Raw genomic sequence first — 57,671 nt, forward strand, 5'->3', positions numbered from 1 at the left:
GAGCTAGATTACATATAAAGCGGAAGCGGCTCGTTTAGAATGTGAGGGGGATGGAGCTCCTGACGTAGAGGCGCTTTTTGCCTCGCAGGAAGGCGCGAAGCCACCGAACATTCTTGCCGCTGGAGCTAGATTACATATAAAGCGGAAGCGGCTCGTTTAGAATGTGAGGGGGATGGAGCTCCTGACGTAGAGGCGCTTTTTGCCTCGCAGGAAGGCGCGAAGCCACCGAACATTCTTGCCGCTGGAGCTAGATTACTACAAAATTAAAAAACCGCCAATTGGCGGTTTTTTAATTTACCTTTTGCTCATTTTCCATTTCCCATAACTTTTCAAAAAATGGCTGTCCTTTTACGAGACGCTCGCATAATTGTTCGTGCTTATCAGACCAGCCAGCTTTCGCTTCATCATACAGCTTAGCCCAAATATCTTCAAATTCCATATGTTGAACCATTCCATATGCTGATGGATCCCACTCTGTGAACCAATAGCGAATTTCTGCTGTGTTTTTCGTTGTATGTAATTGATCTAACGCCATAAATAATAATTGTTTTAGCTGTCTTTCTTTACGAGTCAAGCCATTCATAATGAAAGGCGATGGTGATAAAATATGATGTTCTTTTTCTGTTTCTTCTACTTGGAACTCATACTTTTCTGCTTGTACGTTTTCTACCATCTCATATACCATCTGCTCTTGACGTGGTATAAGTCTACTTTTGCGAATTGGTACATTGTAACCAATTGTGTCAATGGCAATAATGCCTTTCCCATCTGTAACAACAAAGCAATACTCTTGCTGCAAACGTTCATGATTTTTACGAATATAAGCCTTATGATGTACGTCTTCCAGCATTTTTTGCGGAAGCTCTAACAATTCGTTCTCGATGTAATGATATAATGTGGCATCTACTTTTAATAATGGCACTTGATCTAATAGCTCAATCGTATCATCTTTCCGCCATTCGTAAAAATGACAAACGTTATACCCATTCTCTTCACCTTCAAACCAATTTACCCATACATCATGTAGATATAACATTCACTACCCCTCACTTCACTACTGTTTGTACCAATCATTATGTTCATTTTTGCTTAACTTTATTCCACTTTAGGAAATATATTCTAATTATTATTTTTTCTTCTATTAATACTAAAAAAACAGGAAATAGAACTCCTGTTTTTTTATATATGAAATGTACTTGCTTTATTCAATATTTCTTTTGCATCTATAGATAATAAAGAAAGTGTATCTTCTCCTTCCAAAGTTACACAATCTTTGACAATATGAAATCCAAGCGCATAGCCAAGCATCTTCGGATAAGAGTGAAAGCCATTTAATAAGATGTCATGTTCCCTTGTTCCTCGTTTTATACTTATTCTTTCATGTACAATATTTTTCCAATAATAAATAGCCTCTTCCTTTGAAAGATACGCCGTCCACGGTGCATTGTTTTTTTCTGTATACCTTTCTGTTACTGCTTGTTCAGCTAGCCCTTCCATAATCATCGTATCAAGTAATGTATATTCTGTTTCTTTCGTCTCAATTTGATGTAACCTGCATATGTGATGATATTCATGCGCTAATAACACTTTTAATTCTTCTACCGAATTCCGTCCACATACGAATAAGAAAATAACATGACGCATAGATAATCCAGCCCTACCGTTATACTCTTCTTGTACAGTTCGATTATAGGAATCTGATAATAAAATAAAGACAGGGACATCTGGACCTTTTAACCAGTTTTTCAGTTTATCATACTCCAGGCTCAATTCTTTCCAAATTTCCTTTTCCTCTAATTCTTTAATTTCCTTTTCTCCGCGCATGATCGGGCGATACATCCCTTTTGAAATTAAAAAGCGATACAACCTTTCTTTTGGCAACGGAATATACTTCGTAAATTTCTCACAAAGTTTTTCTGGCCGCCCATAATATAAATGTAGCCATTCAGCTGTTTCAACAATCCCCATCTTTATCCCTCCTTTTTCTTATGTATATGCTACAGGAGAAAAAGGCGTAAAAATAAATAAGGAGTTTTTTCGCAATCTATTACGAAAAAACTCCTTATTTCATCGATTATTTATACGATTTAAATACTAACACTGCGTTATGACCACCGAATCCTAATGAGTTACTTAATACTGCATTTACTTCTTGGTGTCTCGCTTGATTTGGTACGTAATCTAAGTCACATTCTGGATCTGGTGTCTCATAGTTAATTGTTGGAGGAATTACTCCGTCTGTAATTGATTTAATAGAGAAAATCGCTTCAACAGCACCAGCTGCTCCTAATAAGTGACCTGTCATTGATTTCGTTGAGCTAATCGCTACTTTATACGCGTGCTCGCCGAAAGTTTCTTTAATTGCCATCGTTTCATATTTTTCATTCGCATCAGTACTTGTACCGTGCGCATTAATGTAATCAATATCTTCTGGCTGTAGGCCTGCATCAGCTAAAGCTTGACGCATTGCACGCACTCCGCCTTCCCCACCAGGAGCAGGCATTGTAATATGGAACGCATCTCCAGTTGCACCATAACCAGCAATTTCCGCGTAAATGTGAGCACCACGCGCTAATGCGTGCTCTAATTCTTCAAGAATTAAAATACCTGAGCCTTCACCCATTACGAAACCGCTACGGTTTTTATCAAATGGACGGCAAGCCGTTGCTGGGTCTTCATTAAATGTTAATGCTTTCGCTGAGCTAAATCCTGCGAATGCCATACTTGTTAGCGGTGCTTCTGCTCCGCCTGTAATCATTGCATCAGCATCACCACGCTGAATTGCTTTAAATGCATCACCAATTGAGTTTGCACCAGATGCACAAGCCGTTACAGAACAAGTGTTAATTCCTTTTGCTCCTGTTGCGATTGATACTTGACCTGCTGCCATATCTGGAATCATCATCGGCACGAAGAATGGGCTCACGCGGCGTGGGCCTTTCTCAGTAAAAATCTTAAATTGTTCTTCGTATGTTTCCATACCGCCAATACCAGATCCAATCCATACACCAATTCGAGGTCCGTTTTCTTCTGTAATTTCAAGCTTTGCATCTGCAACTGCCATTTTCGCTGCTGCTACTGCATATTGTGTAAAGCGATCCATACGGCGCGCTTCTTTTTTATCAATATATTTCTCGACTTCAAAGTCGTTAATTTCCGCTGCTACTTTTGCTGGAAATAGTTCTGGATCAATTCTTGTAAGTCGCCCGATTCCAGATACACCCTTTTTAATGTTTTCCCACGCTGTTTCAACATCTGTTCCGACCGGTGTAACAGCTCCTAGTCCTGTAATTACGACCCTCTTTTTTTCCATACAAAATACACTCCTTTTTTTCTCTCAGTCCTTATTTACCCCAACGAAGAGCGACTGCTCCCCATGTTAATCCGCCGCCAAAACCAACAAGTATAATTAAATCACCATCTTGAATACGTCCGTTTTGCAATTCCTCTACCATTGCAATCGGAATTGAAGAAGCTGATGTATTACCGAACTTCTCAATCGTCATACTCATTTTTTCTTGTGGTAAATTTAACCTCTCTCTTGCAGATTCCATAATACGAATGTTTGCTTGATGCGGTACTAAGAAATCCACATCTTCTTTCGTAAGACCAGCTTTATCTAAAACGCGAAGACAAGAATCACCAAGTTGACGAACGGCAAATTTAAACACTTCTCTGCCATTCATCATAACATACTCGTCTTGATAAAGGTGCTTGCCGCCACTTCCGTCTGCTCCTAATTCAAAAGATAGAACGCCTTTACCTTCTGAAACGGCTCCCATTACGACAGCACCGGCTCCGTCTCCAAATAGTACTGCTGTATTTCGATCGTTCCAGTCTACAATTTTAGATAGTTTATCACTACCAACTACTAATACGTTTTTATAAGTCCCCGTTTGAATAAATTGCTGCGCTGTAATCATTCCGTACATAAAACCAGCGCATGCTGCACCTACATCCATTGCAGCTGCATGTTTCGCTCCAATCGCTTCTTGAATGACACAAGCAACTGCTGGAAAAGCACGATCTGGTGTTACTGTTGCTACTAAAATAAGATCGATATCCTCTCCGCTAATTCCTGCATCTTCAAGTGCTTTTTTAGAAGCCTCTACGGCCATATATGAAGTATCTATTGTATCATCGGCAATGCGTCTTTCTGCAATTCCCGTTCTCGTACGAATCCATTCATCGGATGTTTCCATTATTTTCTCTAAATCGTGATTTGTGACTACTTTTTCTGGCACATATCTTCCGATCCCTAAAATGCCCACGTTCACATCGCAGCCCTCCGTTTTATATCAATTATTATGACTTGGTACTAATTTTAAAACATAAATGTATTTTTGTCTAGAATATATTTCGCATAAAACAGAAAGCTAACGTATTATTCACGTTATTTTTCATTAAAAGAAATAGAAACATACCTCTCAAATATAAAAAGACTCAAACCGCTTCTGTTCACGGTTCGAGCCTCTCTTCCATCTAAAAAGATGCTTTTTATTCTTTATCTGCTTTTCTTCTAAACTAGAGAGTTCTCCTCACTACCTTTCCTTTATCCTCTTCATATCTCCGTTTTTCCCCCAGGCGAGAATAAAAAAGGCCCTGACCGCTTCCATCCACGGTTCGGGCCTCTCTTCCATCTTAAAAAGATGCTTTTTATTCTTTATCTGCTTTCCTTCTAAACTAGAGAGTTCTCCTCACTACTTTTCCTTTATCCTCTTCATATCTCTGGTTTTCCCCCAGGCGAGAATAAAAAAGGCCCTGACCGCTTCTATCCACGGTTCGGGCCTCTCTTCCACCTTAAAAAGATGCTTTTTATTCTTTATCTGCTTTCCCGAGCTCATAAGCCTCGTTCATAACTTTCATTAACAACTCTAACACCGGCTGTGCCTTCTCCATATCAAGTGCAATTCCATTATCATCTAAAATTGCCTTTGCTTCCGGTAAATGCTTCATTGCGATTTGTAAAAACTGCATGCTTTTTTCGTTCATATTATACTCTTCCTCTCCATTAAAACTTTCACATACAATAGTGTAACACGCGTACTACCCTTCGTATAACTCTTTATATTTTTTCATGTGTGCCAGTTGCTTATTTAAACCGTATTCTAACGGAGTATTTCTTTTTATCGAAATTACTTCGATAGCCTCATCTCTTACTTCGCTATTATTTTTATTTACTTTATCATCCGCGCGTAAAAGATTCATGCCTTTTTCCCATAATGACTGTTTACCACTAAGTAAATTGTATATACCAAGATGCGCCCCGTTCGTTCCATGTTCCCATAAGTATTCACATACATCTTCAACGTAAAGTAAATCATTCCCCTTTTCCTCAATCGTACAACGGCACTCTTTTTCAACTAATTCTGATAAAATAAGCTGATGAAACATCATAAAGGACGGTTGCCACGGTCCATATAATGTTGGAACTCGAAATACACTATATTGTAAATTCCCTTTTTTCAATCCTTCTTCTACTTTCAAAAATAGGCGCTTATTTTCGGATTCATCTGTACTTCCTACTTCAATAGAAGAAATTAAATTTAACTTCACTTTTTGTTCTTCACACATTCTTATAATTCGCTTTAAATATTGTAATATGACTCTTTCATTCCGAAATCCACTTTGCTGATTTGGCTCATATAAGCAAAAGTAAACAGTATCGAATCTCTCTTCCTCAACCGATCTCCATCCATCTTCATCTCTTATCGAATAATACGTAAATAACGCATTTCGCCCAATTAATAATAACTTCTCTTCATTAATTTTGGTCATACTATCGAATTCATCAAAATCAAGACCATAGACTTCCACTTCTTCTGCAATCATTTTATTTACAAGGTGATAACCTACAAACGTAAGTGCACCTATTATCAGCACGCGTTCCATACCACCAACCCTTTCCCTCTGAAACAAATAGCTCCTCATTTATGTATATGGGAGCTTCATAATTCTTCTTCATATTTTTTAAAGAAATCGGTCGTTTGCCTAACCATTTTATATTTCACATCTTGCAGATGGAACAAGACAGAAGTATCACATTGATTTAGTTGCCTCATTTTCTCATATCTACGCAACTGCTGTTTTCTTCCTCTTTTTTCTTGTGTTGATACGAAAATTTTGACAGGTACACAAGATGGAAGAAGCGTAAATGATTTCTTATTTATTTTTAATTCTAATTCTTCTTCTTTGGAATCATACGCCAAACTTAATTCCTTCACCAGTCTCTTGTAAAAAAACTTATGCTCTTTCTCAAACTCCACATATTCTGGTAAATCTAAACACGGATTTAACATAATGACAGAGCGTATACACTCAGGATATTTGTTCATCATTTCAAGTGCTACAAGTGCTCCCATACCATCTGCCATAATGTGCATTTTCGCATTCAATGTCTCTTTTCTCAACACAACGTCATATAAACGTTTTGCTAGACGAACAGATTGGTCGTTTCCCCAATGTCTTCCGTATAAATTAGAAGAAAAGACAGTGTAGCCTTGCTCAATAAGGCCATGTAAAAAATAAGATCTACCCGCATGCTGTGTCCATAAACTTGTACCATTCTCAATAAAGTAGTTGTAATCACCAAGAAGCATTACAGAAAATCCATTTGGCTTCTCCGGTAAATAAATGACACATGGTTCTTTTTCTAAGTAAAAAAAACGTTCCGTAATACTCATTTTTCCCCCGCCTTATTTTCTAAACATATAAAACCACTCTTTTATAATGTATGAACGGAATGCAAATTTGCGTTGAAAAATCTACAAATATTTTTCTATATTCTTTTTTCAATTGTGTTACAATAAGGACAGATTGAACGAATAGAGGTGTAAAATATGCGTTTCATTTGGGCATTAATTTGGTCGTTCTTACTTGTACATATGATGAGCTATGTAATCGGCTCTATGACTGGTGGTACATACGACTTTAACCAAGCGTCTATTTTCTCAGTTGTTCTTGCTGTGTTAGTACTCGCAATTTCAGCTGCAATTCCAAACGAGCCAGTAGAACAACACTAAAAAAAAGAGTCCGGATTTTATCCGAACTCTTTTTTTATTTTTATTTCACATGAACGACTAATTCGTTATTTTCTACATCAACAACTACGTGACTATTGTCAGTAATTGTTCCTGCAATTAATTCTCGTGCTAATTTCGTTTCCACTTGACGTTGTACGTATCGTTTTAATGGACGAGCTCCGTACATTGGGTCGAAACCAGCTTCCACAACAAATTCTTTTGCTGCATCTGTTAATTCTACTGTAATGTGACGGTCAGCTAGACGACCTTGTAGTTCTTTTACAATTTTATCAACAATGCTTTTAATTTCATTCGTTGTAAGAGGTTTGAATAAAATAATTTCATCAACACGGTTTAAAAATTCAGGGCGGAAATGTCCTCTTAATTGTCCCATTACAAGGTCTCTTGATTCCTCTTTAATCGAACCATCTTCTTCTAATCCATCTAGTAAATGAGCAGATCCGATATTTGAAGTCATAATAATAACTGTATTTTTAAAGTCCACTGTACGACCTTGCGAATCTGTAATGCGCCCATCATCTAACATTTGTAATAAAATGTTGAATACTTCTGGATGTGCTTTTTCAATTTCATCTAATAAAACAACGGAATATGGTTTACGTCTTACCGCTTCAGTTAATTGACCACCTTCCTCATATCCTACATATCCAGGAGGTGCACCAATTAAGCGTGACACTGCGTGTTTCTCCATATACTCAGACATGTCAATGCGAATCATTTGCTCTTCACTATCGAATAAAGACTGGGCTAGCGTTTTTGCAAGTTCTGTTTTACCAACACCTGTTGGTCCTAAGAAGATGAAAGAACCAATCGGGCGGTTCGGATCTTTAATACCAGCGCGAGCACGAAGAACTGCGTCTGACACTAAGCTTACTGCTTCCTCTTGTCCGATGACACGCTCTGATAAGATTTGCTCTAAGCGTAATAATTTCTCGCGTTCACCTTCCACGAGTTTCGCAACAGGAATACCAGTCCAGCGTGAAACAATATCTGCAATTTCTTCTTCACTTACTTCCTCACGTAATAAACGATTTTCTTGTTTATTATGCGCGCCCATTTCTTCCGCTTCTTTTAACTCTTTTTCAATTGCTGGAATTTTTCCGTGACGAAGTTCGGCTGCTTTATTTAAATCGTAATTACCTTCTGCTTCTTCTAATTCACGACGCAGACGTTCTAAATGTTCACGTAAGTCACGAACTTTGTGAATTTCTTCTTTTTCTTTCTCCCATTTCGCTCTCATACCACTTGCAACTTCTTTTAAATCCGATAATTCACGTTGCAATGTTTTTAGACGCTCTTGGCTACCACGATCCGTTTCTTTTCCAAGAGCCGCTTCTTCAATTTCCAGCTGCATAATGCGGCGCGTTACTTCATCTAATTCTGTTGGCATAGAATCGATTTCTGTACGAATTGTTGCACACGCTTCATCAACAAGGTCAATTGCTTTATCAGGTAAGAATCGATCTGAAATATATCGATCTGATAAAACTGACGCTGCTACAATCGCACGGTCATGAATATTTACACCGTGATAAATTTCAAAGCGTTCTTTTAATCCACGTAAAATTGAAATTGTATCTTCAACAGTTGGTTCTTCTGCTAATACTTGTTGGAAACGTCTTTCTAGCGCTGGATCTTTCTCAATATATTTGCGATATTCATCGAGCGTCGTCGCCCCGATACAATGCAGTTCACCACGCGCAAGCATCGGTTTTAACATATTTCCTGCATCCATGGCTCCTTCTGTTTTACCAGCTCCAACTATTGTATGAAGTTCATCAATGAATAATAAAATGCGTCCTTCACTCTTTTTAATTTCATTTAATACAGCTTGCAGACGTTCTTCGAACTCACCACGGAATTTCGCACCTGCTACGAGTGCACTCATATCTAACGCAAAAATCGTTCTATCTTTCAATCCTTCAGGTACATCCTTTTTCACAATACGCTGTGCTAATCCTTCAACGATTGCTGTTTTACCAACACCTGGCTCCCCAATTAAAACCGGATTGTTTTTCGTTTTACGTGAAAGAATACGGATTACACGTCGTATTTCACTATCACGGCCGATTACAGGATCGATTTTCCCTGCTCTCACTTCCGCCACTAAATCACGGCCATATTTTTCTAACGCTTCATAAGTTGCTTCTGGATTTTGACTAGTCACTCTTTGATTCCCCCGAACTGTCATTAAAGACTGTAATAAGTTATCTTTCGTAATATGCAATCTTGTAAATAATTGATTTATATCGCCTTTTTCTTCAGAAAAAGCAAGCAATACATGTTCTACTGAAATGTAATCATCCTGCAGTTTTTCTGCTTCTTTCCCTGCTCTTACAAGCAGTTGTTGCAGAGCGCTCGTTACATACAATTTTCCAACTTCTGCACCGCTCCCCGTTACAGAAGGTTTCTTTTTAATTAAACTTTCTGCACCTTGCTTTAATGCTTCTATATCAACATTCATTTTTTGAAATATACGTACTGCTAATCCATCTTGCTCTTCTAATAATGCAAGTAATAGATGAACAGTATCCACCTCTTGGTGATGATGAGATACCGCTAAAGATTGGGCACTCATAATCGCCTCTTGTGTTTTTGTTGTCATTTGATTTAAGTCCATCTTTACAGCCCTCCAAAAGTTTGACTTTCTTTGACCTTTGATTTGATTATACGCCAACTGACTTTTTTATACAATAATTTTACCTATGTATTTTCAAACTTATTATTTGAAAAAGAAAAAGAGAGCATTCATTATACTGCTAAAAAATACGGTAAATGAAATTACAATGTATAACGACAAAAAAGCCGCAATAATGATTGCGGCTTCTGTTACGGTTTTCTTTTATATGTCCACTGGCGGTTATGATTCGTGTTATCCGGAAACTTTTCACCGGCAGTTAATTTCACCATTTGCGGATCTTTCACCATACTTCCCGTTTCACCAATTTCTACGTAAATGCCATCATTCGGCGCTTTTTGTCCAGAACGAAACCTGCGATTTTGTCCCATCTTCATTCTCCTTCCATGACGTCTTGCCTCATTAGTATATCCATTTTAAAAGAAAGCTTTTCTGTCATGTTTAGGAAACAGTACTACATCTCATTCTTGTACATATATATGAATGACACAAGCGTAAGCAGGGATTTCTTTCCTACTTGTAGAAAAAAAAGAAACCAACCTACTCTAGGCTAGTTTCAAAGGAGAGTCAAACATATACGAGAAGATTACATGTTCATTATATGCCTCATCACACGAGCAATGTAACCCTTTTCACAATTTGTACATAATGAAAGAAACATTGTTTGAACTTTCTAAAAAGATGTTGACTTTTCTTAATTTCCAACGATAAATAGTAGACACCACAGCACTTTGAGACGTAAGATGGATATATAGTGAAATTTCCATCTATGGTGATTCCACCGAGTCTAACCTCTTATTTCTGCATATTAAAAACGGAAATACAGATAGATACAAAAAAATTATTATAAGAGGTGAAATTATGAACAAACAACATTTAATCGCATTAGACTTAGACGGCACTTTATTAACAGACAACAAAATAATTTCCACTCGAACGAAACATACAATTGCAAAAGCAAAGGAACAGGGACATATTGTTGTTATTTCAACAGGACGTCCATTCCGTGCTAGTTACGATTACTATAAAGAACTTGATCTTAACACACCTATCGTAAACTTTAACGGCGCTTACGTACATCATCCTCTTGATTCAAACTGGGGAACACATCACTCTCCTCTTGAGCTAGCAACAGCGCAAGAAATTGTCCGAGCTTGCTTTGATTTTGGCGTAAAAAATATATACGCGGAAGTAATGGACGATGTGTATGTTCGTGAAATTGATGAAGATAAAAAACATATTTTCGAATTCGGCTCTCCTAAGATTTTTACCGGAGACTTATTAAATATTTTAAACGATCATCCAACTTGCTTATTAATTGACGCACATGACGAGCATTCTACTGCAATTCGTCAACATTTAACGGATATGCATGCGGAAGTAATCGACCATAGAAAATGGGGCGCACCTTGGCCGATTATTGAAATTGTGAAAAGCGGATTAAATAAAGCAGTTGGATTACAAAAAATTTCTAGTCATTACAACATTCCACAAGAGCGAATTATCGCTTTCGGTGATGAAGATAATGATTTTGAAATGATTGAATTTGCTGGTCACGGCATCGCAATGGGAAATGCCATCCCTGAATTAAAATCACTCGCAAACCATACGACGTTAACGAACGAAGAAGATGGTATTGCTTTATATTTAGAAGAGGTTCTTGGGTTGTAATCTAAAAATTCCCTACTTATAGTTTCCTGCCAAATGTCCATACTATAAGTAGACGCATGAGACATTGCGTCGATTGTTTTCAGCTAAATAAAGGGGGTTTTTCGAATGGGTAAAAAGAACAAATCAAAACGTTTTATCCAACAAGGAGCCGATGCTGTTATGAAGCATGATGCAAGATTCCCGTACAGAGGTACATTAGCTGAGGCAGAAAAAGCAAGAAGTAACTCTTCTTTTGGAGGGGTTTAAATGGGGAACTTACTATTCCAACAAGCTAGAGATGCTGTTGAAAATGCCGTATCTTGTTCAAGCGGTACTGAGCAACAAGATCTCGTGTATAGAGCAAAAAATGCTTTGCAATCCGCTTACGCAAACTCTTCAACTGCTGAAAAAGTTCAGCTCCGTGAAATGCAAGAGCAATTGCAAAACATCACGAATTTACATTAAAAAAGAGGACCAACTTTGGTCCTCTTTAATCTTTCCGAAACAATCCGAACACCCCAACTGTTTGCAGTATATTTGTAAATGCACCTGGGTCCACTTGTTTAATAATCCTCTCTAATTCGTATAACTCGTAACGGGTAATAACCATCATTAACATTTCTTTATTTTCATTCGTATAAGCACCTGTTGCTGGTATCGTTGTAATCCCTCTTACTAATCGCGAGTGAATCGCCTTTCTTACGTCTGCCCCATTCTTCGTAACAATTAATGCTGTAATCTTTACATGACGAGTATGAATTGCATCAATAATTCTCGTTGATACATATAAAGTCACTAGCGTATACAACGCTTTTTCCCATCCATATACATAGCCAGCAGCGATAATGATAATTGCATTAAAAAAGAAAAAGTATGTACCGACAGGCTTATCTTTTATTTTTGATAAAATCATGGCGATAATATCTAATCCACCTGTAGAAGCACCCCACTTTAAAGCAATCCCTACTCCAATTGCCGAAATAATCCCGCCAAAAATCGCATTTAATATGATATCATTCGAAACCGCTCTAACAGGGATGATCTCTAGAAACAAAGTCATAAATATAACACAAAGAAAACTGAAAAAGGTGAAGGCCTTTCCAACCTTTTTCCACGCTAAAATAACGACAGGAATATTAAATAAGCTAAACAATACTCCCGTAGATATGTGAATCGATAAAAAATCACCTAATATTTGTGATAATAATTGAGACAATCCAGCAAAGCCGCTCGCATACACTTTTGCTGGCGTTAAAAATAAATTCATCCCAATCGCGTTTAATAAACCTGCGATGATTACAACGATTAACTTCTTTATAAGTTCAGTATAATTCAACTTCAAATCCATTTCGAATCCACCTTTACTCTTCATAAATGCACCGCTATACATAGTCTTTACGAAAAAGGAAATGATAAACGTACAACGTTTAGAAATGGAGTTGATACATATGCCACATACGAGTGATAACGACAAAAAAGCACGCGATAATAACGCAAAACGCACACAAAAAAATGAGCAAGAGCAAAAAAATATTCAGCAAGGTAAACGTGCATACTCTAAAAAGACCGATCACCTTTGATTCCATCGTACATCAACAATTATGTTGATGTACTTTTTTACATTTTAAAGGAAAAAAACATTAAAAATTCACTTCATGTTCACTTCTATATTCTACAATAGCGATAACATATTCGGATGAGGTGTTGGCATGAGAGGGAAACATATTTTCATTATTACTGCACTAATAAGTATATTGATGCTATCTGCTTGCGAACAAAAAAATGGCTCAGCTACAGTCGCTACAGCAACAGACTCGACCATTACAAAGGATAACTTCGAAAAACAATTGAAAGATCGTTACGGAAAAGACATGCTATACGAAATGATGGCACAAGACGTCATCACAAAAAAATATAAAGTACCTGATGAAGAGGTAAATAAAGAAGTAGAAAAAGTAAAAAAACAATATGGAGATCAATTCAAAAAAGTATTAGAAAATAATGGTTTAAAAGATGAAGAGGATTTTAAAAATCAAATTAAGTTCAAACTTGCTATGAATGAAGCGATTAAGAAAAGCATTACAGAGAAAGACGTAAAAGACCACTATAAGCCAGAAATTAAAGCGAGTCACATTTTAGTAAGTGACGAAAATGAAGCGAAAGAAATAAAGAGTAAACTAGATGCTGGTGCTTCATTTGAAGAATTAGCAAAACAAGAATCACAAGATCTACTATCAAAAGATAAAGGCGGAGACCTTGGATACTTCAATTCAGGTACAATGGCTCCTGAATTCGAAACGGCTGCCTACAAACTAAATGTTGGACAAATTAGCAATCCCGTAAAATCATCAAACGGTTATCACGTTATTAAATTAACTGATAAAAAAGATTTAAAACCTTACGATGAAGTAAAAAACTCTATTCGCAAAAACTTAGAGGAAGAACGTACTGCTGATCCTGTATTCAGCAAAAAATTGTTACAAGAGGAATTAAAAAAGGCAAATATTAAAATAAATGATAGTGATTTGAAAGATACATTTACTCTTGTTTCTCCGCAAGGAAATTAAAAAAAGCACACCCTTATCTTTTTAGATAAGGGTGTGCTTTTTAATCTTTCATCAATATTTCCAACTTTTTCTTCAAGCTTTTGTAATGCCAATTGATGTGATCTAATTCTATCTCCACTTCAATTAGCGCATCTATTAATTCTTCTTTAGACTGTTGTGAGTTCATAATATTTTCAAGTAATTGTTCGAATCTTTCAGTGCTCTCATATATATCATGTAAATCAACTGCTGCTATTTCGTGTTCTTTTTCAAGGGATAATACCGAGAGACTCTTTATCAATTGTTCCAGTACATTATCTTGCATTTTCGTACCTCTCTTTCAATATCTCATCATCATAAGAAATTATAAGATATACTGCGTTATAAAATTTCATATACACACCTTTTCGTCAAAGCGTATTACCCACACTTATTTTTGTTTAATAACTCAGATATCTAATCCCGGATAGCCCCTAAATATTAGGGCATTCATTCAAGCCCATTGCTAATTATCATACTTCCAATTATCCATAAAGTTTCTATTTCACGGATGCTCTCTAGTTTCTTTATACTCATCAATAATATAGTAGCCTGCCTCTCATATCCAATTCTCGTTAGTCTTATATCATTAATCCATTGAAAATAATGTGTTAGTTCATGCGCAATAGTAAACAAATATCCTCCCAAAGCGTCATCTTTCCCTCTTTTCTCTAGCTCATCGTAATAATCTCCTGTCGAAATACGAATATACGGCTCATCATTTCGATCAAATGGTTCAAAGAAAGTACCATAGACCAACTCACCATCCATCGCCTTTATTTTATATGAAGATTTCACATAAATAGGTACTCTAATTGGAAAAAAATATTCTCGGCGTATCCATTTACAAAACTCTTTAATCGCTCTTCTCACTTCATGATCAACATCTTTATCGAATTTTACTCGTAGTCCCATGCGATGACTCTTCTCTTCTAGATTATAATATTTCCGCCAATTTGTTAGTATCCAAATATGCATATAATCATCCTAATTATTTTATATTTTTAATACTGTCAGCGTTGTAAAAATTCAAAACACAGTGTAAAAGCTATCACAATTTTATACATAAAATGAAACTTTAATCAGTGATGATCTTACTGCCCGGCAAATAGCAGGATAGGCAGTACAAACACTGCGATAAATCTCTTATATTCTTTTAGCCTTTTTAATGAATCACATAAGAAATACTACAATCAAAATCTCACTTAAAAAACTACATAATAATTAACCATATATTTTTAAAACTTTATAACATACCTCTTCTATAACTTTAGTTTCCATCCTGCCTACTTCTTTCACAATATCTACCTTATAGAGCGAATACATTATTAAAAATAAAAAGAACTATCCCTTCTCTTAAAAATTCAGAGAAAGAATAGTTCTTTTTTCATCCACCTTATTTCTTAAAGTACGTCCAACCTTCTTCTTGGTAAACCTTTTCTTCTTTCATCAACTTACCAAGTGCGCGCTTAAATGCAGCTTTACTCATGTTAAAGCGTTCTTTAATATCTTCTGGATGGCTCTTATCCCAAAACGGCATTGCTCCGCCTCGTTCTTCCATATATGCATAAATTACTGCAGCATCGTCTTCCATTCCTTCTTCTTTACGAGGAAGAAGTGAAATGTTAATTGTACCGTCATCTTTTACGTCAATAATACGGCCCGTTACACGCTGACCGATGCGGACTTGTTCTTTTCTTTCTGTATGGTGTAGGAAAGCACGGAAATGCTCATCCGTTAGTATGAATGAACCAACTTGAAGTGAACGATATACACGTCCGTTTACGTTTTTATTACGCATAGATGGCGTTGCATCTACGATAATTTCTTGCATATCACTGTCTCTCGCTGGAAGAGCAATTAAACGATCACGATTCGTTAATTTTAACGTACAATATAATTCGTCGCCTACTTCTGGCCATACCGGCATATAAATCGGGAACTCATCAGCTGGAATTAGTATATCTTTTGACACACCAATATCAACAAACACACCTAAACTAGGAATAACTTCTACAACCTTTACCCAGTTCCAATCATAAGTTGTAATAATTGGTTCCTTCATTGTTGCTGAAATACGATTTTGGTGATCAAGGTATAAGAATACATCAATCGTATCGCCTTCTTCAATTTCTCCAGCCACTTCGTTTTTATGTAGGAAAATTTCTTCTTCTTCATTCCCAACCATATATCCGATTTCCGTTTCGCGTAAAACAGTTACCTGTTCAATCGATCCTATTTGCAAATACATATTTTTTAATTCCCTTCTATATATATAAAATTATCTTTTTTATCATTCCAAACAAAAGTTAATTATAACATGATTTTTCCTATATTTGTCCAACTGCCCAAAATTCACTATAATAAAATGAGGTTACATGAATATAAGTACGAAAACACTTAAGTCTAGACTCGTTTTCAGCTATACTTTAGTATGTACAGTACATAAAAAGATTAGAAATTTATTTGGAGGTGCTAACTATGGCAAAAGATAGTTCTTTTGACATCGTTTCGAAAGTAGAATTACCTGAAGTAACAAACGCAATTAATATCGCATTAAAAGAAATCCAAAACCGATATGACTTTAAAGGAAGTAAAAGTGATATTAAATTAGAAAAAGAAGTACTTGTTTTAACTTCTGATGACGAGTTTAAATTAGAGCAAGTAAAAGACGTTCTTATCTCTAAACTTGTAAAACGTAACGTTCCAATTAAGAACTTAGATTACGGAAAAGTTGAAGCTGCAACTGGCAACACTGTTCGCCAACGCGCAACACTTCAACAAGGTATCGATAAAGATAACGCGAAAAAAATTAACAACATCATTAAAGAAATGAAATTAAAAGTAAAAACACAAGTACAAGATGATCAAGTACGTGTTACAGCAAAAAGCCGTGATGACTTACAAGCAGTAATCGCAGCTGTTCGTAGCGCTGATTTACCAATCGACGTACAGTTCATTAACTACCGCTAAAAAGAAAACTCCTCTTAATTAGAGGAGTTTTCTTTTTTGTCTTGTAGAGACAATATTACGAGAACAAACTATAGAAAAAGGTATATGCGGTGAAAATCGCTAAGTGAACAGGGTCTAACCATACGCATACTTTACAAGTGACCGTATGATTAAACTAGGCCTTATTGTAGAATTTGTTTTATACATGTATTTAGCAGACCTTATTGAAAATAAGAAAAAGACACCTCAAGACGTTTCCCCCTTCGATTTGAATTACTTTTCTTAGTAACTACACCCTAGACCAAAGTCATCTTAAAAATCGCTGCAACTCATAATTCCCCCCCGCCAAAACGTAACAATTTATGAGTATAAGAATATTTCCCAACCTTTAATGTATTGTAAAATTAATAAGGAACTTAAAAAATGTTAATTAAAAAAGAGTTAGAAGTGGTTATATGAAGAAATTAATACTATGGTTTTTATTGGCCACATTCTCCCTAAATACTGTAGGATGTTCTAATAATGCGAATTCACTAACGGATAAGTCTAACTGTATCAACAAAGCTTGGTACAAAAAAACTATGTCATGTAATCATTTAAAAAAACATTAAATAGTTAATGATAAAAGTCATAAAAAAAGACACCTCAAAGCGCCTTCCTCCGACTTGAACCATCTTAATTTCAATCATATTTGGATGGAGTTAAAAAGAAGCATAAATTTTTAATAAAGATGCAACTATTGTTTATTTCAAAGGCCTTTCTCTATCCGTATGGACACAAAAACAGGTTAGGAAGATGGCTTTTTCTCCCTAACCTGAAATCCCCCTCTCATTAGAGAAGTTTTCATTCTCACATCGTTCCTCTTAAGAAATTTCATATCAACAGAATAAATACTATCGCGCCACCGAACAAACTTACATATACAATAAGAAGACATGAACATAGAGCCAGCAACTTCTCATCTACGCTTCCTTTTAACTGCAATTAAAAACGAAATAAATAATACATTCACCCCAACGATTAAGGAGATAAATAACCAATTCACACCTGTTTCTCCTTTAACTTTATACACGTTTGATTCTTCACGCTTTAAAACGAGATAAAATTTTCCGTTTTCCTCTCTTATAATTTCATCCTGCAACAATCCTCTTAACTCTTGTTTTTCACCAATTACACTTGCAGGTAAGGAGACTTTTTGTGTTTCTTTCGTATTATTAATTGCTACTAAAGTTACTTCATCTTTATATTTTCGTTTTAGTATGCTCATCCCGCTCTTATCATACAGAAGCTCAAACGTACCGCGTCGTAAAGACGGTCTCGCTTGCCTAAGTTCACCTAGTTTTGCTATGTGTTGCATAAACTTTTCGTCTGACTTAAAATCCATTAATCGTCTATTATCGGGTACACTTCCTCCATCTAATGCAATTTCAGTTCCGTAATAAAAATTCGGAATTCCAGGTGATGTTAACAAATAAGTAAGCGCCAGTTTTAAACGTGATGGCGGATAATACATATTTTCTTTTGCAATACGCGCATATCTTTTTGTTTCTTGATTATCTAAGAACGTAACAAATTCTCCTTCTTTTTTACTCACATCGTATAACGATTTCACCGATACATCTGCTTTAGAAAACGATTCTACTATTTTTTCGTTGTATTCGCTATCCTCCTTTGTCATAATACGAAAATCTTTCTTTATCACTTGCATATCTTTTTGCGCGTTATCCCAAAAGGAACGCGGCTTTTTTTCACTATGTATAACATAACTTCCGTCTAAATCAACTTCTTTTATCCACCATTTCATTGCGTCAATTACCTGTCGTTCGTTTTCTCCAAGCGGAAATTGAAATACAACTTTCATTCCTTTTGCATGAACTTCTTTTACAAGTTCTTTCACATCATTGTCTGTCCCGAAATGTTCATTTACCTTTTTAAAATTTCGCACGTCTAATCCATCGTACTTTCCACTTTCAAAAAGCGGCGAAAGCATAACGGTAGTAAAACCCATTTCTTTTATGTAATCCAACCTTTTTATAATTCCTCTTATATCCCCTCCTTGATACCCTTCTAAATTACCAACTTCTAACTGTTTGTCATTTTTCGGTTCTCCATTATTGAAGCGATCAATCATAATGGAGTATATAACTTCATCTTTCCACTCTCTTTTTTCGTCTGCAAAAGTATGTATTGGTACAAACAAAACAACAGCTAAGCAAAAACAAATGAATAGTTTCCTAGTCCGTATTTTTCCCACACGCATCCCCCAAGCTTTTTAATTGTAAGAATATTATACCAATTATCCGAATGAAACGCATATGTCGATTTTAATCCTCACAAAATAATTCATGTTAGGTTTCATGACATCATGTATATAATTTTCTGAATTTTTAGTTGATTTTTAGTTTAATTTCGAATATGATATGAAACATAACAAAACGATGTTGTTTTTTCTAACATCATAGGAGGAGAGCTCATGAATATGGGGGATACAGTTTTTATGTTTGTGACGACAGTAATGGTCATGTTGATGACACCAGGATTGGCACTTTTTTATGGAGGTATGGTTCGCAGCAAAAATGTACTCAGTACAACGATGCATAGTTATAGTGCAATGGCTATCGTTTCGATTCAATGGATTGTTATCGGCTATTCTTTATCATTCGGACCAGATTGGCACGGGCTTATCGGTACACTTGATTGGTTCGGTCTAAACGGAGTTACCTACGCACCAAATCCAGACTACTCATCTACTATTCCTCACAATTTATTCATGATGTTTCAACTCATGTTCGCCATTTTAACTCCAGCTTTAATTTCAGGTGCATTTGCTGAAAGAATGCGATTTTCTGCCTTTCTTATTTTTATCCTTCTATGGACAACGATCGTTTACAATCCTGTCGCTCATTGGGTATGGGGCGTCGGCGGTTGGCTAAGGGAACTTGGTGCACTAGACTTCGCTGGCGGAAACGTCGTTCACATCACTTCCGGAGTTGCTGGTCTTGTATTAGCTATTTTCCTTGGAAAACGAAAAAACATAAATGGTTCTTCTCCTCATCATTTGCCATTTACAATGTTAGGCGCAGGCTTATTATGGTTTGGCTGGTTCGGTTTTAACGTCGGAAGCGCATTATCTTTAAATGATGTAGCTTTAACTGCATTTATTAATACAAATATAGCCGCTGCTGCCTCAGCATTAACTTGGATGCTTTCAGAGTGGTTCTTCCAATCAAAACCGACTGCGATGGGAGCTGCTTGCGGAGTTGTTTCTGGTCTAGTCGCTATTACACCAGCTTGCGGGTTCGTTACACCTTTCTCAGCTCTTTTTATCGGAGCAATTGGTGGTATATTATGCTTTGGCGCCGTTTTCTTCTTAAAAACAAAATTCGGTTATGACGATACACTTGATGCCTTTGGATGCCACGGCATCGGAGGAACTTGGGGCGGTATTGCAACAGGACTATTTGCAACTACTGCCGTAAACGGCGATGGCGCTAACGGATTATTTTACGGAAACGCCTCGCTGCTGTTGAAACAACTTGTAGCGATCGGCGCAACATATGCGTTCACAATTATAATGACGTATGCCATTATTAAAGCAATCAACTTCTTCCTCCCTGTCCGGGTAGATGAGCACGAGGAACATATGGGACTTGATATTTCGATGCATGGTGAGAAAGCTTATGAACATGCAGAGCGAGCAAACTAAAAAAGAGATGCAATCTATTAGTAATAGATTGCATCTCTTTTTTGCGCACCGGGCAACATACCCCACCTAGTATAACCGGAAATATATTAACGGTTTTTTGGATATATCAACGATTTTTCAAATATATCGATTGTTTCTTTCAATATATCAACGGTTCGACACAACATATCGATTTACCAACAAATTCCGGCATGTTTTACATGCGAAATACCCCACATAACTTTATACAAAAAAGACGACCGAAGCCCGGTCGTCTTTTCCTATTTATTTCGGAGCATTTCCTACATATTGCGTAATATCAACATTTAATGCCTGCGCTAAACGCATACCGTATTCTTGATCTGCACGGAAGAAGTTACAAACAGCTAATAATTTTGTGCGTTCATTTACGTCTTTTAGATCATTTGTTAAGTTTGCAATTAAGTTATCTTGCTCTTCTTTAGAGAACGAACGGTAACGCTCACCTGCTTGTTTGAAGTCATTTGGTTTCTCAATTTTTTCACGAGATACATAGCCTTCTACTTTCATAGTTGAATCGCGGTAAGCTTTGTCTTCAACTGGATTCTCTGCATGACGACTCGGTTCGTAGTTGATTGTAGATGGGTTTTGATTCACTTGCATCGCACCATCACGTTGTTGATTCTGAACAGCTGCGTATGGGCAGTTTACAGGAATTTGTAAGTAATTTGCACCAAGACGATAACGCTGTGTATCTGGGTAAGAGAATAAACGACCTTGTAATAATTTATCTTCCGATGGCTCAATACCATTTACAGTTGCACTTGGAGAGAACGCTACTTGCTCTACTTCTGCAAAGAAGTTTTTCGGATTACGATTTAACGTCATTGTCCCTACTTCCATTAATGGGAAGCGATCTTCTGGCCATACTTTCGTTGGATCTAGTGGATCAAAGTCTAAAGAGTCCATTTCATCTAATTGCATAACTTGTACGTGTAAATCCCATTTTGGGTAATTTCCTTTTTCGATTGCATCGAACAAGTCACGAGTTGCATGATTGAAGTCTTTCCCTTGTACTTCTTGCACTTCTTTCGCATTTAAGTTACGTACACCTTGCTGTGGTTTCCAGTGGTATTTAATATAAACAATTTTGCCTTCTTCATTAATCCATTTAAATGAATGGACGCCGAAACCTTCCATTTCACGATAGCTTGCTGGTGTACCGTAATCAGAAAATACCCATGTCATCATATGTGTAGATTCTGGACTTAACGTCATGAAATCCCAATAACGATCTGGCGTTTGAATATTCGTATCAGGTGCTGGTTTTAAGGAATGTACCATATCAGGGAATTTAATTGCATCACGAATGAAGAAAACTGGTAAATGATTACCTACGATATCGTAGTTTCCTTCTTCTGTATAAAATTTAACAGCAAACCCACGTGGGTCACGTGCTGTTTCAGGAGAACCTTGACCATGAATAACCGTTGAAAAACGAACAAATACAGGCGTTTCAGTTCCTTCATTTTGTAAAAATGCTGCTTTCGTATATTGCTTCATACTATTTTTCGTTACGAATACACCGTGAGCACCTGCACCACGTGCATGCACAACACGCTCCGGAATACGTTCACGATCAAAGTGCGCAAGTTTTTCTACTAAATGATAGTCTTCTAATAATACTGGTCCACGACGACCAGCTGTACGAGAATTTTGGTTGTCTCCAACTGGAGCACCTTGGTTTGTTGTTAAGCGATTATTTGGATTCATCTAGGGGGATCCTCCTCTTTCTTTCGTAGTAATCATTATTTATTTAAAATTATTATAAATTAATTATTATTCAAAACTAAATCTTTGTCAACTATTTCCTTCACTTTTTTGGAAACAATTTCAGCCAAACAGTCGATAAATGCAGATTGTGCATTCGGCATATTTGGTCTGAAATATTTGGCATTTAATTCATCCGTTACAACTTTACATTCATAATCGTTGTCATATAAAACTTCTAAATGCTCCGCTACAAAACCAACTGGGCAATATACGAAAGATCCGTACCCATGCTCTTCATATAAATCTTTCGTTAAATCTTGCACATCTGGACCAATCCACGGATCTGGAGTATTCCCAGCACTTTGCCAACCGATTGTATAGTTTTGAATATTTGCAGCTTCTGCAATTAAATCTGCCGTATGCTTTAGTTGTTCTACATATGGGTCTCCTGTTGCAATAATTTTTTCTGGCAAACTATGCGCTGAAAAAATTACGACTGCTTTCTCTTTATTATCAATTTCTGTAAACGTCTCTTTTATTTGGTCTGCCCAATACGAAATAAATTTCGGTTCATCATACCATTGTTCAATTGGTTCAATAACAGGACCACCAATTTCTTGCGAAAGACGAATAGCACGGTCATTATACGCTTTAATGCTAAATGTAGAGTAATGTGGCGCTAATACGATACTAATCGCTTGCTCAATCCTATCACGCTTCATTTCTTCTACCGCATCTTCTATAAATGGTGCAATATGTTTTAAACCTAAGTAACAAGTAAATTCATACTCTGTAAATATGTTATTCATTGAATCTGTTAATTTATGCGCCTGTTCTTTCGTAATTTTTGCAAGCGGCGAAATTCCACCAATCGCTTTATAGCGCTCGATTAAATCTTGGAGTGCCTCTTTGGAAGGTTTACGACCGTGGCGAATATGTGTGTAGTACACTTCTACATCATCTAATGATTCTGGCGTTCCATACGCCATTACGAGTAAACCTATTTTTTTCTTTGTCATCTATATAACACCTCAATTTTATAAATGAGAATCTTTTTCAAGAGCATTTGTTTCCAATTATAGCAAACAATAATAAGTACGTAAAGATAATTATTCTAAATAAGTATTTTTTCTAATATGATTTTTAATTTCATTTGACAATTTCTTTAATAAAAAGCGACTTACATAAAAGTAAGTCGCTTTTCCCTTATTCCTTAATATTTACCCCATACTCTTTAAACCAAACGTGAATTTGTGCTAAATGAGCTAAAAGTTGAGGACCTGTCATTAATTGCCCGAACCAAGGTGATTGAAATGCACTGCCGCCAGACTGAATCAATCCGCTCAACTGCTCTTTATCAAATAGTTCGTGTAAAATTGAACCTTTATCTGTTAATAAATCTTGCAGCCATACTGTGACTGCTTTCGTATAGTGCGGATTATGCGTTTTCGGATACGGGCTCTTCTTTCTATATAAGATGTCATGCGGAAGCACATCTTCTAACGCTTTACGTAATAGACCTTTTTCGCGGTTTTTATACATTTTCATTTCCCAAGGAATATTCCACGCATATTCGACAAGACGATGATCTGCAAATGGAACACGTACTTCTAAGCTTGCCCCCATACTCATGCGGTCTTTTCTGTCTAATAATGTTGTCATAAACCATACCATATTTAAATAAAATAATTGGCGTCTTTTTGCTTCTAGCGGACTTTCCCCCTCTAAAATAGGAACTTCTTGAATCGACTCTTCATAACGCCTTTGTACATATTGTTGTAAATTTAATTTATTTCTCCATTCTTTTTTTAGAAGTTGTTCACGCGCTTCTGTAGAACGCATCCATGGAAATGCACTCGATTGTAAATCATCTTCTCTATAAAACCACGGATATCCACCAAATATTTCATCTGCACATTCTCCAGATAAGCCGACGACAAAATCTTGTTTAATTTCGCGGCAAAACCATAATAATGACGAATCGATATCTGCCATACCAGGCAAATCACGAACGAGTACCGCCTCCGTTAAATACTCTGCTAGTTTTTCATTCGAAATGACGCAACGATGATGAGTTATTTGAAACGTCTCTGTCATCAAATTAATAAACGGAGCATCTGAATTTGGCTGAAACGCATTCGCTTTAAAGTATTTGTCATTATCTTCGTAATCAATTGAATACGTGTGTAATTGTCCTTTTCCTGATCTCTCGTATTCTTTCGCCGCAATAGCTGTAATAGCGCTCGAATCTACACCACCTGATAAAAAGGTACATAGTGGTACATCAGAAACAAGCTGTCTTGTAATGGCATCTTGTAGTAAAAAGCGCGTTTTCTCTACTGTTTCTTCAAAAGAGTCTTCATGTTTTTTACTTTCTACATTCCAATATCTCCATATACATAAACCGTTCTTTGAAAATGTCATCGCATGACCTGGACGTAATTCTTTTATACCAGCATAAATACCGTGGCCAGGCGTTCTTGACGGTCCGAGTCCGAATATTTCTGATAACCCTTCTAATGTTACTTCCGCCTTCACATCTGGATGCGACAATATCGCTTTTAACTCCGAACCAAATAGTAAGCGTCCGCTATCATATTTATAAAAAAGTGGCTTTACACCTAATCGATCTCTCGCAATAAATACTTGTTCTTTCTGTTCGTCCCATACTGCAAACGCATATATACCGTTTAAATGATCGACACATTCTTCTTTCCATTCAATATAAGAAGCTAATAATACTTCTGTATCAGAATGACCTTTGAACGTATACCCTCTTCTTAATAATTCCTTTCGAATGTCTTCTGTGTTATAAAGTTCACCGTTATAGCAAATGGCGTAATTCGTTTCATCTTTTAAACAAGTCATCGGCTGTTTACCGCCCTCAGGGTCTACAACGATTAACCGTTTATGCCCAAATGCGACATTTCCTTTAATCCAAACTTTATTATCATCCGGCCCCCGCTTCGCTAACGTCTCAGCCATCTTCGTAACGACATCTCTTTCTCCTTCTAATGAGCGTTTATAATCCACCCATCCTGTAATCCCGCACATATAAATCATCCTTCCATCTTATTTCTTTTCTTGAACGTGCAGTAATCCCCACCCTAAGAGTGCGGATCAAAAAATGAAAAACTTGACGATAACCTACTATCCACATATGGAATAGCATTCTCACTCAGTAAAACATGTTTTATTGTATGCCCACCTATGTCTAGATGTGTCTAGTTATAAAGAACGCACGAACTGTCTATAACAGGAATAACTACTTTTCATAAAGGAGAAATCGTATATGATACAACGTAAACATATTTTATATAACCAGCCCCGTGCTCATACAGTCGGTAATGTAGAATATATAAACAATGAATGGGTATTCTTTGATGATGAAAATGATGAAGCGTTTCTATTAGAAGATATTGCCGAAGATGGGTTTGAAATTTTGCATAATAACAATTGGTTACCAGCCCGTTTCTATGAACAAGATGTATTACAAATCGCCAACGAGCAACACCATTTGCAAAATGGTGAAATGGTACGTATTCGAAAAAAGTTACTTCTTAGCTATAATGAATGGCTCGAGGAATTACCTGACTCTGTCTTCACATTATTAACTGAATCATTGCAATCACTTCACTACTCTTTATATGATTGCATGTATTGTCATAATTATTTATCCTTCTTACCGAAAGAGGAGTCACGCGAAGGAGTAAATATTCTTTTGTTTGATAACGACGAAATGATCTGTACACTGCAGCACCATTTCGTCCGTCATACTACATCAAATAAAAATATGTTCCGTTTTACGAAAGTAAATGGAGAAGAGTTGCATATCGATGCGACATAAAAAATAAAAACCACCTTATCTCCCAAGTCTTTGAGATTATAAGGTGGTTTTATTTTTATTTGAATACGTACCAGCCAAGTGGCAATTTCAGTCCTAAGTATAATACTGCTACTAGCGCAACAATAAATAAGCCCCAAACCGCCCCTGTTGGTTTGTTTTTGCTCATTTTTACAAGAACCATTTCCATTCCGCCGATAACTAAAATACCAGCTAACATTTTCAGGCCGTACCACATGTGCATGCTACCTGTTGCTGTCTTCACAATACTCATGTACAACATGAAGCCTGTCACAATAATGATGATATACATTAGGCGAAGCCCCATATGTACACCCTTACCTTTTCTTCCTGCTGAATAAAGTGAATACGCAACGAAGAATAAAATTAAACCTAACGCCCATGCTGTAATATGCATATGTACCATCGTATCCCTTACCTCCTCTTTTCACACTTTTTCACTCTATATGATAACATGTTCATTTATTTTCAGGAAATGTTTCGCTTTTTTACATTTAAATGATATAATATTTAGAGTATTTACAAACTTCTTGTAATAACAAAAGGGGGAACAATCATGATTCAAACTAAGGATATTATCGAACTTACAGACACATATGGAGCAAATAACTATCACCCACTTCCAATCGTTATTTCTAAAGCAGAAGGTGTTTGGGTAGAAGATCCTGAAGGAAACCGCTATATGGACTTATTAAGTGCATATTCTGCAGTAAACCAAGGTCATCGTCACCCGAAAATTATTAACGCTTTAATTGACCAAGCTAATCGTGTTACGTTAACTTCTCGTGCTTTCCATAGCGATCAATTAGGTCCTTGGTACGAAAAAGTTGCGAAACTAACTAATAAAGAAATGGTACTTCCAATGAATACAGGTGCTGAAGCTGTTGAAACTGCAATTAAAACAGTTCGTCGCTGGGCTTATGATGTGAAGAAAGTAGAAGCAAACCGCGCTGAAATCATCGTTTGTGAAGATAACTTCCACGGACGTACAATGGGTTCTGTTTCTATGTCTTCAAACGAAGAGTACAAGCGTGGATTCGGTCCAATGCTTCCTGGCATCGTTGTAATTCCTTACGGTGATTTAGAAGCGTTAAAAGCTGCAATTACACCAAACACAGCTGCATTCATTTTAGAGCCAATCCAAGGTGAAGCAGGAATTAACATCCCGCCAGCTGGTTACTTAAAAGAAGCTTTTGAAGTATGTAAAAAAGAAAACGTTTTATTTGTAGCAGATGAAATCCAAACTGGCTTAGGCCGTACTGGTAAAGTATTTGCTTGTGACTGGGACAATGTAACTCCTGACATGTACATACTTGGTAAAGCACTTGGCGGCGGCGTATTCCCAATCTCTTGCGTAGCAGCAAACCGCGACATTTTAGGTGTATTTGAGCCAGGTTCTCACGGTTCTACATTCGGTGGTAACCCACTTGCATGTGCTGTGTCTATCGCAGCTCTTGAAGTGTTAGAAGAAGAAAAATTAACAGAGCGTTCTCTTCAATTAGGAGAAAAATTAGTTGGGCAATTAAAAGAGATTGACAACCCAATGATCACTGAAGTTCGCGGTAAAGGTTTATTCATCGGTATCGAATTAAACGAGCCAGCTCGTCCTTACTGTGAACAACTAAAAGCAGCTGGTCTACTATGTAAAGAAACACATGAAAACGTAATTCGTATCGCACCACCTCTAGTAATCTCTGAAGAAGATTTAGAGTGGGCATTCCAAAAAATTAAAGCTGTATTATCGTAATGATAGAGAGGTTGTCCGACATGTTGGGACAACCTCTTTCTTTTTATATTCATTTATATTAAGATGAAATTTTAATTTTCTGTATTTTAAAATCGTAAAGGAGGTGCGATATGCTATTAAGATATGGTAAACATATTAACTATTTAGCTACATCTTTTATTTTAGTTACATTCTTTGGCTTCCTACTTTCCACAACATGGCTTACTCACTACTCAACTCCTACTACATTCACACTACTGAAAGCATCATTTTGGACTGCTGTTATTCTTACTATCATTGGTTTTGGACGAGAAAAAAGCGCACTTACGGTTATACTATTTGGCATTTGCACACTTGCATTCATTGGTCTTTACACTTTTTCCGTTATTGATTACCTCTATAACCCAAGGCCATAAAAAAGAGCTATCTTTTAACAAGATAGCTCTTTTCTTCACTTCACTACATTTCGCAAAGTACCAATTCCTTCTACTGTAATAACCACTTCATCACCAGCATGTAAAAACTTCGGTGGTGTGAAACCTTTTCCGACACCAGCCGGGGTTCCTGTTGCGATAATATCGCCTGGTTCTAAAGTCATTCCTTTACTTATCGTTGAAATAATTTCTTCTATTGAAAAAATCATTTTATTTGTGTTGGAAGTTTGCCTTACTTCTCCATTTACTACCGTTTCAATGTGTAATGCATTCGGCGCATTAACCACCGATTTATGAATTAAATACGGTCCCATCGGACAAAATGTATCGAAGCTTTTCCCAAGGAAAAACTGTTTATGTTTTCTTTGAATGTCTCGAGCTGTTACATCATTGATAATCGTATAACCAAAAACATGCTCAAGCGCTTTTTCTTTTTTAATTTGTTTCCCTCGCTTACCAATAACGATAGCTAATTCTCCTTCGTAATCTAGTTCGTCCGTTGCATGAGGGTGACCATTAATTTGCTCATTTATGCCAATAACTGTTGTTGGTGCTTTCGTAAAGATCATTATATTTTCTGGAATAGACTCTACTCCACCCATTTCTACCGCATGCTCACGATAGTTTTTTCCAACGCACAAAATATTCTTTCTTGGCCTTGGAATCGGTGCTAATATTTTCACCTCTGTTAACGGATAATACGCCGCTTCCCCGTTTTCTTTTGCCCAATTTACAATTTCACATACTTTCTCAAAGCATTCAGTCCCTCTTTCAATACACTCTAACATTGTAATAGGGATTGTAACCTTTTCCCCTTTTTGTCTTTGCGCTTCTCTTAAGTGTAATACCTTTTCTTCTTCTTCATCCACAATACCTACAAATACCTTTTCTTCTTTCTTCGCCGTTACAAAACGCAATATTTCCACTCTCCATCCTAAAACTCATGCCCTTTAATTGTATTCGCATCCTTAAGAAAAAAACCTTCTCATGCACGCTAATTTTTACAATATTCTTCTCATACCCTATTCGTTACCCTTTATCAGTTGGCATAAAATGTAGAAATTTTACTTTTTTTAGCGAATGCATTTCTTTTTTATGAAGTTTTTGTATAATATGTACTACATATATACTAAAAATTTCATTTAGAGATGGAGCCGATTTCAATGTTTGAGCAAGCGATTGAAAAAAAACGTGAAAAAATGATTTATTTTGCTGAACGCTATGGAATGACTTCTCAAAAAACAGTGGATTGTAGCCAAGAACTGGACAGGCTCTTAAATGTAATTTGTCATGTACATACGGATTTACACCCTAATCAAACGTTCAAAACACACACGCAATAATGCGTGTGTTTCTTTTATTTCAAAAAAATACACATTTTATTGGAAACGCCCATACAATAGTAGAAAAGAAAATTTTAAAAACGAAGGGTGTTTTGTATGCCAGCTATGGTCGGACATATTCGTATCGTCAATATTGGATCAAGTGGTATTTTTCATATTGGAGATGTATTTGCGATTAGGCCTATTAGTTACTCACGTGCTTTCGCCGGGGCCGGCTCTTTTAATGTTGGAGATAACGTTTCTGTCTACAATTATCAAAGTGCAACGACTGTCAACGATTCAGATGTCGTCGATCAAGCGATAATTGGTTCAACTTAAAGGGGGCGATTGTATTGAATTTTTACGTAAACCAAAGCATCATCATTAACAGCATTAAAATTGATAGCATTACAACCTCTTCTGTGTTCCAAATTGGTACTGCCGGAAGTATTAAAGCCCTATCTAAATTTTCAAATACGGGCGGATTTACGGAGCCGCTTCGCCCATTACAAGCGAAAGGACAAATTATTTCTATCAAACCATCAACTAGTTCTTCTTAAGACATCCTTGTCATAAATATATAGCAGGAATATTTTTACCCTCCCTATTGAAAAGGAGGTTTCACAAATGAATCAAGATATATATACTTACTTACACCAACTTCAACAAGCTCTTCAAACACAACAAGCAGCCATCCTGAATTTAGAAGATCAAGTGCGCCAACTCCAAGAAGAGCTTAACGAATTAAAAAATCGCCCCTCCTCTTCTGTAGGAAAAGTGGAATACAAATTCGATCAATTAAAAGTCGAAAATTTAAATGGTACTTTAAATATTGGTTTAAACCCATTTTCAGCAAAAGGACAACAAATTGAAGATTTTCAAGTGGATACAGAAACATTGAAGGTAAACCCTGAAACCGAAACAAACCCAGACTTTTATCAAGGTATCCTCCAAGAAATGCATCGATACTTAGATGAAGAAGCATATAATCGTATTCTCCATTTTGAACAAGAAGAGCGAACACCGCTTGATGAAATGTATCGACAAATGATGGTGGATGACATAAAAAAACAGATGGAGCATCGACTCCCTTATTATTTATCACAAGCGCAATCATATGAAGGTATTTCAACAGATCCAGATTATTTACGAGATATCATTATTCAGGCAATGAAACAAGATATTGACAAAGCCTTTCTCTCCTTTATTCAGCACATACCGGGAAATTTCCGAAAGGAGTAAGTATGTATGAACCTTAACGTTGTAAACCGTGAGTTAAAAGTCGGACAGATTAAAATGAACGGTGTATCGTCGTCCGCACTCTTTTTAATTGGAGATGCAAATCTCCTCATTCTATCTTCTATTCTCGATACACCATTTGAAACAGTTACAGAGGGTCCATTTGTACCATTAGTAACAGATGTCCCTCCTACTCCAGGTTAAGGAGACTGAGAAATTATGTTGCATCATGTGTCTATTGTCCAAAATGTCTCTATTATTTCTTTAGGGATTGCTGCTGTATTTCAAGTTGGAGATGCAAACCAAATGGAATTAAAAAGTAGAGCTATTGCCGTCCACCGTGAAATTCCTTTTTATATACGGGGAGAAGGTCGCTTTGATGCTTTTGAAATCTTTACAGATGAACACATTACAATTCCAAAACGAACGACAGATGTAAAATTAAACATTGTAAATGAATGCCCTTTTATTGAAGTGAATAACGTTGAATTACGCACACTTTTAAATTCTGGTTGCTTTCAAATTGGAAATGTTGATTATGGTTTTAATAACTCTCGTATTATACAAATCCGCCAATATATTACGGATGAACCTTCCGCACAATAATTCATATAGTAATTAAAAAGCTTAGTAAAGTAGGTGGATGGTATGCCTTCGGTTGTAGGAAATCTCGTCGTGCAAAACAGTAACGGCTCTTTCAACTTAGGAGATTTTTATAACGTATCTCCGAAAGAAAACACGAAAGCCTATAACGGATCTGGAGCTTCCAATGTTGGGTTTGTCGTGAATACGTTTAACGGTGTTAGTGCAACGAATACATTTGATTCTGATGTGGCAGATCAAGATCAGATTGGAACAGCGTAAAAAAAGTAGGAGATATTCTCCTACTTTTTTCTTTTATCTAATTCAAAATTATTAAAATAAAATTTTAATAAGCAAGAGCTTTACTGTCCACAAATAGTGGTATAAACAAGTAAGTAGTGAAGAGGCACTATTTCATTTTATTTAAATGATAACCCGCTCTCCTCCAAAGCCTTCCTAAGCTTCGGCAAAGACGCAGGTCCCATACCATGCAGTTTTAATATTTCTTTTTCACTATATTTTGAGAGTTCTTCTACAGTTTGAATTCCATGGTGTTCTAATGCCCTTCTTGCTGGCGCTGAAAGAAGAGAGAGAAAACCTTCTTTTGGTTTTCTCTCTTTCTCACAGACTGGGCAAGTTGGACAATCGCTACTTTTATAGTACTCGTGTCCCTGTTCACAAGTTCTTAACGTTTTTTCCGTTACCATTTTCAAGCCCCTCTATTCTTCAATATTTACAACGTGATTCCCATCAAAGAAATATAAACATTTCTCTTTTACAGGATGTTGTAAGCTTTTCTCCAGTGCTTTTGCATATAACGAAAGCTGCACTTTATATCGATCTTCTAAAATTGGTTTCGCTTGTTCGAATCCGCCTGGGAATTTCCCTTCAATCGTATCTGTTTTGAAGTCGATTAACGTAATGCCATCTTCCTCTTCAATCATGCAGTCGATAACCCCTTGGACAAGAATCGATTCCCCGCTATTCCCTTGCCAATCTTGATATGCTTCTTCTGCTGCAAGCATCATCGTAAATGGTACTTCACGCTCAACACTTTTCGCCGCTAATACCCTTTTACCTAAGTCACTGTCAAAGAATGAAATTACTTTTTCAATCGCTATTTCTTCCGCCTGCTCGAATGTTAATAATTCCTTATTTACCATTCCAGCAATTTGCTCTTGAAGAACTTCAACCGTAATCGGCTTCTTCAAATCAACATGCTGCATAACGGCATGGACTGCTGTTCCGCGCTCTGCGTACGTTAACCCTTTTTTCTCCATAAAGCGCGGACGTGTTTTAATTGGTGCACGTAGTTTTTTAATAAAGGTGTTATCGCTACCTTCTTCAGATTGATAATTTCTCTTTATTTCTGTAACAGATTGCTTCGCACGATGAGATGTCGCATCCTCATATCCATACTTCCACATTAATCTGTCGTACACTTCTTCTTTCCGTTCACTTTGCAGGGGAACAACCTTTTTCTCACGAAGCGCTTCTAACAATTCTTGTTTTTCTTCTTGAACTGGCTCTGGTGCAAGTAGCGTATTACCATCCACAACTTCTACTTTCCAGCTCGTGTCATACCCGTAAATTTCATCTGGAATACTTCCTTGTCCTAATTCAAGAAGCATTTCACTATCACGGTGTCTATATAATGAAGGTGCAATCCAGTCTAAATAACAAGACGCCCCGGCACGTATATGATCTGGTAATAACCATTCACTATGTTCCCTCGCACCAAGCCATTTTTCCATTTCCTTATTTGCATCCTTAACTGTTCCAATTAAAATTAACTTCTCTTTCGCACGCGTCAATGCTACGTATAGTACGCGCATTTCTTCCGCAATTAATTCCATTTTCATTTTACGCTTAATCGCAAGCTGTGATAATGTTGTATATTTAATTCGTTTACGCGGATCGATAAATTGCGAACCGAAACCGAAATCTTTATGCAATAAGAAACGTTTCATTAAGTCTTGTGTATTAAAACGACGACCGAGTCCAGCTACAAATACAACTGGGAACTCTAACCCTTTACTTTTATGAATCGTCATAATGCGAACAACGTCTTCTTGTTCACCGAGGGCCCTCGCCGTACCCATATCATCACCGCGTTCTAAAATACGTTCAATAAAACGTAAGAAACGGAATAATCCTCTAAATGATGTTGCTTCATATTGTCTTGCGCGGTCATATAGTACGCGTAAGTTTGCCTGCCTTTGCTTTCCAGCTGGTAAACCGCCAACGAAGTCGTAATAACCTGTCTCACCGTACACTTTCCAAATTAAATCAGAAAGTGATTGTTGGCGCGCGAATTCACGCCATCCTTGCAGTAAGTTATAAAACCACTCTAATTTATCATGAAGTTCTTGCTCCTCTTCAAGTGGTGCCCCTTTTAAGAATGAGCTCATTACTTCATAAAATGACCCTTTCTTTCCGTGAGCACGAAGCGTCGCAAGTTCTTCGTCATTTAATCCAACGATCGGTGAACGAAGTACTGCTGCAAGCGGGATATCTTGCATCGGATTATCAATAACGCGGAATACGTTCATCATAATATTTACTTCTGTCGCTTCAAAGTAACCAGTCGCAAGGTCTGCATATACTGGAATTCCTTGTAGTTTTAACTCTTCCATAATTTGCGGTGCCCACGGCATGGAGCGAAGTAAAATAACGAAGTCGCGGTATTGTACTGGGCGCATACTATCATTTTTACGGTCATACACTTCATAACCTGAATCAACCATCGCTTTAATGCGCTGCGCCATAAGACGAGCTTCAAGCTGTGCTTTTTCGACTTCTGCACCTTCTTCACCGTCTATTACTTCTTCTTCCGTTTGCTGAATGCACAGTAGTTCTGCCGCTACATCTTCACCTTCTGGATAGGTAGCACCTAACTTTAATTCAGCGTCTGCATCGTAGTCGATTTCTCCGACTTCTTCACCCATAATTTGTTTGAAGATAAAGTTCGTACCTGCTAGTACTTCATGACGACTACGGAAGTTTTTCGCTAAGTCGATCTTCATTCCACCGCCCAATCCTTCTTGTGTAAAGCGTTTATATTTTCCTAGGAATAGTCCTGGTTCGGCTAGTCGGAAACGATAAATCGACTGTTTTACGTCACCAACCATAAACAAGTTTCCTTCACTCTCAGAATCTTTCGTTACGAATTTAATAATAGATTCCTGTACAAAGTTCGTATCTTGATATTCATCGACTAATACTTCAGCAAATTTATTACGATATTGGAGCGCAACTGCTGACGGATTCATTTCACCATTTTCACTTTGTTCACTTAAAATTTGTAAACAAAAATGCTCTAAATCTGTGAAATCGACCATTCCTTTATCTCGCTTCATCGCTTGGAAACGCTCTGTAAATACTTTTACAAGTTGAACAAGCTTTTCTAATACTGGGTGCATATCTTGAAAATCTCGTAAGAAACTTTCAGGTTTTCGGCTAAATAACTCTTCTTGTAATTTCTTCACTTCATCTTTCGCTTTATTACGAAGAGAGTCTACTTGTTTTACAACATCTTCATTGTAATCACTTTTCTTAATACGCTTTAACGTTTGCCACGATACATTTTGCATCGCTTCATACAAACTTGTCCACGACTCATGAGCAGCTGATGATAGCGTTCCAAGTAAAGCTAGATCTGCTTGCAGGGTTTCAATGCGAGGCGCTGGACCGTCAGGAAGCATTGCGAGTTCAGTTGCCTTACGAATATGCTGTTCCGCTGTTTCAAGCTGGAATTTCACATCTTCTAATAAATAAGAAGCATATACTAAATCTTCAATTGTCTTTCCTTCTACGTCATATGCTTCTACTAATTTATCAAGCCATTTTTCCGGATTTGGATGCGCTCTTGACTCTGTATGAAGCGCTAAAATCATACGTTGTAAGTCATCATCACTACGGTCACTCGTATAACGATCAACAAGTTCAAAGAAGATTGTATTATCTTCGATTCCGTACTCTTCTTCTAATATGTCATCTAGCACTTCTTCTTTTAACAATTCATTTTCTGTTTGATTCGCAATACGGAAACGAGGATCAACATCAAGCATGTAGTAATATCCTCTAATTACTTGTAAACAGAATGAGTGAATTGTTGAAATGGAAGCTTTATTTAATAGGCTCAGCTGCTTTCTTACGTGTTGAGAGCCTGGTTCATCAATTAATACCTTTTCTAACGCTTCCCCGATTCGGTTTTTCATCTCTTGCGCCGCTGCATTCGTAAATGTTACAACGAGCAGGCGGTCGACATCGACTGGATTCTCTTCATTAATAATCTTTTTAATAATACGTTCAACTAATACTGCTGTTTTCCCTGACCCAGCTGCAGCCGCAACTAAAATATCACGTCCATTCGCTACAACAGCTTTCCACTGGTCATCTGTCCATTGACTACCTTCTGGTTTTTTAGGCCAATTTTCTATCATTCTCCGCCAACCTCCTCTCTTATTTTCTCCATCGCTTCGCTATCTTTCATATCTTTTAACGATCGGAACTGATTATCTTCAAGTGACTCATCAAATTGACAAACAGATTTGAAGTTACAGAACGTACATGCTGCTTTATTTCCCATTTTATAAGGAGCAATATCGATAACACCTTCTGTAATATCTTTTCCGATATTTTCAAACGTATGGTGTACATATTTTTGCAGTACGTTAAACTCTTGCTCACTTGCAATACTTGAACGCGCACTAAAGCTACCGTCTTTTTTCAGGCCAGCAGAAATAATATCTGAACTTCCTGTTGAAAGTTTGTTATCCATTAAACGAACAACGTCAGCATCTCCTAATACGAGTCCTTTCATTTTAAATTTCTTTAAAATTTCTTTTTCAATTTCAGCTTCAGATGCGTCACCTTTCATCTCAACGATTGGGTTATGAATATGGAAATACAATACACCAGCTGGTGATGCTGCGTGACCTTTTTTCATCCACGTCTGCGCATTCGAAGTAACAACATCTAAATACGTTAACATTTGAAGTGCTAATCCGTAATACACTTCCGTTAAATCTAACGCTTTTGAACTTGATTTATAATCAATAATACGTAGGAACGTCCCGTTTTCATCTTCTGCCTTATCAACACGGTCAATACGGCCGACAACTTCCATCTTCACACCATTTGGTAATGAGAATTCCATCGGCGGAAGTGAGCCTGTACCACCCATACCGAACGGCACTTCTAAATCAACTGGTACGAATCCGCTTGACTTCGCATGTTCACGAAGAATGATTGACGTACGGAAAATGATTTGTTGTAGTTTTTGTTTTAAATAGAAATGACGGTTTGAACTTAATAAAATTTGTCGTTGTAATAACGGTGCAATTTCTTCTATTACTAAAACAGAAAGATGCTCACACTCTTTTATGGATAAATCCGCCCAAGTACGGTTTTCACGCAATAACTTATCCGCAATTTTCTTTAATGCCGCATGGAATAATTCGCCGATGTCCGGCGCATCAAGCTTGAAAATATCACGCTCTCTAAGCGATAAACCGTGCTGCGCAAAATGAGCGTATGCACAACGGTTAAATAGTTCCATACGAGAGACGCTTCCTTTAATTATATCTCCGTATAAATCTCTACTTACTGCTGTACTTAGTTTCTTCGCACGATTTCGATAGAATAAACTTGATAAGACGCGGCTACTTTTTTGTTTCCATTCATCTGAAGTTACGTAGAAATTATATACGTCCCACCAAAAGTCTAAATTCCCTTCAAATCCGTATCGCTTCCACGTTTGTAGTTGCTGCATAACGTAAGATAACGTTACTTCTGGCGTTGCTACGTATGAAATTTGTTCTGAACGTGATAAATCGTTTACGTCATTGGTAATAAATGAATCTTTCACATTAGGGAACATTCTTTTTATTTTCTTAATAAAGCTAGACGCAAGTAACGTCTTTCCTTCTTCATCTGCAAGCGGGCATGAAATATATAACTTCTCAGATGCTCTCGTTACCATTTGATACATAACGAACTGTTCTTCTAACAAAGTTTGTCTCGTCGTTGGCGCTAATTCAATCCCTGCTGCACCAAGAACTTCTCTTTCTTCATCAGAAAGCATACCTTCGTCCATAGGTGCTGCTGGAATAACCCCCTCATTTACACCTATAATAAACGTTGCTTTCACGTCAGATAACCTGGAGTGATCAATATTAGCAATTAACACTTGGTCTAATGACGGTGGAATGTTAGCAAATTGAAGCGCCTCAAGACCTGTCGACATAACGTCCGTAAACATAGAAAGAGACATTTTCTCTTCACCAAGCATCTCTACAAACGTATCAAGAAGGCTCATTACTTCTTCCCATACTTGTTCATGATCTGTCGCAAATAAGAAATCTCCACTTTCTTCTGCACGTATACGTAATTCTTCTAGTTTTTTCGGAACATCCAGCTCTTCTAGAAATAAGTAAACTGCTTCACACATTTGCATAACTGTTCCTGCACGCTTTAACCTTTTTTGCATGCGAATAACAGGTGTTCTTACAACGTCACGTAACCTATTTATTTTCTCTTCCATTTCACGTTCACTATCTGTAATCATCCCGTTCGTATCATCAAGAGAACGATAACGGCGATACATCCATGGATCCTCTGAAGTCCATCTCTTTCCTTGTACACCGTACGCTAAACAGTAATTTTCAAATTCATCCATTTCTTCACGCATCGTTTCTTTTCTTACATCTAATGGATATAAAAGCTCTGTTTTCACGCAGCGGAACACCGCATCATAACGCCAATTCCCACTAATAATCTCGAGTGCAGAACGAATACATTCTACTAATGGGTGGTGTGACATCGGGCGCTTTTCATCGATGAAGTGCGGGATATTGTAATCTGTAAATAACGTTCGCATCACATCGTAATAACTTTCCCCATTACGAAGAAGAACCGCAATATCTCGGTAACGATAGTTTTCCTCTGCCACAAGTTTACGAATTTCACGAGCAACACCTTCTACCTCTGCTCGTAAATTCGCAGCTGTACTAATCGTTACACTCGCTTCACCGTTAAATTTTTCATTCGGACGCGCTTCATAATGAGCTTCTAAATGCGCTAATGCCGGAGAATGAAAACGCGGCTGTTCCATAAGTGGAATTGTTTTTTCAATTTCTATTTTCTCTTCACGCGCTACTTGTTTGATTTTTTCATACGTTAACGTCGTTTCATAAAATAAATCGAGTTCATTTACTGGCTGTGCTAACGTTTTTTCATCTATCGTTAACGTGATCGTAACTCTCGCTCCGCAAATCATAAGCTGTCTTACAATCTCTAACTCTTGCGGGGAAAATGAATGAAATCCATCTATATAAATTTCCGCACCATTTACATATTCAGACTGCGGAAGCTTTTCCACTAGCAATTGCAGGTAGTCTTCTGAATCTAAATATTTTCCAATTAAAGCACGTTCAAAATCATCGTATAATACCTGTAAATCATACACTTTATTCGCTAGTAACTTTTGTTCGGCACTGCTACTATGCGCATCCAATTGTTGCCACATTTCATATACGTTAGATGGCGTTACATTGTAACGTTTAAACTCTGCAATCATACTGCCAAGATGTTCAAAGAAACCGTTTTGCTCCGCTGCTTTTTGGAACACCGATAATCCATCTTTACGAGACTCTACAATTTTACGGAGTAACATATGTACACCCGCTTCATCAATATGAAGACGACTCGCTCCGCCAACTTCTTGTAGTACCTTCCACGCTAATCGTGAAAAACTAAAAACTTGTGCCCGAATAGAACCTCTTACATCCTCACTTCCAATTAACGCCTGCTGCGTCTGGAATGTCATCTGTTCTGGCACAAGATATAATATTGTTTTCCCTCTCGGGCGTTGTTTTAACTCTTCTTGCACTTCGCGTAAACAAAGTGTACTTTTTCCACTTCCCGCTCTACCAATCACAAATCGAAGTGACATGTAACCCCACCTTTCACTTACATAACGAACGTTAGTTTGCTACTATAATTGTATTATAGTACACGAAAAAAGACAAACTGAGTTGTTTGTCTTTTCTATACTTCTACTTCATTATATCAACCTTTTGAAAAATTCGTTTGCACCTCTTGAATTGGCCAATATCGCAAATCAACTTTACCGACAACTGTATCAGCTTTTACAAAGCCAAAGTGTCTACTATCCCAGCTCCCGAGCCGGTTATCACCTACTACAAAAATAAACCCGGGTGGCACCAGCTTTTCTTTCGTTAACTCTTCTAATGTAAAGTCGCCTGTTAGTTGCCTTCCATTTATCTCTTTCTTATACTTCTCTAAATACGGCTCATCAATAAATTGACCGTTTATATATAACTTATCCTGCTTATATTCAATATGATCTCCAGGTAAACCGATAACCCGCTTTACATAGTCCTCTTTTTTATTCGCATGAAATACCACAACGTCAAATCTGTTCAAGTCCCCAACTTGATAACTCACCTTATTTACAACTAGCATATTGCCATCCTGCAATGTCGGCATCATTGACTTCCCCTCTACAACATACGTTGAAAAGAAAAACGTTCGAAAAAATACAGCTAATAATACACCAATTAAAATTGTTCGTATCCACTCTATGCCTTCTTTTTTCAAAGTTTTCTTCATCTGCTTCTCCCCTTATCCTTTAATACTGAAGCTTTCCTTTACAAAGAAGACTATTCTTAATGTAGTTCTAACTTTACTTCGATTTTCTTACCGACATACCATAAAATAAAAATACCAATCGCTACAATAACTGATTTCACTGGATTATGAATAAATGACATTAAATCATGACCGATATACGTTAAAATAAAAATCATCACAAGTTTTCCGAATGCTAACGCTAGACCAAACTGTTTTACACTAATTCGGGATAAACCAGCGACAACATTTATTAGCGCTGACGGTGTAAACGGAAAACAAAATATAACAAAAATCGGTGCGAATCCTTTCCTTTCAATCCACCCCATTGCTTTTCGTACTCTCTCATGCTTATTTACAAACGAAAAGAAACGACTGCGACCAAAATGGCGGATGATGAAAAAGACAAGTAATGCACCCATTACTGATCCAAGCCATGAATAAAGAAAACCGAGCCAAAAGCCAAATGCAACAGCATTCGCCAGTACAAATACAATAAGCGGTAGTGCTGGAATCAACGCCTCTATCATCGGTAAACCAATACCAAGAAGTGGTCCGAACGCTTTATAACTCTCAACAATATGATCCATATTTTCTGGTGAAAAATACTCTTTGATTGTCTGAAAATCCATTCTACACTTTACCCCTTTACTCTAAATACTATCCCTACTGTATCATTGCTTATATGAAAGAGGAAATGGTAGATACGACATACGGAGATGTATTTATTAAAGTTTCCATATCTTTCATAAGAATTCCTTCATTATTTAGCTATGATAATCTATCAATATTCGACAGGACGTGTCGTTCATTTTGTTATTTAGATTGTTTTTCGGTTTTTATCGGTAAATGAAATTATACTGGTGATTTTCTAAATATATCAATTACAACTCGTTTTTTCTAATATATCGCCTGATCTACAAAGACTGACTGACAAACAAAAAAAGAATGGGGATTCCCCCATCCTTTCACACTTCGCCTTCCTTCACAAAATACACCTTCTCATAAGCGGGTCTTAATGTTGATTCCTCTTTTTTATCGACCTCTTTAAAACAAGGATTCCCTTGTTTTTTCCTACGATCTTCATATTCAGTACGTAATTTCGCTGTACGATTTTGTTGATTTTCAAAACTAGTTTTTGATATTTCTAATTTCACAGCAAAGCCATTTATAAATCTAATAATAAGATTTCCATCTTTTAATTCTTTATTACTTTCAATATAAAAATGAGACAACCACGCGCACTCTTTTCTAGAGTAAGAATAGGTAGGGAAAAAATAAAGTTGATCTGCTGGACTAATCGCAATCGGTGCTTTATGTGTAATATGAGTTAACTCTTTCGTCCCTTCTTTTCTGCCTAAGAAACTAGAGCCATGCTTGCGGCAACTTCTTTCTATAATATCTAGAGGTTTTTGAAATACGAAAAAAGAATCATTCATTTCAACGACTCGCGTAACAATTTTCTTTTCACTTAGAATAACAGGAAGTAAGGCCATCGTATTTTTCGTTACAACATAATTTTCGACATAGCGTTCCACTTTACTTTCCATACTCCATTATCTCCTTTTTTCCATTTATATTAGCAGCTGCATATATAATTTTAGCATCTATGAAAAGGAAATAGCTTACAAGTTCCGCTTTTTTACAATTTTTTATCATTTATCAAACATTTGTTAAACAATAAAATCACAATATAGAAATTAATTAATTTTAAAGTTATAAAAACAGCATTTATACTACCTATAAATATTTATTATCCATTCCTCATTTCACATCATTACAACAACTAACTTTGCTATAATTAAAATGTAAATCCAATATCTGGAGGGCCACTATGGAAGAAAAAGAGATCCAACCATCGATTCAAATGAAAAATAGTAGCGTCATTATCGTGAAAAACTCAGCTAGTATTATATTCGGTTTATTTTTCATTCTGCTATTCTTTGCCAAACCGTTTCGTAAATCAAAATGTCCAGAATGTAAAAAACGTGAGAAGAAAAAATCAGGGCAAGAACATTAAAAGGCCTTCCTTTATGGAATGCCTTTTTACATTTGTAGTATCATTTTATTTATTCTTCTTCCCCCTAAAAAACGACTATATTTTCTTCCAAGGTTCTCTACATCTTTTTTGATTTGTAATATGATCCTTATATAAAACATGAGAAAGAGTATTTGTACTTGTTACCCGCTTTTAATTTTTATTAAAAAATTCAAATTTGTACATCTTTATCCATCACTAACAATTCGTTAATTAGTTAACTTTGCAATATAAGTTTTGTATATAATGTCATTCAAAAACACAATATATATAAGTAGCTATTTATAATTACATTGCTTTTTATCGAATTCTACAAAGGAGTTGTATACTATGGATAAAGAAAATCCATTAAATCAGCAGGTTAATAGCATTCCCTCAGATGCTCTGAATACCCCTAGTAAGGAACAAGAACAACTGTTAGAAACATCATCTCAAAACGTACAAAATTCCAACAACAACGCTAACAAAAAAGATGTTACTCAAGGTCTATCTGGAAAAGATTTCCCCATTTCAACAGAGAATACAAATTTATAGTTATTTACTATCATACGCAGCAAATGCTCTTGCTGAACTAATTCTTCTACAGAAACTAATACGCATTCCAGATAATTTTTTACCAGTTGTAACATCGAAAAAGAGATTTAGATATAAAAACAGGCTCTAAAAAAACTTTCTCCACAACAAAAAAAGGATGGCATTAGCCATCCTTTTTTCCATCATCAACTATAAAATTATAGTTTGATTACGTTTTTAGCTTGAGGTCCACGGTTACCGTCTTCGATTTCGAAGCTAACTTTTTGACCTTCTTCTAAAGATTTGAAACCGTCAGTTTCGATTGCTGAGAAGTGTACGAATACGTCGTTTTCGCCTGGAACTTCGATGAAACCGAAACCTTTTTCGTTGTTAAACCATTTTACTTGTCCTGTTACTGCCATAATTATTTCCTCCTAAGAAAATACAAATTTTAAATTTTTTAGTCTTCCTGTCTAAAAAAAGAATCCACACATTATCAAATACGAAACATAAACTAGTTCTCACATACTTTTTCTCGTTCGTTTTCAGCACTTGATAACATATGGATTGCTTAATTTAACTATTCAACTGACATCATCATAGCACATTAAAATAAAATGTACAATCTTTTTCGAAAATAGAATTTCTAATTTTTAGTATTTCTTATAAAATATAATTATCTCTATTCTAAATAAGGAGGAGTTTATGACCAATAAAATTCCTAGAAAAACATTAAAAAGAATTGAAGAGGATATTGAAAATAATAATCTTGGAAAAGCAAGAGATAGATTGCATGGCCTCATCTTTACATACCCAAATGAATTACATCTTCGAAAACAACTCGGAGATATTTATTATAAATTACAATATCCAGAAATGGCTGGACGTTACTGGTATCTAGAAGAGCATAAAACAGGTATTATGCATGAATCATGTTTATTATTTGAAAAATCAATGGGAAATAGTCCTCATCATATTGCACGTGCTTTAAAGTTTAAAGGCGATTCTAACCATATAAAAGGTTTGTATAAAGATCAACCTTTATCTTCAGTGCAGAAGAAAGTAGCAGAGGAGTTAATTTATGAGTATAAAGAAACATGGAAAGATAAGCTAGTTCCTTTTGGCTGTCTAGCATTGCTTGCTTCCCTTCTCTTTTCTGCCGTTGTTGGTCTATTCACTATTTGGAATTGGATTTTTTAATCACAGGGGGAATTTTCACATGTCAAACTACGCTAAAGAAGAAAGGCTAACAGGGGGAAACGTCTCAAGCGTATATCGTTCTGAAAATACTGTTCGGCGAGAGTTAAAGCCAGACAGTGAAAAGATTCATAAGCTATTGCAACATTTAGAAAACAAAGGATTTCATTATGCTCCAAAGTTTTTAGGTGCAGATGAAAAGGATAGAGAGATTTTATCCTTTATTGAAGGAGAAGCTGGCAATTATCCTTTAAAAGAATATATGCGATCTAATGATGTATTAAAAGAAATAGCAAAGATGCTCCGCCTTTACCATGATGCTGTAAGTGATTTTCCGTTATTAGCTGATTGGAAACCGATGGATCATACTCCAAATAACATTGAGGTTTTATGTCACAATGATTTTGCCATATATAACATTATTTTTAATAATGAGAAGCCAGTAGGGATTATTGATTTCGATGTTGCTGCTCCTGGTCCAAGACTATGGGATATCGCTTATACACTCTATACTTGTGTGCCTTTAAGTAGAGTGTATTATACTGAATCCGGTGAAGCCGTTCATTATGACTCATCGCAACATGCAGATCGTATTAAAGAGAGAGTGAATTTGTTCGTTCAGTCCTATGATAAAAATATGGATGAAGATTACTTAGGAATGGTGTTGCTTCGATTAGAAGGGTTATGTACATATATGAAACGAAAAGCTCAAGAAGGCGACTTGAATTTCCAAAGAATGATCGATGAAGGACATCTAGAGCATTATGAGAAAGATATGAAGTTTATTCGTGATCATAGGGCTGAGTGGAGTTGATTTAGTAATAAAGAAAAGTTAGTATCGTTTTTTGCCGACAACTCAATCTCTCTTTTCGAATCGTTTAGAAAATAACAAGGGGCACCTTTCAAAAAGGTGCCCCTTCCTTTTATTTCGTAAACTGTGCTTCTTCCGTAGATCCTTTTAACGCTGTCGTTGATGAAGTTCCGCCTGTAATCACTTGTGCCACTTCATCAAAGTAGCCTGTTCCTACTTCACGTTGATGACGTGTTGCAGAGTAGCCATGTTTTTCAGCTGCGAATTCTGCTTGTTGTAGTTCAGAGTATGCTGCCATGCCGCGCTCTTTATAGCCACGTGCTAGTTCAAACATACCGTAATTTAATGAATGGAATCCAGCAAGTGTTACGAATTGGAACTTGTAACCGTAAGATGCGATTTCCTTTTGGAAGCTTGCAATTGTTTTTTCATCTAGTTTTTGTTTCCAGTTGAATGAAGGTGAGCAGTTATATGCAAGTAGCTTCCCTGGATGCTCCTTATGAATTGCGTCCGCAAATCGTTTTGCATCTTCTAAATTTGGTTCTGACGTTTCACACCAAACGAGGTCTGCGTACGGTGCATACGCTAAACCGCGCGCAATTGCTTGATCAAGACCTGCATTCGTACGGTAAAACCCTTCTGGTGTTCTTTCTCCTGTAATAAATGCTTTATCAACAGGATCAATATCGCTCGTAATTAAATCAGCTGCATCCGCATCTGTTCTTGCAACGATAATTGTCGGCACTCCCATTACATCTGCTGCAAGGCGTGCAGAAATTAAATTGCGTACTGCTGTTTGCGTTGGTAGTAGTACTTTTCCGCCTAAATGGCCACATTTTTTCTCTGAAGATAATTGATCTTCAAAATGCACACCTGATGCACCTGCTTCAATCATACCTTTCATCAGTTCGAATACATTTAATTGCCCACCAAATCCAGCTTCTGCATCTGCTACAATCGGTACGAAATAGTCTGTATCATCGCTTCCTTCCATATGCTGAATTTGATCCGCACGTTGAAGCGTTTGATTAATTCGTTTTACTACAGCAGGTACGCTGTTCGCTGGATATAAACTTTGGTCTGGATACATATGCCCAGAAAGGTTTGCATCAGCTGCTACTTGCCAACCACTTAAGTAAATCGCTTTTAACCCAGCTTTTACTTGTTGCATCGCTTGGTTTCCTGTTAATGCGCCAAGTGCGTTAATATAGTCTTCTGTATGAAGCGATGTCCAAAGCTTCTCAGCACCACGACGCGCTAACGTATGTTCAATATCAATTGACCCGCGCAGGCGAATTACATCTTCTGCGGAATATGGACGTGTGATCCCTTTCCAACGCTCATCTAATTCCCAGCTTTCTTGTAACTTCTCGATTCTTTCGTTTTTCATTTGTTCCATCCCCTTTTCATTTTTTATAAAATTTCATAACCCGGTAATGTTAAAAATGGTACGAATTCATCATTTCGAACGAGATTTGTAAACAACGTTGTCGCCTCTTGGAATCTCCCTTTATTAAAGGCTTCCTTACCAATCTCTCTTTCTATTTTTGCTAATTCTTCTTCTTTTAATTCTTCCATTAATTCAAGCGTAATATTACGACCATCATTTAGTTTTCCACCTTCATGACGAATCCATTGCCATACTTGTGCTCTTGAAATTTCAGCTGTTGCCGCATCTTCCATTAAGTTATAAATGGGTGCTGCTCCCCGTCCGCTTAACCAAGATGCAATATATTGAATACCTACGCTAATATTCATGCGAAGGCCCTCTTCTGTAATCGTTCCCACCGGTACCTCTAGTAAATCGCTTTCTGTTACACATATTTCTTCACGTTTTCTAAAAATTTGATTTGGTGTTTTCATAATGTGATTAAACACTTCCATTGCAACCGGTACAAGTCCAGGGTGGGCAACCCAAGTCCCGTCATGACCGTCTAAAGCTTCGCGTTCCTTATCAGCACGCACTTTTTCAAAAGCTGCTTCATTTGCTTCTGGATTATTTTTAATCGGAATTTGTGCCGCCATTCCTCCAATTGCTGGTGCATTACGGCGGTGACATGTTTGAATTACTTTCAAAGAATACGAACGCATAAATGGCGCCGTCATCGTGACTTGTGCTCTATCTGGTAGTAAGAATTTATTATGATTACGGAAACTCTTTAAAAAGCTAAAAATATAATCCCATCTTCCGCAGTTTAAGCCAGCAGAATGATCTTTTAGCTCATACAAAATTTCATCCATTTCAAACGAAGCGTGAATCGTTTCCAGTAACACAGTTGCTTTAATCGTTCCATTTGGAATGCCGATATATTTTTGAGCAAATACGAATACATCATTCCATAATCTCGCTTCTAAATAACTTTCCATTTTCGGTAAGTAAAAGTATGGGCCGCTCCCTTTTGCTAAAAGAGCTTTCGCATTATGGAAAAAGTACAAGCCGAAGTCTACTAAGCTACCCGACATATTTTTCCCATCAACTTGCATATGCTTTTCCTCTAAATGCCATCCTCTTGGACGTACAATGAGTACAGCTGTTTTCTCATTTAATCTATATTCTTTCCCTTTATCATTTTCATGTGAAATCGTTCCCTTTACTGCATCTCGTAAATTGATTTGACCTTCCACTGCATTTTCCCAAGTTGGTGAATTCGAATCTTCAAAATCCGCCATAAAAAGATGCGCTCCTGAATTTAAAGCGTTAATGACCATCTTTCTATCTACCGGTCCAGTAATCTCTACACGGCGATCCTCTAAGTCTTTTGGCAGCTTGGCAATTGTCCAATCCGCTTCACGTATGTGTTTTGTTTCTTCTAGAAACTTCGGAAACTCCCCTGCATCAATTCTCTTTTGTTTTTCTACACGTTTTTGTAAAAGTTCTATGCGGCGCTCATTAAAATTCTCATGTAGTTCCTTCAAAAAACTAAGCACCTCAGGTGTCAATATTTCGCTGTACGCTGGTAACATTTCTCCAACGAGTGTAACCCGTGAAGTTTGCGTCGACATATTAGCATCCCCTTCTTAAACTGTTTTATAACAGATTTGATTTCATGTTTTATATTATATAACAAATCTTCAGAAAAGGAAGTTTTTTTTGAAAATTCATTTCGCTTTTTTTCAAAACGCCATTCTTTCGCGCTTTATTTCATACAAAAAAGGCCGCTGTTATACAACAACGACCTTTTTGTATTATTTTTGAATTTCACTTTGACTAGTTAAACTTTATTACTGCCCTTGTTCCATATCATGCAATATTGCTCTATGTAAAAACTGTGCGTATTGTTCTCTCGTTACCTTCATAGACGGACCGAATTTACCTTCTCCGATTCCCAGTGTAATACCATTTGTTTGTACTGCACTAATTGCATTCGTTGCCCATGAATTTGCTGAAACATCATTAAAGTTATGAGATCCCTTTGCCTGTAGGTCAAAAGCATTCGTAAGAACTTGTGCCATTTCCGCACGCGTTAACGTCGCCTTCGGTCTAAAGTTTCCATTCTCGTCTCCCTGGAAAATTCCGATTTCCGTTAGAGCCAATATCTCCTCGATAAAGCTTGTTGAATTTTCATCGATATCTCCATATGGGTTTTCATATTCATCTTGTTCTTCCATATCAAACACACGGTAAATTAAAGCTGCAACTTGCTCACGTGTTACATTATCCCCAAAACCGAATATTCCATCGCCATATCCCAAAATAATTTCTTGTTCCGCTAATTCATGAATTGCCTCATATGCCCAATGTCCTTTTGGTACATCTTTAAATACAATTGTATTTGCTTTTTGCAACGGTGCACTTTCCGCTTTTACACTATTACTCTCTGCTGAGAATAACACCCCACCCATAATTGTTAATGCTGTAGCTGTTTTTAATAATTTTTTGCTCATCAAATTATCTCCCCAATATGTATATGTTTTTTTAAAAATATACAGAATAAATGGTATAGTGACAATATATTTTCCGACACATTTCGTGACGGTTTTGTGAATCATATTACACATCATGTCTTTTTCATCGGGTTGATTATAAAGCTTGTTTATAACCATAAAAATACATAAATACGAATAATAATTCTTTTTTAAACAAACAAAAAAGCACAAATTTTTCTATTTGTGCTTTCATATTTCACTCTACTTCCAATCCTCTTTCAAATGATAATTAATAATCGCATTATTAATAAACTGAGCATATTGTTCTCTAGGTACAGGGCGATTTAATTCATACATGCCATTCCCAGTTCCTCTCACAACATTATTAGATTGTAACGCACTAATTGCATCTTCTGCCCAGTGACCTTTTGGAATATCTTTAAATGTATGTTTTTGTTTCGTTTCAAAATTAAATGCTCGTTTTAAAATGACAGCCATTTCCGCTCTAGAGATTGGTGCTTTCGGCCTAAAATCCCCTTGGCCATCCCCTGTAAAAACACCACGTTTTGTTAACGCTAAAATTTCCTTTTTAAAAGTGGTTGTACTATCAGAAACATCTTTATATGGATTCGCTACTGGCCCTTCTTCTTTTATCTCAAGTGTTCTGTAAATAGTCCCAGCTACTTGTTCACGTGTTATAAGATCGCCAACACCATACTTCCCGTTTCCATACCCTAATATAATTTTATGATACGCTAAATCCATAATAGCATCATATGCCCAAAATCCGTATGGAACATCTTCAAACACAATCATTTGTGGATACTCTTCCGCTTTTACAGGCGTCACATTCGCCCCTGCAAATATACCTCCTGCCATTGTCGCAATCATCATTACACCCAATATTTTTTTCTTCATTATCCTCTCTCCCTATTTCATTCAAATAAAATGAACTTCATTGTTTCAGGAGTACTATTTTTTTGTGAATGTAAGATAAAATGCAAATCTTCTAGAAGAAATATTTCCACTACCTTTCTGCTTTATACCCCCTTCTTTCTTTTTCAAAAAGGAAGTTGTCACATCTAAGGTGTTATATACTAAAACATTCTACAATCTCTTTATAAACTCCTTTTCACTTTATAACTTCCCTTTATTGGCACCTAAAGGAGATGCCTAATGGAGATTACTATATTCATGGTTTATATTTCAGAGGTAGCATTTTTCGCTGAATTTTGAGGTGGGGGTCTTACTGCCCAGCAAATAACGAGATAAAAAAATCATCCTTTTTTCTTAAAAGAGGATGATTTTTTTATATTTATTAACACTCAAATATGCTACTACTTTTGAAGAGTAAATTGGGCAACTATTTGTTTTAATTTTCCTGCTGCGTTATGCATATGTTCAATTGAAACCGAAATCTCTTGAACAGATTTTTCTTGCTGTTGAATAGACTCTTTTACCCTATCAGTTCGGTCAGATGATCTTTGGGAAATTTGAGCCATGTCTTCTGCAGAAGCCGAGATTTCCTCACTACTCGCTGCAATTTCATCTGTAGACATAGATACCGTTTGAATTTGCTCAGATACTTGCTGTACTTTTTCTGTAATTGTTCCAAATACTTTTTCTGTATGCATTACTACTTGTGTACCTGCCTGTACCTCATTATCTACTTTCACCATCATATGTACCGTATGGTTCGTTGTTCCCATAACTTGAGTAATAAGATTCTCAATTTGTTTTGCAGAATCACTAGATTGTTCTGCTAATTTCCGCACTTCATCTGCCACAATTGCAAATCCTCTACCACTTTCACCAGCACGTGCAGCCTCAATTGCGGCGTTTAATGCTAATAAGTTAATCTGGGAGGTAATACCTTGCATAACATCAATGATTTTAACAATTTCTTCTGATTGTTCTTTCATAGTCTCTACTTGTTTCACACCGCTATGTACCGAATTTTGGATTGTATCCATCTGTTGAATCATTTGTTTCATTAATTTGTTACCACTCTCTGCATCTAATGCTGATTGAGCAGATAATTCATTTACAGAGGATGATGTATTGACTATACTCTGCATTCCTTGCGTCAACTCTTCCATCGCACCCGCAGTTTGTTCCATTGCTTGCATTTGACTCTCTGCACCATTTGCAACTTCTTCAATATCCATAGTGATTTTCTTCGCTGCACTACTAGATACTTCTGATGCAGATACTACTCCGTCTGCATGTTGGAATAAAAGCTGAATATTATTCTCTACTTCTTGCATATTTGTTCTTAGCCCTGCAATCATCTCGTTAAAATTACTTACTAATACACCTAATTCATCCTTAGCAGTATAATCACCATGTACGGTTAAATCTCCTTCTTTCGCTCTTTCCATCATACGACTAACCGTTTGTAAAGGAGCAACTATGAGCTTGCTAATAATATAACTTACTATACATATAACGATTGTAGTAACTACTACAAGAATGATAAAGGTAATAACGGAACGATCAATCATTTTTTGAGAATCTTTAAATACTTGGTCAGCTAAATTTGAAACATACGATTCTAGATCCACTGCATAACCAGCTAACTCTATTCCCTTCGGTTTTAATTCCTTCTGAAATTCATTTACCATTTGTGGCTCGTTTGTTGCCTTCGCCTTTTCAAATAATTTTTTATATGTATCTTTATAACTTGGTAAAGATTTCTTCATCTTCTGAAATAGTTCATCCTCTTGCTTACTTAAATTAAAACCATCATCATATTCTTTTAATAAAGAATCATATTTTTTAAGATCCTTTTCAATATTATCAATTATCCCCTCTTTATTTGCCACTTCATTTTGTGATGCCGTAATTAATTCTAGTAAGTTATATTCTAATGAATTTTGTGTACGAAGCATTCCTTCTAATAAAATTGCAGAATATTGATAATCATCTACTACAACCTCTGTATCGTGCTTAATCTTATTAATAGAATTAATTGCTACACTGCTCATAATTACCATACCTAAAACTGCTAATGAAATAAGCGCTAATAATTTATATTTCACTTTTAAATTTTGTAAAAAATACATTTTTCCACCTTTATTCCTTTATATATAGATTTTTAGAATTTTATAGCTTATTATTTACAAAATCGCAATAAAAAGCAATGATAAATATTCCCAATATGAAACTTCTATCCCTATAAAAAAAGAAGTAGCTATCATGCTACTCCTTTTTGCTTTGTTTCTCATATTGTTCAAACGTATGAATTCTTTCAAAAATTGGTGGGTGCGTGTATAAGAAAAATTTTACTAACGCAGGCGGATTTACTTGGCTTAAACTTGTTTTTGATAAATATTGAAAAGTTTTCACACCAGATTTCCCGTCCTTCGTCATATTTAAAGCATATTGATCTGCGGCTCTTTCTTCTATACGTGAAACGTAGTTTGTTGCTGGTTGTGCTGCAAAAGAGAGTATAGAGGAAATTAAGAAAAATAAAGGTAAAATGGAGAAACATGCTACTTTTGAAATTTGCAATGTATCTCCCCATTTGCGAATACACATATTTATAATACGACTAATTAAAAACATACCTATAAACGATAGCAATACATAACTTGCAACGCCAAAATATATATGTTTCATAACATAATGCCCCATTTCATGAGCCATTATAAATAAAATCTCTTTATCTTTTAACTGCTTAAGCGTTGTATCCCACATTACAATACGGGCGTTAGGACCAATTCCTGTTACGTAAGCATTTAATGCATTCGTTTTTTCTGACATGTTTACTTCATATACGTGTTTAGCAGGAATGTCCGCTTTGTCTGCTATCGCTAAAATTTTCGTTTCTAATTCTTTATTTTTCAGCGTCGAGAAGTCGTTATAAAGCGGATCAATAACGACAGGCTGTATGAATGTTAAAAAGATTGTAAATGGAACAGAGAGCGCCCATCCTGCGAGCCACCATCTCTTCGGAAATTTACGGATAAGCCATAATAGAACGGTAACTACGATTAACATAGTCGCATAACTTTCCCAAAAACCGATAACATGATCTTTTATCCAACTTTGTGTACTTTGTGTTGAAATGCCGTAATCAACGGACACTTTCCGGCCAATCCATTGCATCGGTAAGGCAAGCACTGTTGTCAGTAATGATAAATAAAAGAAATAAATCGCAACTTGCAAAACACTTATTTTAGTCGTTTCCTTCGACCATTTCTCAAACTTTCTTGAAATACCTAGCACAAGTACAAATAATAAAATAATCCATTCAAGAGGCGTCGCTAAAAAGTATAGTAAATTTTTCACGCGCGAATAATCTTGGCTTAGCGTAAGCTCTCTCGTACTCATAAACGTTTCTGGATCTGCACTCGTTCCCTTATACATGTCCGGAATAAGTTCATGATTCCATCCAAATAAATACCAATATATAAGTAACGCAAATCCAACGTACAAAAAAAGCGACCAACCGATAACCTTCTTCACGCTATTCCCTCCTCTATGCTGCCTGTCTATTATTATTGTAAGTTCGTACACGCTAAATTAGAACAAGCTTATTATGTGAATTGCTCTGGATCTTTTTATTTACATAAAAAAACTCTTCTACATAAGAAGAGTTTTACCTATCTTTAAACACTTTCTTCGGTTCACAATCCGTAATAAGGATCACACTTACAAACCAACACGCACCCTACTTGCTTTTTAGATAAAATAAAAAGCCTCTTTAAGGAAGTACATCTATTAATAAACTAAAATCTTGTAAAGAGAAAGAACTATATTTCATAATACCCTGTACAGCTAAAAGTAAAACAAGACCGATCACACACATATAGTTAACGCTTTCTTCATTCTTTTTTTCAGTAACCACTCCACCACTTATACATAAAATCCCTAGCAAATGGAGCGCTAAATACATGAAAAAATAAGCTTCCTCCCAGCGCAAAATAACATTCACTGTCGTTATTAACACTAGACTAAGTAAAATCAAATAAAAAAACTTATTTGATGATATCGTTTCATTCATATAATTTTATACATCCCTTTCAAATTTCGAATTAATGATGTTTCAAAGCTATAAAGTAAATGATTGTTTTCATACCATAAAACAAAAGGAAAGCCACCATTACTTTCTCAAATACTTTATGAATCCACATATACTTCTCTTCATTCTTTTTGAAGATGCGCTTCATCATTTCTTCTACAATTAGACCAAATATTAGTAAAACCCCGAACACAATAAGAAGAGAAATAATATTTTCTTTTAAATGAGTACTAGAAAATACGTAATACTCTGGAAACACAATCGTATCTACTACAGGTTGAAGCCAATGACAAACACTTCTATCACACATATCTGTAATAGACGTAGAATCTATAATGTCTTTTAATATTTTTTCAACCGTCTTCTTCATCTTATTTACTCCCGACTACATCTGAAAAGCTCTTTTTCTGCTCTGCATATATAACTGGCACTTCTTTACTCCAATATTTGCGATTAACAAATAAAAAGATAAGTACTAAGTTTAATCCTGTTATAAAAATAATAAGTCCAGGAAAGAATGTCGTATAATTTGAGAAATCGGCAAAACTCATAATTTTTTCTCTACTTATTAGAAAAGACGCACCTATTACAAATGCATTGTTTAACATATGTATTGCAATTGGCATGAGTAAACTTTTCGTACGAATATATACGATTGACAATACGATGCTGAATATGGCTGCACCGAGGAAATCAACATGTAACAACGCAAACAATATTGCTACAACGATGGTCGCTATGCTCGTTCCCCATTTTGTTGCAAAACGTTGAAGTAAAAATCCGCGAAAAACAAATTCCCCGATAATTGGTGCGATGAATACGACCCTAATGACTTGAGATACATATCCCCCAGTACTATCTACAATTGGTTCATGCAGGGCGTTCATAATAAAGTCCGGTGTAATCCATGCAAAACTATACATATACAAAATAAGATACCCGTAACTAAACATGCATAACATAACCGTAATGTATAAAACTTGTACCAAGTTAAATGTTTCATTTTTATTAACAAATAATGAAAATGAAATGTGGTGCTTTCTATACTCATAAGAAATCCATACCATCGGAAGGATATAGAATATAAGGATATTTATAAAAGAAGAATTTTGTATATGAAATATACTTGTTAGCAAATCGCCACTACTTCTCGCTATTAAAATTAATAGTGCAAATACAATTAAAAAATATCTAGCTCGCATCACTTGAAACGGGTTCACACTCATCTCCTCCCCTATGTTACTTTTATCATATCATTTGATTCTTAATTTTTTGCGAAAGAAAACCTTAAAATTTCCTTAAAAATTCCATAAGTTACAAAATGATGATATGATATTCGAGAAAATTAGGAGGGATGTTTATGTACCAAGCAAATATTTTACTCGTTGATGATGAAACAGCAATTTTACAATTACTAACTACCATTCTTGAAAAAGAAGGCTTTTCTCATATTACAACTGCAACATCAGCTGAAATGGCTTTATCTCTAACTAAGCAAAACAATTACGATTTAATTATTTTAGATGTAATGCTTCCTGGACAATCTGGTTTTGATATTTGTCCAATCATTCGCCAACAAACAGATTGTCCAATTTTCTTCCTATCAGCAAAAGCATCTGATTTAGATAAAATATCCGGATTTTCATACGGTGCAGATGATTATATTACGAAACCATTTAATCCATTAGAAGTAGTAGCACGTATGAAAGCACAGCTTCGGAGACATATGAAACAAACCGTACCACACGAACAAAAACCACACTCAATTTCATTTGGAAGATTTGAAATTGATCAGCACTCTGCAGAACTAACAGTAGATGGGCACATTGTCGAATGTTCTGCTCAACTCTTTCAACTACTACTCTTCTTTTGCGAGAATCCGAACTACGTATTTTCGAAAGAGGAAATATATGAAAAAGTTTGGGGAGCACCTGCCTATAATGGCGATGACAACACTGTTATGGTCCACATTCGAAAACTACGTGAAAAAATTGAACACGATCCAAGTAAACCAGAATATATAAAAACCGTTCGCGGGCTTGGTTATAAGTTCGTTACAAAGTAGGGTGACGATATGAATTTTAATAAACGACTTATTATTCAATTTATCATGCAACACGTTTTTGTTTTAGTTACATTACTTATCGCTGTAGTTGCTGCTTTTACTTATTTAATTTTTCTTCTTACTAGTACTTTATACGAACCTAACATTCCGGATTCTGATAGTTTTACAATTTCAAGATACATCTCTTCAGAAGATGGGCATATTTCGTTACAATCTGAAGTGCAAGATTTAATAAAGGAGAAAAATGATTGGCTCCAAGTTGTAGATGAAAACGGAAAAATCCTCTACCACTTTAATACACCAAATGATGTTCCGGATGCTTATACGAAGACATCTTTAGTCGCATATATACAGCATCATATCGAAAGCAATTATAAATTTACATATTGGGAAATTGAATTAGAAGAAAAGAAAGCACTTGTTATTTATGGTGGTATGTTAAAAAGCAATGCGTTACTGACAGCAATTCAAAAGGAGCATTCCTCTTTAACGATGGATTCGTTCGCATTAACAGATCAAGAAAAACAGTTACTGTCTAAAGAAAAAGCAACACTTCAAATATTTAATCAAAATGGCGAAGAGGTTTTTTCCTATCCAACTGGAAAGAAAAAAACATTTTCAGCAATACAAATTGCCCTTAATGAAAAAGAACCGTGGAATCATAAAGAAAACACGTCTAGCTTTTACGATGCAAATAGTGGCAACCTTCTCGTTGTAACTGCAAAAAATGAGCACTACTATCCAGATGACGAAATTGAAGATGTATTTACTAAGAAGTTTCTCATCGGATGCGGATTAATCCTTCTTATCGTATTTGTTTATTTAGTCATTCTTTCTATTTGGTACGGTAATAAATTCGGGAAACCGTTATTACATGCGATGCGCTGGCTTAAAAATATCGCTGGTGGAAAGTATGAAGAACCTATTAGTAAAAAAGGAAAACCCGTCAGGTTCCGGCGATCTGGTAAAGAAAAATGGTCATTCCGTTTGTTTAGAGATGTAACAAGTTCACTAGAACACCTTTCTATTACACTCAAAAAAAATGATGCGATGAGGCAAGTCCTCCAGCAAACACGAGAAGAATGGATTACCGGTCTAACACACGACTTAAAAACACCACTTAGCTCTATATATGGCTACGCATTATTACTCGAATCGAATCAATATAACTGGACTGATCGTGATATTCAGCAATTTGGTAGTGTTATGAAAGAGAAATCTCAATATATGACGACATTAATTGATGATTTAAGCTTAACGTATCAATTAAAAAATAACAGCCTTCCTGCCCAACACGTAAACGTTGAAATCAATCAGTTCGTCCAAAAAGTATTATTGCAATTTATTAACAATCCAACACTTCAAAATCAAAATATTGAATTCGTACCGAGCTCAAATAAAATTCAATATTTCATTGAAGAAAAATGGTTCCAGCGTATTATCGAAAACTTACTAGTAAATGCTGTAAAACATAATAACGAAACAACTACTGTCATCGTAAAATTATCACAAAACGCTAATTCCTTTACACTCTCCATTTCAGATGATGGAAAAGGAATGGATGAAAAAACGAAAGAACTTCTATTTGAACGATATTACCGCGGAACAAACACAGAAGAAAGCAACATCGGAACTGGACTTGGCCTAGCCATTACAAAACAGCTCGTTCATGCTCATAACGGGACAATTTCCGTTGATAGTGCACTCGGAAAAGGAACGACGATTATTCTTGTGTTTCCGTTTCGTTCGTAGGAAAGACGCTATGTGGCGTCTTTTTTTCTTTTCTGGGAGAGTTTTGCGGTAATTGAAATTATGCAGATCGTTTTTTTGGGGTGTTTTAGCGGTATATGAAATTATATCGGCGCAACTCGAATTATATCAGCGATTTTCTAGATATATCGACTTACCGACAAAAACCGACAATACTAACCTACTTCCTCTACTACTATACAAAGTAAAAATAACCCTTCATAACTCACTATGAAAGGTCACTCCATATTTCAGCTATTTCCCTACTAACACAAAC

Annotated in this window: 60 protein-coding genes and 1 pseudogene (1 of these 61 cut by a window edge); 24 read left to right on the forward strand and 37 right to left on the reverse strand. The window is 36.3% G+C overall.

The window, feature by feature from the left end:
• Positions 1-289: 289 nt before the first annotated feature.
• From GBN78_RS03945 to GBN78_RS03975, 7 genes are all read right to left on the reverse strand, one after another.
• Positions 290-1,036, reverse strand: a complete 747-nt coding sequence (locus GBN78_RS03945; RefSeq protein WP_050252206.1) for a YjbA family protein — start codon at positions 1,034-1,036, stop codon at positions 290-292.
• A gap of 143 nt (positions 1,037-1,179) precedes the next feature.
• A complete protein-coding gene (locus GBN78_RS03950; protein ID WP_000513275.1) occupies positions 1,180-1,968 on the reverse strand; it encodes a DUF2268 domain-containing putative Zn-dependent protease in 789 nt (262 codons plus the stop codon).
• 106 nt (positions 1,969-2,074) lie between these two features.
• Positions 2,075-3,313, reverse strand: a complete 1,239-nt coding sequence (gene fabF / locus GBN78_RS03955; RefSeq protein WP_000412656.1) for a beta-ketoacyl-ACP synthase II — start codon at positions 3,311-3,313, stop codon at positions 2,075-2,077.
• 31 nt (positions 3,314-3,344) lie between these two features.
• On the reverse strand, positions 3,345-4,277 hold the full coding sequence (gene fabH / locus GBN78_RS03960) for a beta-ketoacyl-ACP synthase III (protein WP_152126977.1): 933 nt from the start codon (positions 4,275-4,277) through the stop codon (positions 3,345-3,347).
• Positions 4,278-4,815: 538 nt separating this feature from the next.
• Positions 4,816-4,992 carry a ComZ family protein gene (locus GBN78_RS03965; protein WP_001986215.1) on the reverse strand — a complete coding sequence of 59 codons (177 nt, stop codon included), beginning with the start codon at positions 4,990-4,992 and terminating at the stop codon, positions 4,816-4,818.
• A 54-nt stretch (positions 4,993-5,046) separates the two neighbouring features.
• On the reverse strand, positions 5,047-5,919 hold the full coding sequence (locus GBN78_RS03970) for an NAD-dependent epimerase/dehydratase family protein (protein ID WP_001986101.1): 873 nt from the start codon (positions 5,917-5,919) through the stop codon (positions 5,047-5,049).
• Positions 5,920-5,948: 29 nt separating this feature from the next.
• Positions 5,949-6,683, reverse strand: a complete 735-nt coding sequence (locus GBN78_RS03975; protein ID WP_000028714.1) for a lipase family protein — start codon at positions 6,681-6,683, stop codon at positions 5,949-5,951.
• A 156-nt stretch (positions 6,684-6,839) separates the two neighbouring features.
• Between GBN78_RS03975 and GBN78_RS03980 the strand changes: the two genes are divergently transcribed.
• Entirely contained in the window at positions 6,840-7,022 is a 183-nt protein-coding gene (locus tag GBN78_RS03980; RefSeq protein ID WP_001211116.1) for a YjzD family protein, read from the forward strand.
• Positions 7,023-7,062: 40 nt separating this feature from the next.
• On the opposite strand, the gene clpB is transcribed toward GBN78_RS03980, so the two are convergent.
• Both clpB and GBN78_RS03990 read right to left on the reverse strand, forming a co-directional pair.
• Positions 7,063-9,663, reverse strand: a complete 2,601-nt coding sequence (gene clpB / locus GBN78_RS03985; protein ID WP_000365404.1) for an ATP-dependent chaperone ClpB — start codon at positions 9,661-9,663, stop codon at positions 7,063-7,065.
• A gap of 209 nt (positions 9,664-9,872) precedes the next feature.
• Entirely contained in the window at positions 9,873-10,052 is a 180-nt protein-coding gene (locus tag GBN78_RS03990; protein ID WP_000531421.1) for a YjzC family protein, read from the reverse strand.
• Between the two features lie 490 nt (positions 10,053-10,542).
• Here GBN78_RS03990 and GBN78_RS03995 point away from each other — a divergent pair, with 490 nt between their 5' ends.
• From GBN78_RS03995 to GBN78_RS04005, 3 genes are all read left to right on the forward strand, one after another.
• Complete coding sequence (locus GBN78_RS03995; protein ID WP_001041232.1) at positions 10,543-11,352, forward strand: Cof-type HAD-IIB family hydrolase; 810 nt, start codon at positions 10,543-10,545, stop codon at positions 11,350-11,352.
• Between the two features lie 105 nt (positions 11,353-11,457).
• A complete protein-coding gene (locus GBN78_RS04000; protein ID WP_000516816.1) occupies positions 11,458-11,598 on the forward strand; it encodes a hypothetical protein in 141 nt (46 codons plus the stop codon).
• Positions 11,599-11,796 (forward strand): DUF3813 domain-containing protein, encoded by a 198-nt coding sequence (locus GBN78_RS04005; RefSeq protein WP_000527407.1) that lies wholly within the window; start codon positions 11,599-11,601, stop codon positions 11,794-11,796. It begins immediately after the preceding gene.
• 25 nt (positions 11,797-11,821) lie between these two features.
• Here GBN78_RS04005 and GBN78_RS04010 read toward each other — a convergent pair whose 3' ends face one another.
• Positions 11,822-12,679, reverse strand: coding sequence for a YitT family protein (locus tag GBN78_RS04010; RefSeq protein ID WP_000364431.1), 858 nt, complete (start codon positions 12,677-12,679; stop codon positions 11,822-11,824).
• A 100-nt stretch (positions 12,680-12,779) separates the two neighbouring features.
• Here GBN78_RS04010 and GBN78_RS04015 point away from each other — a divergent pair, with 100 nt between their 5' ends.
• Together GBN78_RS04015 and prsA are read left to right on the forward strand one after the other, a co-directional pair.
• Positions 12,780-12,911, forward strand: coding sequence for a DUF3941 domain-containing protein (locus GBN78_RS04015; protein ID WP_001120851.1), 132 nt, complete (start codon positions 12,780-12,782; stop codon positions 12,909-12,911).
• Positions 12,912-13,040: 129 nt separating this feature from the next.
• Positions 13,041-13,898 carry a peptidylprolyl isomerase PrsA gene (prsA, locus tag GBN78_RS04020; RefSeq protein WP_001214202.1) on the forward strand — a complete coding sequence of 286 codons (858 nt, stop codon included), beginning with the start codon at positions 13,041-13,043 and terminating at the stop codon, positions 13,896-13,898.
• A gap of 40 nt (positions 13,899-13,938) precedes the next feature.
• Here prsA and GBN78_RS04025 read toward each other — a convergent pair whose 3' ends face one another.
• The 3 genes from GBN78_RS04025 to GBN78_RS04035 form a co-directional block, all read right to left on the reverse strand.
• Entirely contained in the window at positions 13,939-14,202 is a 264-nt protein-coding gene (locus GBN78_RS04025; protein ID WP_001153798.1) for a hypothetical protein, read from the reverse strand.
• A 164-nt stretch (positions 14,203-14,366) separates the two neighbouring features.
• Positions 14,367-14,894, reverse strand: coding sequence for a hypothetical protein (locus tag GBN78_RS04030; protein WP_226798462.1), 528 nt, complete (start codon positions 14,892-14,894; stop codon positions 14,367-14,369).
• Positions 14,895-15,312: 418 nt separating this feature from the next.
• A complete protein-coding gene (locus GBN78_RS04035) occupies positions 15,313-16,167 on the reverse strand; it encodes a CvfB family protein (RefSeq protein WP_000281260.1) in 855 nt (284 codons plus the stop codon).
• Positions 16,168-16,397: 230 nt separating this feature from the next.
• On the opposite strand from GBN78_RS04035, the gene GBN78_RS04040 reads away from it, so the two are divergent.
• Positions 16,398-16,889, forward strand: coding sequence for a YajQ family cyclic di-GMP-binding protein (locus tag GBN78_RS04040; RefSeq protein WP_001040149.1), 492 nt, complete (start codon positions 16,398-16,400; stop codon positions 16,887-16,889).
• 937 nt (positions 16,890-17,826) lie between these two features.
• On the opposite strand, the gene GBN78_RS04045 is transcribed toward GBN78_RS04040, so the two are convergent.
• Positions 17,827-19,128, reverse strand: a complete 1,302-nt coding sequence (locus GBN78_RS04045; protein ID WP_226798463.1) for an alpha-amylase family glycosyl hydrolase — start codon at positions 19,126-19,128, stop codon at positions 17,827-17,829.
• Between the two features lie 213 nt (positions 19,129-19,341).
• Here GBN78_RS04045 and GBN78_RS04050 point away from each other — a divergent pair, with 213 nt between their 5' ends.
• Entirely contained in the window at positions 19,342-20,574 is a 1,233-nt protein-coding gene (locus GBN78_RS04050; protein WP_152126979.1) for an ammonium transporter, read from the forward strand.
• Between the two features lie 264 nt (positions 20,575-20,838).
• On the opposite strand, the gene katB is transcribed toward GBN78_RS04050, so the two are convergent.
• From katB to asnB, 3 genes are all read right to left on the reverse strand, one after another.
• Positions 20,839-22,305, reverse strand: a complete 1,467-nt coding sequence (gene katB / locus GBN78_RS04055; protein ID WP_001069181.1) for a catalase KatB — start codon at positions 22,303-22,305, stop codon at positions 20,839-20,841.
• Between the two features lie 59 nt (positions 22,306-22,364).
• Positions 22,365-23,324, reverse strand: coding sequence for a ferrochelatase (gene hemH, locus GBN78_RS04060; protein ID WP_152126981.1), 960 nt, complete (start codon positions 23,322-23,324; stop codon positions 22,365-22,367).
• Positions 23,325-23,511: 187 nt separating this feature from the next.
• Entirely contained in the window at positions 23,512-25,359 is a 1,848-nt protein-coding gene (gene asnB, locus GBN78_RS04065; protein WP_152126983.1) for an asparagine synthase (glutamine-hydrolyzing), read from the reverse strand.
• 238 nt (positions 25,360-25,597) lie between these two features.
• On the opposite strand from asnB, the gene GBN78_RS04070 reads away from it, so the two are divergent.
• Positions 25,598-26,152, forward strand: coding sequence for a DUF2777 domain-containing protein (locus tag GBN78_RS04070; protein ID WP_152126985.1), 555 nt, complete (start codon positions 25,598-25,600; stop codon positions 26,150-26,152).
• A 55-nt stretch (positions 26,153-26,207) separates the two neighbouring features.
• On the opposite strand, the gene GBN78_RS04075 is transcribed toward GBN78_RS04070, so the two are convergent.
• Positions 26,208-26,576: a YisL family protein gene (locus GBN78_RS04075; protein ID WP_000233495.1), complete on the reverse strand. Its 369-nt coding sequence runs from the start codon at positions 26,574-26,576 to the stop codon at positions 26,208-26,210.
• Positions 26,577-26,726: 150 nt separating this feature from the next.
• Between GBN78_RS04075 and rocD the strand changes: the two genes are divergently transcribed.
• The gene (rocD, locus tag GBN78_RS04080; protein ID WP_000616658.1) at positions 26,727-27,917 is read left to right on the forward strand and encodes an ornithine aminotransferase; all 1,191 of its coding nucleotides are present in this window, start codon (positions 26,727-26,729) and stop codon (positions 27,915-27,917) included.
• A gap of 110 nt (positions 27,918-28,027) precedes the next feature.
• The gene (locus GBN78_RS04085) at positions 28,028-28,312 is read left to right on the forward strand and encodes a hypothetical protein (protein ID WP_000926864.1); all 285 of its coding nucleotides are present in this window, start codon (positions 28,028-28,030) and stop codon (positions 28,310-28,312) included.
• Positions 28,313-28,347: 35 nt separating this feature from the next.
• On the opposite strand, the gene GBN78_RS04090 is transcribed toward GBN78_RS04085, so the two are convergent.
• On the reverse strand, positions 28,348-29,247 hold the full coding sequence (locus GBN78_RS04090) for a fumarylacetoacetate hydrolase family protein (RefSeq protein ID WP_001213075.1): 900 nt from the start codon (positions 29,245-29,247) through the stop codon (positions 28,348-28,350).
• A gap of 246 nt (positions 29,248-29,493) precedes the next feature.
• Here GBN78_RS04090 and GBN78_RS04095 point away from each other — a divergent pair, with 246 nt between their 5' ends.
• The 7 genes from GBN78_RS04095 (at position 29,494) to gerPF (ending at position 31,755) form a co-directional block, all read left to right on the forward strand.
• The gene (locus GBN78_RS04095) at positions 29,494-29,673 is read left to right on the forward strand and encodes an aspartyl-phosphate phosphatase Spo0E family protein (protein WP_000462841.1); all 180 of its coding nucleotides are present in this window, start codon (positions 29,494-29,496) and stop codon (positions 29,671-29,673) included.
• Between the two features lie 96 nt (positions 29,674-29,769).
• Positions 29,770-29,991 (forward strand): spore germination protein GerPA, encoded by a 222-nt coding sequence (gene gerPA / locus GBN78_RS04100; protein ID WP_001111188.1) that lies wholly within the window; start codon positions 29,770-29,772, stop codon positions 29,989-29,991.
• 14 nt (positions 29,992-30,005) lie between these two features.
• Positions 30,006-30,212 (forward strand): spore germination protein GerPB, encoded by a 207-nt coding sequence (gerPB, locus tag GBN78_RS04105; RefSeq protein WP_001012508.1) that lies wholly within the window; start codon positions 30,006-30,008, stop codon positions 30,210-30,212.
• Positions 30,213-30,279: 67 nt separating this feature from the next.
• Positions 30,280-30,894: a spore germination protein GerPC gene (gerPC, locus tag GBN78_RS04110; protein ID WP_001070760.1), complete on the forward strand. Its 615-nt coding sequence runs from the start codon at positions 30,280-30,282 to the stop codon at positions 30,892-30,894.
• 6 nt (positions 30,895-30,900) lie between these two features.
• Positions 30,901-31,095 carry a spore germination protein GerPD gene (gene gerPD, locus GBN78_RS04115; protein WP_001052807.1) on the forward strand — a complete coding sequence of 65 codons (195 nt, stop codon included), beginning with the start codon at positions 30,901-30,903 and terminating at the stop codon, positions 31,093-31,095.
• Between the two features lie 15 nt (positions 31,096-31,110).
• On the forward strand, positions 31,111-31,497 hold the full coding sequence (locus tag GBN78_RS04120; RefSeq protein ID WP_000902319.1) for a spore germination protein GerPE: 387 nt from the start codon (positions 31,111-31,113) through the stop codon (positions 31,495-31,497).
• Between the two features lie 42 nt (positions 31,498-31,539).
• Positions 31,540-31,755, forward strand: a complete 216-nt coding sequence (gene gerPF, locus GBN78_RS04125; RefSeq protein ID WP_001141566.1) for a spore germination protein GerPF — start codon at positions 31,540-31,542, stop codon at positions 31,753-31,755.
• A gap of 137 nt (positions 31,756-31,892) precedes the next feature.
• Here the strand turns inward: gerPF and GBN78_RS04130 are convergent, their stop codons facing one another.
• The 6 genes from GBN78_RS04130 to GBN78_RS04155 all read right to left on the reverse strand — a co-directional run bounded on the left by GBN78_RS04130 (position 31,893) and on the right by GBN78_RS04155 (position 41,678).
• Positions 31,893-32,180: an RNA polymerase alpha subunit C-terminal domain-containing protein gene (locus GBN78_RS04130; protein WP_000255726.1), complete on the reverse strand. Its 288-nt coding sequence runs from the start codon at positions 32,178-32,180 to the stop codon at positions 31,893-31,895.
• Between the two features lie 12 nt (positions 32,181-32,192).
• Positions 32,193-35,918, reverse strand: a complete 3,726-nt coding sequence (gene addA, locus GBN78_RS04135) for a helicase-exonuclease AddAB subunit AddA (RefSeq protein ID WP_152126987.1) — start codon at positions 35,916-35,918, stop codon at positions 32,193-32,195.
• Entirely contained in the window at positions 35,915-39,430 is a 3,516-nt protein-coding gene (addB, locus tag GBN78_RS04140; RefSeq protein WP_152126989.1) for a helicase-exonuclease AddAB subunit AddB, read from the reverse strand. Before addB ends, addA begins: the two co-directional genes overlap by 4 nt.
• A gap of 116 nt (positions 39,431-39,546) precedes the next feature.
• A complete protein-coding gene (gene lepB / locus GBN78_RS04145) occupies positions 39,547-40,110 on the reverse strand; it encodes a signal peptidase I (protein ID WP_000751910.1) in 564 nt (187 codons plus the stop codon).
• A gap of 56 nt (positions 40,111-40,166) precedes the next feature.
• The gene (locus tag GBN78_RS04150) at positions 40,167-40,760 is read right to left on the reverse strand and encodes a TVP38/TMEM64 family protein (protein WP_000347517.1); all 594 of its coding nucleotides are present in this window, start codon (positions 40,758-40,760) and stop codon (positions 40,167-40,169) included.
• 336 nt (positions 40,761-41,096) lie between these two features.
• The gene (locus tag GBN78_RS04155; protein WP_000444441.1) at positions 41,097-41,678 is read right to left on the reverse strand and encodes a competence protein ComK; all 582 of its coding nucleotides are present in this window, start codon (positions 41,676-41,678) and stop codon (positions 41,097-41,099) included.
• 284 nt (positions 41,679-41,962) lie between these two features.
• Here GBN78_RS04155 and GBN78_RS04160 point away from each other — a divergent pair, with 284 nt between their 5' ends.
• Both GBN78_RS04160 and GBN78_RS04165 read left to right on the forward strand, forming a co-directional pair.
• Positions 41,963-42,148 (forward strand): hypothetical protein, encoded by a 186-nt coding sequence (locus GBN78_RS04160; protein WP_000391372.1) that lies wholly within the window; start codon positions 41,963-41,965, stop codon positions 42,146-42,148.
• Positions 42,149-42,496: 348 nt separating this feature from the next.
• Positions 42,497-42,700: a hypothetical protein gene (locus tag GBN78_RS04165; protein WP_000356922.1), complete on the forward strand. Its 204-nt coding sequence runs from the start codon at positions 42,497-42,499 to the stop codon at positions 42,698-42,700.
• A 197-nt stretch (positions 42,701-42,897) separates the two neighbouring features.
• Here the strand turns inward: GBN78_RS04165 and cspA are convergent, their stop codons facing one another.
• On the reverse strand, positions 42,898-43,101 hold the full coding sequence (gene cspA, locus GBN78_RS04170; protein ID WP_000301518.1) for an RNA chaperone/antiterminator CspA: 204 nt from the start codon (positions 43,099-43,101) through the stop codon (positions 42,898-42,900).
• A gap of 283 nt (positions 43,102-43,384) precedes the next feature.
• Here cspA and GBN78_RS04175 point away from each other — a divergent pair, with 283 nt between their 5' ends.
• A complete protein-coding gene (locus tag GBN78_RS04175; protein WP_000182395.1) occupies positions 43,385-43,879 on the forward strand; it encodes a DUF6584 family protein in 495 nt (164 codons plus the stop codon).
• A 19-nt stretch (positions 43,880-43,898) separates the two neighbouring features.
• Positions 43,899-44,690 (forward strand): phosphotransferase, encoded by a 792-nt coding sequence (locus tag GBN78_RS04180; RefSeq protein WP_000073786.1) that lies wholly within the window; start codon positions 43,899-43,901, stop codon positions 44,688-44,690.
• Between the two features lie 109 nt (positions 44,691-44,799).
• On the opposite strand, the gene aceA is transcribed toward GBN78_RS04180, so the two are convergent.
• The 10 genes and pseudogenes from aceA to GBN78_RS04225 form a co-directional block, all read right to left on the reverse strand.
• Positions 44,800-46,077, reverse strand: coding sequence for an isocitrate lyase (aceA, locus tag GBN78_RS04185; RefSeq protein ID WP_000787346.1), 1,278 nt, complete (start codon positions 46,075-46,077; stop codon positions 44,800-44,802).
• A 23-nt stretch (positions 46,078-46,100) separates the two neighbouring features.
• A complete protein-coding gene (aceB, locus tag GBN78_RS04190; protein WP_152126991.1) occupies positions 46,101-47,690 on the reverse strand; it encodes a malate synthase A in 1,590 nt (529 codons plus the stop codon).
• A 219-nt stretch (positions 47,691-47,909) separates the two neighbouring features.
• On the reverse strand, positions 47,910-48,677 hold the full coding sequence (locus GBN78_RS04195) for an S-layer homology domain-containing protein (RefSeq protein ID WP_113710744.1): 768 nt from the start codon (positions 48,675-48,677) through the stop codon (positions 47,910-47,912).
• Between the two features lie 138 nt (positions 48,678-48,815).
• Positions 48,816-49,472, reverse strand: a complete 657-nt coding sequence (locus GBN78_RS04200; protein ID WP_000727094.1) for an S-layer homology domain-containing protein — start codon at positions 49,470-49,472, stop codon at positions 48,816-48,818.
• 419 nt (positions 49,473-49,891) lie between these two features.
• Positions 49,892-50,845: a methyl-accepting chemotaxis protein gene (locus GBN78_RS31095; RefSeq protein WP_419145801.1), complete on the reverse strand. Its 954-nt coding sequence runs from the start codon at positions 50,843-50,845 to the stop codon at positions 49,892-49,894.
• A pseudogene (locus GBN78_RS31100) lies at positions 50,840-51,619 on the reverse strand (MCP four helix bundle domain-containing protein); the annotation flags it as partial. The gene GBN78_RS31095 and the pseudogene GBN78_RS31100, both read right to left, overlap by 6 nt.
• A 136-nt stretch (positions 51,620-51,755) precedes the next feature.
• Complete coding sequence (locus tag GBN78_RS04210) at positions 51,756-53,024, reverse strand: M48 family metallopeptidase (RefSeq protein ID WP_000755728.1); 1,269 nt, start codon at positions 53,022-53,024, stop codon at positions 51,756-51,758.
• A 238-nt stretch (positions 53,025-53,262) separates the two neighbouring features.
• Positions 53,263-53,562 carry a DUF2101 family protein gene (locus tag GBN78_RS04215; protein ID WP_001006050.1) on the reverse strand — a complete coding sequence of 100 codons (300 nt, stop codon included), beginning with the start codon at positions 53,560-53,562 and terminating at the stop codon, positions 53,263-53,265.
• A gap of 31 nt (positions 53,563-53,593) precedes the next feature.
• The gene (locus GBN78_RS04220) at positions 53,594-53,950 is read right to left on the reverse strand and encodes a hypothetical protein (RefSeq protein ID WP_030023820.1); all 357 of its coding nucleotides are present in this window, start codon (positions 53,948-53,950) and stop codon (positions 53,594-53,596) included.
• 1 nt (position 53,951) lies between these two features.
• Positions 53,952-54,800, reverse strand: a complete 849-nt coding sequence (locus GBN78_RS04225) for a CPBP family intramembrane glutamic endopeptidase (protein ID WP_001067986.1) — start codon at positions 54,798-54,800, stop codon at positions 53,952-53,954.
• Positions 54,801-54,940: 140 nt separating this feature from the next.
• Here GBN78_RS04225 and GBN78_RS04230 point away from each other — a divergent pair, with 140 nt between their 5' ends.
• Together GBN78_RS04230 and GBN78_RS04235 are read left to right on the forward strand one after the other, a co-directional pair.
• Entirely contained in the window at positions 54,941-55,645 is a 705-nt protein-coding gene (locus tag GBN78_RS04230) for a response regulator transcription factor (RefSeq protein WP_000283870.1), read from the forward strand.
• A 9-nt stretch (positions 55,646-55,654) separates the two neighbouring features.
• Positions 55,655-57,397 (forward strand): sensor histidine kinase, encoded by a 1,743-nt coding sequence (locus GBN78_RS04235; protein WP_001010440.1) that lies wholly within the window; start codon positions 55,655-55,657, stop codon positions 57,395-57,397.
• Between the two features lie 252 nt (positions 57,398-57,649).
• On the opposite strand, the gene GBN78_RS04240 is transcribed toward GBN78_RS04235, so the two are convergent.
• Positions 57,650-57,671, reverse strand: partial view of a VOC family protein gene (locus GBN78_RS04240; protein WP_000473640.1) — the end only. 344 nt of this gene lie beyond the right edge of the window; only the last 22 of its 366 coding nucleotides appear in the window; its start codon lies beyond the right edge, outside the window; its stop codon occupies positions 57,650-57,652.

It is taken from the genome of Bacillus sp. B2-WWTP-C-10-Post-4 (assembly GCF_009183805.1).
Lineage (GTDB): Bacteria > Bacillota > Bacilli > Bacillales > Bacillaceae_G > Bacillus_A > Bacillus_A cereus.

Excerpts from the sequence above, each read along its gene's own strand:
- GBN78_RS03945 (WP_050252206.1), bottom strand. The coding sequence starts at position 1,036 with ATGTTATATCTACATGATGTATGGGTAAATTGGTTTGAAGGTGAAGAG.
- GBN78_RS03950 (WP_000513275.1), bottom strand. The coding sequence starts at position 1,968 with ATGGGGATTGTTGAAACAGCTGAATGGCTACATTTATATTATGGGCGG.
- fabF (WP_000412656.1), bottom strand. The coding sequence starts at position 3,313 with ATGGAAAAAAAGAGGGTCGTAATTACAGGACTAGGAGCTGTTACACCG.
- GBN78_RS03965 (WP_001986215.1), bottom strand. The coding sequence starts at position 4,992 with ATGAACGAAAAAAGCATGCAGTTTTTACAAATCGCAATGAAGCATTTA.
- GBN78_RS03975 (WP_000028714.1), bottom strand. The coding sequence starts at position 6,683 with ATGAGTATTACGGAACGTTTTTTTTACTTAGAAAAAGAACCATGTGTC.
- GBN78_RS03980 (WP_001211116.1), top strand. The coding sequence starts at position 6,840 with ATGCGTTTCATTTGGGCATTAATTTGGTCGTTCTTACTTGTACATATG.
- clpB (WP_000365404.1), bottom strand. The coding sequence starts at position 9,663 with ATGGACTTAAATCAAATGACAACAAAAACACAAGAGGCGATTATGAGT.
- GBN78_RS03990 (WP_000531421.1), bottom strand. The coding sequence starts at position 10,052 with ATGGGACAAAATCGCAGGTTTCGTTCTGGACAAAAAGCGCCGAATGAT.
- GBN78_RS03995 (WP_001041232.1), top strand. The coding sequence starts at position 10,543 with ATGAACAAACAACATTTAATCGCATTAGACTTAGACGGCACTTTATTA.
- GBN78_RS04000 (WP_000516816.1), top strand. The coding sequence starts at position 11,458 with ATGGGTAAAAAGAACAAATCAAAACGTTTTATCCAACAAGGAGCCGAT.
- GBN78_RS04005 (WP_000527407.1), top strand. The coding sequence starts at position 11,599 with ATGGGGAACTTACTATTCCAACAAGCTAGAGATGCTGTTGAAAATGCC.
- GBN78_RS04010 (WP_000364431.1), bottom strand. The coding sequence starts at position 12,679 with ATGGATTTGAAGTTGAATTATACTGAACTTATAAAGAAGTTAATCGTT.
- GBN78_RS04015 (WP_001120851.1), top strand. The coding sequence starts at position 12,780 with ATGCCACATACGAGTGATAACGACAAAAAAGCACGCGATAATAACGCA.
- prsA (WP_001214202.1), top strand. The coding sequence starts at position 13,041 with ATGAGAGGGAAACATATTTTCATTATTACTGCACTAATAAGTATATTG.
- GBN78_RS04025 (WP_001153798.1), bottom strand. The coding sequence starts at position 14,202 with ATGCAAGATAATGTACTGGAACAATTGATAAAGAGTCTCTCGGTATTA.
- GBN78_RS04030 (WP_226798462.1), bottom strand. The coding sequence starts at position 14,894 with ATGCATATTTGGATACTAACAAATTGGCGGAAATATTATAATCTAGAA.
- GBN78_RS04035 (WP_000281260.1), bottom strand. The coding sequence starts at position 16,167 with ATGTATTTGCAAATAGGATCGATTGAACAGGTAACTGTTTTACGCGAA.
- GBN78_RS04040 (WP_001040149.1), top strand. The coding sequence starts at position 16,398 with ATGGCAAAAGATAGTTCTTTTGACATCGTTTCGAAAGTAGAATTACCT.
- GBN78_RS04045 (WP_226798463.1), bottom strand. The coding sequence starts at position 19,128 with ATGCGTGTGGGAAAAATACGGACTAGGAAACTATTCATTTGTTTTTGC.
- GBN78_RS04050 (WP_152126979.1), top strand. The coding sequence starts at position 19,342 with ATGAATATGGGGGATACAGTTTTTATGTTTGTGACGACAGTAATGGTC.
- katB (WP_001069181.1), bottom strand. The coding sequence starts at position 22,305 with ATGAATCCAAATAATCGCTTAACAACAAACCAAGGTGCTCCAGTTGGA.
- hemH (WP_152126981.1), bottom strand. The coding sequence starts at position 23,324 with ATGACAAAGAAAAAAATAGGTTTACTCGTAATGGCGTATGGAACGCCA.
- asnB (WP_152126983.1), bottom strand. The coding sequence starts at position 25,359 with ATGTGCGGGATTACAGGATGGGTGGATTATAAACGCTCATTAGAAGGA.
- GBN78_RS04070 (WP_152126985.1), top strand. The coding sequence starts at position 25,598 with ATGATACAACGTAAACATATTTTATATAACCAGCCCCGTGCTCATACA.
- GBN78_RS04075 (WP_000233495.1), bottom strand. The coding sequence starts at position 26,576 with ATGGTACATATGCATATTACAGCATGGGCGTTAGGTTTAATTTTATTC.
- rocD (WP_000616658.1), top strand. The coding sequence starts at position 26,727 with ATGATTCAAACTAAGGATATTATCGAACTTACAGACACATATGGAGCA.
- GBN78_RS04085 (WP_000926864.1), top strand. The coding sequence starts at position 28,028 with ATGCTATTAAGATATGGTAAACATATTAACTATTTAGCTACATCTTTT.
- GBN78_RS04095 (WP_000462841.1), top strand. The coding sequence starts at position 29,494 with ATGTTTGAGCAAGCGATTGAAAAAAAACGTGAAAAAATGATTTATTTT.
- gerPA (WP_001111188.1), top strand. The coding sequence starts at position 29,770 with ATGCCAGCTATGGTCGGACATATTCGTATCGTCAATATTGGATCAAGT.
- gerPC (WP_001070760.1), top strand. The coding sequence starts at position 30,280 with ATGAATCAAGATATATATACTTACTTACACCAACTTCAACAAGCTCTT.
- gerPD (WP_001052807.1), top strand. The coding sequence starts at position 30,901 with ATGAACCTTAACGTTGTAAACCGTGAGTTAAAAGTCGGACAGATTAAA.
- GBN78_RS04120 (WP_000902319.1), top strand. The coding sequence starts at position 31,111 with ATGTTGCATCATGTGTCTATTGTCCAAAATGTCTCTATTATTTCTTTA.
- gerPF (WP_001141566.1), top strand. The coding sequence starts at position 31,540 with ATGCCTTCGGTTGTAGGAAATCTCGTCGTGCAAAACAGTAACGGCTCT.
- GBN78_RS04130 (WP_000255726.1), bottom strand. The coding sequence starts at position 32,180 with ATGGTAACGGAAAAAACGTTAAGAACTTGTGAACAGGGACACGAGTAC.
- addA (WP_152126987.1), bottom strand. The coding sequence starts at position 35,918 with ATGATAGAAAATTGGCCTAAAAAACCAGAAGGTAGTCAATGGACAGAT.
- addB (WP_152126989.1), bottom strand. The coding sequence starts at position 39,430 with ATGTCACTTCGATTTGTGATTGGTAGAGCGGGAAGTGGAAAAAGTACA.
- lepB (WP_000751910.1), bottom strand. The coding sequence starts at position 40,110 with ATGAAGAAAACTTTGAAAAAAGAAGGCATAGAGTGGATACGAACAATT.
- GBN78_RS04150 (WP_000347517.1), bottom strand. The coding sequence starts at position 40,760 with ATGGATTTTCAGACAATCAAAGAGTATTTTTCACCAGAAAATATGGAT.
- GBN78_RS04155 (WP_000444441.1), bottom strand. The coding sequence starts at position 41,678 with ATGGAAAGTAAAGTGGAACGCTATGTCGAAAATTATGTTGTAACGAAA.
- GBN78_RS04160 (WP_000391372.1), top strand. The coding sequence starts at position 41,963 with ATGGAAGAAAAAGAGATCCAACCATCGATTCAAATGAAAAATAGTAGC.
- GBN78_RS04165 (WP_000356922.1), top strand. The coding sequence starts at position 42,497 with ATGGATAAAGAAAATCCATTAAATCAGCAGGTTAATAGCATTCCCTCA.
- cspA (WP_000301518.1), bottom strand. The coding sequence starts at position 43,101 with ATGGCAGTAACAGGACAAGTAAAATGGTTTAACAACGAAAAAGGTTTC.
- GBN78_RS04175 (WP_000182395.1), top strand. The coding sequence starts at position 43,385 with ATGACCAATAAAATTCCTAGAAAAACATTAAAAAGAATTGAAGAGGAT.
- GBN78_RS04180 (WP_000073786.1), top strand. The coding sequence starts at position 43,899 with ATGTCAAACTACGCTAAAGAAGAAAGGCTAACAGGGGGAAACGTCTCA.
- aceA (WP_000787346.1), bottom strand. The coding sequence starts at position 46,077 with ATGAAAAACGAAAGAATCGAGAAGTTACAAGAAAGCTGGGAATTAGAT.
- aceB (WP_152126991.1), bottom strand. The coding sequence starts at position 47,690 with ATGTCGACGCAAACTTCACGGGTTACACTCGTTGGAGAAATGTTACCA.
- GBN78_RS04195 (WP_113710744.1), bottom strand. The coding sequence starts at position 48,677 with ATGATTCACAAAACCGTCACGAAATGTGTCGGAAAATATATTGTCACT.
- GBN78_RS04200 (WP_000727094.1), bottom strand. The coding sequence starts at position 49,472 with ATGAAGAAAAAAATATTGGGTGTAATGATGATTGCGACAATGGCAGGA.
- GBN78_RS31095 (WP_419145801.1), bottom strand. The coding sequence starts at position 50,845 with ATGATTGCAGGGCTAAGAACAAATATGCAAGAAGTAGAGAATAATATT.
- GBN78_RS04215 (WP_001006050.1), bottom strand. The coding sequence starts at position 53,562 with ATGAATGAAACGATATCATCAAATAAGTTTTTTTATTTGATTTTACTT.
- GBN78_RS04220 (WP_030023820.1), bottom strand. The coding sequence starts at position 53,950 with ATGAAGAAGACGGTTGAAAAAATATTAAAAGACATTATAGATTCTACG.
- GBN78_RS04230 (WP_000283870.1), top strand. The coding sequence starts at position 54,941 with ATGTACCAAGCAAATATTTTACTCGTTGATGATGAAACAGCAATTTTA.
- GBN78_RS04235 (WP_001010440.1), top strand. The coding sequence starts at position 55,655 with ATGAATTTTAATAAACGACTTATTATTCAATTTATCATGCAACACGTT.